The organism is Vibrio xiamenensis, from assembly GCF_900100015.1.
Lineage (GTDB): Bacteria > Pseudomonadota > Gammaproteobacteria > Enterobacterales > Vibrionaceae > Vibrio > Vibrio xiamenensis.
In genome coordinates, this window is sequence record NZ_FNDD01000007.1 from 115,344 (window position 1) to 173,014 (window position 57,671).

A 57,671-nucleotide genomic window follows, 5' to 3' on the forward strand; every position below is an offset into this window, starting at 1 on the left:
TGGGCTAAGTCCTCAGCCACCTTAAAAAGCCCATTTTCTTCACGATAAGCCACTATCGCTTGTGCTTTCTTTAACCCCACACCTTGTAAAAGAGCCGCAAGTTCTTCCGCACTTGCCTGATTGATATTCACCGTTATTTCGATTCCGGCTTGCTTAGGGTTTTCTTGTTCAGCGGCATGAGCCAGTGACAATGGTAGAGGAGCGCAAAACAGTAGCATGATGAGTTGCAATACGGTGGTTTTTGTTCGCCAATTCATAATTGTTTTCCTGTTTGGTTTATCTATCACACCTCTAAGCTAATCGCCGAGAATGACAAAAAACACCACCGAAAAAACAAAATAAAAAGGGCTGCAAACGCAACCCTTTTTGATGAATTTATCAATTTCAAACTTAGATGATCACTGCCCTAAAGCGTAATACTTAATATCGGTATTCTTTCTTAAGATATTTACTAAGCCTGTTAGGTCTTGCTGAGCGTTCATTTGCACCAATTGCTTACCAACACGCTCATTCAAGCTTTCATCTACCTTCGCCTCTACACCACTTAGCGCAACAACAACAATGTTGCCATCCGCATCTTGGGTTTGAGCATAAGAGCTTTCACCCTCTTCTGGTTTAGGCATAGAGAACACGCGTTCAGCTAGAGGAGAACGGCGGTCAATTTTTTCTAGCTCACCGAATTTAACATCATGTGATTTAAGAACACTTGGGTCGCCCTTTTGCAATCCAGCAACCAACGTATCCGCATCCGACATCGCTTGTTTCTCGCCTTCAGAGTGCGCTAGAGCGCTGACAACATCTGCACGAACATCTTCAAGCGGTAGTACCGTTTCAGGACGAACGTCTTGTGCACGAACCACAATCACATGCTCTGGCCCAACTTCAATCACTTCTGAGTTCAAGCCATCTTCTTTCACTTCCGGCGTATTAAGCGCTTCCATTACTTTTGGTGTGTTTAGCACATCTGGCGCGTCTTGTTCAGAGATGAAATCGGTTTGCTTAATTGGCTGACCAATAACTTTGGCGGCTTCGTCAAGCGAATCAGGGCTTTCAAATGCCACTGTTTCAAGTTGGCTTTGTAAGTCGTAGAACTTATCAAGCGCTTGTTGGTCGGCGATTTCAGCAATAATGTCAGATTTCACATCTGCATAAGGTTTTGCTTTTGGCGCTTTCAAATCATCAAGCTTGATAATGTGGTAACCGAAATTCGATTTCACTAGACCAGACATGTCACCGACATTTTTCAGCGCAAACGCTGCTTTTTCAAATGCAGGGTCCATCACATCACGTTCAATCCAACCCAGTGAACCGCCGTTTTCAGCGCTACCCACATCTTCAGATTTTTGTTTCGCTAAATCGGCGAAATTTGCACCCGCATTCAATTCATCCAAAATCGCTTGCGCTTTCGCTTCGTCATCACCTTTTACAAGAATGTGACTGATTTTACGCTGCTCAGCAGTCGAGTATTTGTCTTGATGGGCATCGTAATAGGCTTTCGCATCAGCATCCGTGACTGAGACATTTTTCTTCAGTGCATCAGCAGAGAGTTCAACATACGCTACTTTCATTTGCTCTGGGCGAGCGTAGTTGTCTTGATGTTCATCGTAATAAGCTTGGACTTGCTCATCCGACGGAGAGACTTTGCTTGCGTAATCGTCAACATTCAGTGTGATAGTACGAATGTCACGAGTTTGCGTAACCAACTGGCCTTGAGCGGCAATTTCACTCTTTAGTGAAAAATCGCTGCCTTGCACTGCGGTGAGCAATTGGTTACGGACTAAATCTTGACGCAGTAACTCAGCAAAACCTTCTGGTGTATAACCTACGCGACGCAGCGCAGATTGGTAAACTTGCTGATCAAACTTGCCGTCAGTTTGGAATTGCGGCATATCAAGAATCATTTGGCGCACTTGCGCATCACTCACGCGCAAACCCAATGACTCGGCATGTTGCTCTAGAAGGCTATCGTTAATCATTCGATCAAGAACAGATTTACGGAATGAGGCAACGTACTCTGGGTCGCTCAATAAGTTCGAGAAATAATCACCTAGCTGGGATTGCATGCGGTTGCGTTCGTTTTGATACGCTTGCTCGAAATCGCCACGACTGATTTCAACATTACCCACTTTTGCTGCTGCATTGCTGCTACCGTTAACTAAGTAGCTGCCGATACCGGCGAATACAAAAGATAGGATAATCAGTCCTAAAATAATTTTTACCGCGATGCTATTCACGCCTTCGCGTAACCGCTCCATCATAATTTAACTACTCTCCAGGAATGATTGCCGTACACGCCAACTGACGAATATGTACGAAGCTTTTAATATCTCAAAAATTTAGTAGCGCGATGATACCAGAAAAAAGAAATGCGCATCAGTATGATGCGCATATTTTAAAAAGGTTCTAAAAAAAAGCCGAAAACGGCGCTTTTCTTAGTTACAAGCGTCTTTCAGAGCTTTACCAGCTTTGAATGAAGGAACTTTAGCTTCAGCGATTTGAATTTCTTCGCCAGTTTTTGGATTACGGCCAGTACGAGCAGCGCGTGTACGTACACTGAAAGTACCAAAACCTACTAGTGCTACTTGATCACCAGATTGTAGTGTGTCGCTAACTGCTTCGATAAGTGCATCAAGAGCACGACCAGCTGACGCTTTAGAGATATCTGCGTTTGCAGCAATTTTTTCTACTAATTGTGTTTTATTCACTGTGATTCCCCTTTGTGTCACCAATTATTATTTTTTTTGGTGACGATCGTTCCATAAAGTTGCGAATATAGCCAAAAGCCTTGTATATCAAGGCTTCACGCTATACTCGCTAAACTTAGCGTCCAAAAAAAACGCTGACAAGCCTTTTTTGGACTTATCAGCGTAGTCTTTTACTTATTTTTGCTACACATCACTATTTTACAACGTCTAGCTCTACTCCAGACGGGTGACGCTCTAATGCTACCGTTAGTACTTCATCAATCCATTGTACTGGAATCACTTTAAGATCAGCGATCACGTTGTCTGGAATTTCTTCCAAATCACGCTCGTTATCTTTCGGAATCAGTACTGTTTTGATGCCACCGCGGTGCGCTGCAAGCAGTTTCTCTTTCAAGCCACCGATCGGCAAAACTTCACCACGAAGAGTGATTTCACCAGTCATCGCAACTTCTGCTTTGACTGGGTTACCAGTAAGACTTGAAACCAACGCTGTGCACATAGCGATACCCGCGCTCGGACCATCTTTTGGCGTTGCACCTTCTGGTACGTGTACGTGAATATCACGTTTCTCGTAGAAGTCAGTGTTGATGCCAAGTTTTTCCGCGCGAGAGCGAACCACGGTCATCGCGGCTTGAATCGACTCTTGCATCACGTCACCAAGCGAACCGGTTTGGGTCAATTTACCCTTACCTGGCATGGATTGGGTTTCAATCGTCAACAGATCGCCACCCACTTCCGTCCAAGCGAGACCAGTCACTTGACCAATTCGATTGCTGTCGTCGGCTTTGCCGTAGTCGAAACGCTGCACGCCAAGATACTCTTTCAAGTTATCCATCGTGATACGAACTGACTTTAAGTCTTTGTCTAGCAGAATGTTTTTCACTGCTTTACGACATAGCTTAGAAATTTCACGCTCGAGGTTACGTACGCCAGCTTCTCGCGTGTAGTAACGAATAATGCCGATAATGGCTGAATCGTCGATCTCAACTTCGCCCGCTTTCAAACCATTACGTTTGATTTGCTTATCAACTAAGTGACGTTTAGCAATGTTAAGCTTCTCATCTTCTGTATAGCCAGACAAACGAATCACTTCCATACGATCCAACAAAGGACCAGGAATGTTCATCGAGTTAGATGTTGCAACGAACATGACGTCAGATAAGTCGTAATCCACTTCTAGGTAGTGGTCGTTAAACGAGTTGTTCTGCTCTGGGTCTAGCACTTCAAGCAGTGCTGATGCCGGGTCACCACGCATGTCGGATGACATTTTATCGATTTCATCCAGCAGGAATAACGGGTTCTTCACGCCCACTTTGGACATTTTCTGAATCAGTTTACCTGGCATAGAACCGATATAAGTACGGCGGTGACCACGAATTTCTGCTTCATCGCGTACGCCGCCTAGCGCCATACGTACGTATTGACGTCCAGTTGCCGCAGCAATAGAACGACCCAGAGAGGTTTTACCCACACCAGGAGGCCCAACCAGACACAGAATCGGCCCTTTAAGCTTGTTGATGCGATTTTGCACCGCGAGGTATTCTAAAATACGCTCTTTAACGCGTTCTAAACCGTAGTGGTCCTCATTGAGTACCTCTTCCGCTTTGGCCAAGTTTTTCTTCACTTTCGAACGCTTGTGCCAAGGGACGCCAACCATCCAATCGATATAACCACGAACCACGGTTGCTTCCGCAGACATTGGCGACATCATCTTGAGTTTCTGTAGCTCTTGCTCGGTTTTCTCACGAGCTTCTTGAGGCATTTTTGATTCTTCAATCTTCTGTTTTAATGCTTCAAACTCGTCAGGCGCTTCATCCATCTCACCGAGTTCTTTCTGAATCGCTTTCATTTGCTCATTCAGATAGTACTCACGTTGAGATTTTTCCATCTGTTTCTTAACGCGGCCACGAATGCGTTTTTCGACTTGCAGCAAATCGATTTCCGATTCCATCTGACCCATCAAAAACTCTAAACGCTCAGTCACATCGAGCGCTTCAAGCACTTTTTGCTTGTCGGTCAGTTTTAATGGCATGTGCGCCGCAATGGTGTCCGCGAGACGCGCGGCTTCATCAATACCATTGAGTGACGTTAGCACTTCGGGTGGAATCTTTTTGTTGAGCTTGATAAAGCCTTCGAACTGATTGATTGCACTACGTACAATCACTTCTTGTTCGCGTTCATCAAGTTCTGGCGTCACCAAAAATTCGGCATCCGCCAAGAAGAATTCGTTCTCGATAAATTGGTTGATTTTGGCGCGTTGTTGCCCCTCAACCAATACTTTAACTGTGCCATCTGGCAACTTAAGCAGTTGCAGAATTGTGGCGATAGTGCCGACTTCAAACAGATCGTCTTTTGACGGTTCGTCTGTATCAGCTTCTTTTTGCGCGACCAACAATACTTGCTTGTTGTTGTCCATCGCCGCTTCTAAACACGCGATCGATTTCTCACGGCCAACAAACAAAGGAATTACCATATGCGGGTAAACTACTACATCTCGCAGAGGTAGTACTGGGATCTCGACACGTTCGGAACGTTCCAAGTTCATATTATTCTCTCTTCCGCTTACTCTCATTTGCAGTATATGGGGGCTAATTAGTTGGATTCAATGGAAGAATAAAAAAAAGGAGGCAATTGATGCCTCCTTTGAATATAAGTCAGATTTTAGGACTCTGCGCCTGCTGCTTGGTTGTCAGCATTACTGTAAATCAGTAGAGGCTCAGATTCACCTTTGATAACCGATTCATCGATAACGACTTTGCTAACATCATCCATTGAAGGCAGTTCGTACATAGTTTCTAGAAGAACGCTCTCAAGAATTGAACGTAGGCCACGTGCCCCGGTCTTACGCTCCATCGCTTTCTTCGCGATAGCACGTAGAGCATCTTCTCTAAACTCAAGTTCTGCGTCTTCAAGTTCAAACAACGCCGCATATTGCTTCGTCAATGCGTTTTTAGGTTCGCAAAGAATCTGAATCAATGCTTCTTCATCCAGTTCTGTTAGCGTGGTTGTCACAGGAAGACGGCCAATGAATTCCGGAATCAGACCGTACTTCACCAAATCTTCTGGTTCAACCTTCATGAACAGTTCACCAACCGTCTTGGTTTCGTTTTTAGAGCGAACTTCCGCACCAAAACCGATACCCGCGCCAGTTGAAATACGCTGCTCAATCACCTTATCAAGGCCTGCAAATGCACCCCCACAGATAAATAGAATCTTAGAAGTATCCACTTGCAAAAATTCTTGTTGTGGGTGTTTGCGTCCACCTTGAGGCGGAACTGACGCAACGGTACCTTCAATCAGTTTTAGAAGTGCTTGTTGCACCCCTTCACCTGACACATCACGAGTGATAGAAGGGTTTTCCGCTTTGCGAGAAATCTTGTCGATTTCATCGATGTATACGATTCCGCGTTCTGCTTTAGCAACATCGTAGTCGCATTTTTGTAGCAGTTTCTGAATGATGTTTTCGACATCTTCACCAACGTAACCTGCTTCAGTCAGGGTCGTGGCGTCGGCCATCGTAAATGGAACATCTAGGAAACGTGCCAGAGTTTCAGCAAGCAATGTTTTACCACTACCCGTTGGACCAATCAGTAGGATGTTACTTTTACCAAGTTCCACACCTTCACTGGTGGTATCTCCGTTTCTCAGACGTTTGTAGTGGTTGTACACAGCAACCGACAACACTTTTTTCGCGTAATCTTGGCCAATTACATAGTCATCAAGGTGCTCACGAATTTCACGTGGCGTTGGTAATGCTTCAGATTGCTTCTTCGGCAGAACGTCCTTGATTTCTTCACGAATAATGTCATTACATAAATCAACACATTCGTCACAGATGTAAACTGATGGGCCGGCGATTAATTTGCGAACTTCGTGTTGGCTTTTGCCACAGAAAGAGCAGTAAAGAAGCTTACTACCACTGCTCTCTTTGCTTTTATCTGTCATTCGCTAACCTCTTAGCCTGTAACTCTCTATAGATTGAGTGTATATCAAATTAGCTTGAATTGCGCTAAACAATCTTGGCTATTATTCACCACGATGTGTCAATACTGAGTCAACAAGACCATATTTCACAGCATCTTCACCAGACATAAAGTTGTCACGGTCGGTGTCACGCTCAATCACTTCAATCGGCTGACCTGTATGTTCAGCAAGAAGAGCATTAAGTTTTTGTTTGATACTCAAGATCTCTTGAGCATGAATTTGAATATCTGACGCTTGACCTTGGAATCCACCTAGAGGTTGGTGAATCATCACGCGTGAGTTTGGTAAAGCGTAACGTTTACCTGCCGCGCCACCAGCAAGCAAGAATGCTCCCATAGAACATGCTTGTCCCATACATACAGTGCTGACATTCGGCTTAATAAACTGCATGGTGTCATAAATAGACATGCCTGCTGTCACACTACCACCAGGAGAGTTGATGTAGAGGAAAATATCTTTGTCTGGATTTTCTGACTCTAAGAAAAGTAGCTGGGCCACGACGAGGTTCGCCATGTGGTCTTCAACTTGACCAGTTAAGAAAATCACGCGCTCTTTTAGCAGACGAGAATAAATATCGTAAGAACGTTCACCTCGAGAAGTCTGCTCGACCACCATAGGTACGAGTGCGTCTAAAATTGGCGACATTTGGTTTTTTTCTTGGTAGCTCATATTCTTATGTCCCTAAAATAAATGGCCCGGATGATGATGTATCATACGGACCATTGTTAGCAGAATAGTTAACGCCAAGTCAACCATCTACGCAAGATATTGCCTATTAAGCAGCAGGTTGGTTCATTAGCTCGTTAAAGCTAACTGCTTTCTCTGTTACTTGAGCTTTTTCAATGATCGCATCGATAGCTTGCTCTTCTAGAGCAACGTTACGCATGTTGTTCATCATTTGCTCGTTTTGCTCGTAGTAAGCAACCACTTCTGATGGGTCTTCGTATGCAGTCGCCATCTCTTCGATAAGCGCTTTCACTTTGTCTTCGTCAGCTTTTAGCTCTTCAGACTTGATCACTTCACCAAGTAGTAGACCAACCATTACGCGACGTTTTGCTTGCTCTTCAAACAGTTCACGTGGAAGTTGAGCTGCTGCTTCTGGGTTGCCACCAAAACGTTGTGCTGCTTGTTGACGAAGCGTACCAATTTCTTGGTCGATTAGCGCTGCAGGAACATCGATTTCGTTCTCTTTTACAAGACCGTCGATCGCTTGCTCTTTGATGCGATTTTTAACTGCTTGCTTAAGCTCACGTTCCATATTTTTACGAACTTCTGCTTTAAGAGCATCGATACCGCCTTCAGCAACACCGAATTTCGCAACGAATTCATCGTTCACTTCTGGAAGTTCACGTGCTTCAACTTTGCTTACTTTGATCGCGAATTTCGCTGCTTTACCTTTTAGGTTTTCAGCGTGGTAATCTTCTGGGAAGTTTACGTCGATTTCAAATTCCATACCGGCAGTTTTGCCTTGGATACCGTCTTCGAAACCAGGAATCATACGGCCAGAACCCATTTCTAGAGGGAAGCCTTCTGCTTTACCGCCTTCGAATTCTTCGCCGTCGATAGAACCAACGAAGTCGATAGTTACGCGTTTGCCATCTTCAGCCGCTTCTTCAACTTCAGTCCAAGTTGCTTGTTGCTTACGTAGAGTTTCGATCATCTCTTCTACGTCTGAATCTTGAACTTCAGTTTGTGGTTTCTCAACCGCAATGTTTTCAAGACCTTTTAGCTCAACTTCTGGGTAAACTTCGAAAGTAGCGTTAAACACTAGGTCTTCACCTTCGTTGTTTGACACAGGTTCGAAAGTTGGCGCGCCAGCTGGGTTGATTTTGTCTTTAACGATAGCTTCGATAAAGTGACGCTGCATCACTTCACCAAGTACGTCTTGACGAACAGCTTTGCCGTACATTTGAGCAACCATCTTCAAAGGCACTTTACCTTTACGGAAGCCGTCGAAACGACGGTTTTTCGCGATGTTGCGTAGTTCAGCTGTTACTGCGTCTTCGATGTTTGCAGCAGGAACAGTAATGTTAAGACGGCGCTGTAGGCCTTCTAGCGTTTCAACAGTAGATTGCATTATTCATTAACCTCAAAACTGGCTCAGGTAACCTGAGCATGTGAGCTCCCCTACTTCAGGTAGGACAACTGCATCCTTGTTGTGCCCAAGGAGCACGTTCTAAATCGAGAATCGGGATTCGGTTTGACCGAATTCCGGACTAATAAGTGATATCTTGAGTCTTCTCCAAGGTATCTCTGATTAGTCTCAGGATAAAATTTCAGACGCCGCATTCTAGCGAGGTCATCCTGCCCTGTCGAGTTAATCCCCCGCACAGGGTGCACAAACACCTAAATTCCCACTTAACTGGTCCAAATTCGAACAAAACCGTTAAGCAACGAAGCAAAAAATGGGGTCATTAAAACGTTTTTCAAGGAAAAGACGTGTTTTTTTTATTTCGAATATTAAAAAGAGATCTGGCTCTTGTTTTGCACCACAAATTTCGCATCTTTGTGAACACGTTTATAACAAAAAGCTTTACGCTTAGCGTTAATGAAATGTAAGAGAAAAGCATCAGATGTCGCCAAGTCGTAAAACCAGTGGAATGCTATTAGTGCTGTTTGTGGCGATCACTCTCATCAGTTGGTTTGTGGTTTGGAATCACCAATATCGCCAATTGGTTGCAGAGCATCAAGCGCAGCTCGATAAGTTCACCAACCATATCGTGACAAAATTGGATAAATACGCGCACATTCCCCAATTGCTGTCCAAAGACAAGGAACTGGTACTTGCGCTGCAAAATCAGCATAACACTGCACAAATCGAAGTCACCAATCGCTACTTGGAGCAGGTAAACGCTGTTATCGAGGCCGAAGATACCTATCTGCTCAATCAGTTTGGCACCACTATCGCCGCCAGTAACTGGGATTTGAGCCGTACCTTTGTTGGGCGCAATTTCGCTTGGCGGCCGTATTTCCAGCAAGCAATACAAGGCCAAACCAGCCAATATTTTGCCTTAGGCACCACTTCCGGCTCGCGCGGTTATTACTACTCCCACCCTGTGACGTATGCGGCGGAAAATATCGGGGTAATTGTGGTGAAGATGGACCTGTCATCGATTGAAGATAACTGGCAAAGCACTGACAGCTCAATGGTCGCAACCGATCAATACAACGTGGTGTTTATGGCCAGCGAGCCAAGTTGGCTGTTTCACAGTTTGACCGACATTGATGAATCCCAACGCAGTGATTTGATCGCCAGTCGCCAATATTTCACCCAGCCCATTCCATCACTTGGCTTAATTGGCAACTTATCGAACGAGACGGGCGAACTCACCAATCGTTTTCAAGGCGGCTGGTTTGGTGATTATTTGGTGACGTCGAGACCGATACCCGGCTTAAAATTGACGTTTCGAGTTTTAACGCCTAAACGAGTGCTGTTTTGGTCAACCGCTTCTTTTGTGCTGGTTGAAGTCTTGTTGTTCTCGGTGGTTTATCTCACCTACCAATTAATACGCTATCGCCGCCAGCGTCAGCGTCAATTTGAACATATTCAATACGAAGCCAAGCAAAAGCTTGAATTTCTGGTCATGGAACGTACCGCGGAATTGCACGCCGAAGTCCTTGAGCGTACGCGTACCGAGCAGCAATTGCGCCAAACCCAAAATGAGCTGGTGCAAGCAGCGAAACTCGCCGTGCTTGGCCAGATGTCTGCCAGCATCAGTCATGAGCTCAATAACCCGTTGGCGGCCATTCGCAGTTTTGCTGATAATGGTCGGCGTTTTCTCGCCAAACAACAAGGACAGCGCGTGGATGAAAATCTCTCCCGCATCTCCGAGTTAACCGAGCGGATGGCAAAAATCAGTCAGCAGCTCAAATCTTTTGCGCGCAAATCCGACTCAAGCGACCAAGTTCGCTCGCGCCTTTCGCCATTGGTGCACTCCGCCATCGAACTGTTGAGTGTTCAGTTGAAAACCAGCCAAGTCGACTGCCGCTTTACTCAGCCCAATATGCCCATCTGGGTGATGGTCAACCCCATTCAGCTTGAACAAGTGCTGATTAACTTGGTGACCAACGCCGAACAAGCGCTACTGCAAAGTCAGCAATCAGAGCGCCAAATCGAAATTTCGATTGTCGATCAACACCAACAGGTGGCAATACACATTGACGATAACGGCCCAGGCATCAGCGCAGAAACGCGTGATAAATTATTTGAACCGTTTTATACCACCAAGAAGAACGGCCTCGGTTTAGGGCTATCGATTTCACAACAAATTTTACGCGCTATGAATGGCGAGCTACTTATTGACCGCTCCCCACTGAATGGTGCGCGTTTTAGCATTTTGTTACCGATTCATCGTGTTGACAATTAAGGACCAAACCATGTCAGATGTTTACTTCATCGATGATGAAAGCAATATTCGCCTTGCTATTGAACAGAGCTTTGAGCTCGAAGAGATCTCAGCTGATTTTTTTGCCAGCGCGGAAGATGCATTACTGGCGATAAAAGCCAATGGCCTGCCCAAAGTCGTGATTACGGATATTTGCCTGCCAGGTATTTCAGGCGAGCAGTTACTTTCCACCATTTTGCACCAAGATGCTGATCTGCCAGTCATTCTTATCACCGGTCACGGCGATATTTCAATGGCGGTCAAAGCCTTGCAGCAAGGCGCTTATGATTTTATCGAAAAGCCGTTTGCCATAGACCGCCTTATCGACACCACCATGCGCGCGCTGGAAAAACGCACTTTATTACTGGAAAACCAAGCGCTCAAACGTTCATTGAAAGCCAGCCAAACCCTAGGGCCGCGAATCATCGGCGATACCGATTCGATCAGTGAACTGCGTGACACCATCACTCATATTGCAGATACCAACGCCGATATTTTGCTGTTTGGTGAAACGGGCACCGGTAAAGAGTTGGTCGCACGTTCGATTCACGAACAGAGCTCAAGACGGGAAAATAACTTCGTTGCGGTCAACTGCGGCGCGGTAGCCGAAAACCTGATTGAAAGTGAATTATACGGCCATGAAAAAGGCGCATTTACCGGTGCAGACAGCAAGCGCATCGGTAAGTTTGAGCACGCGCAGGGCGGCACACTGTTTCTCGATGAAATCGAATCGATGCCAATGCAGGCGCAAATTCGCCTGCTGCGCGTACTGCAAGAACGTGAACTCGAGCGTGTCGGTTCCAATGAATTAGTACCGCTGGATATTCGCGTTATTGCCGCAACCAAAGTGAATTTAAAGCAAGCGGCAGACGAAGGTAAGTTTCGCGCCGACCTCTATTACCGGCTCAACGTCGTGACGCTCGATTTACCACCACTAAGCGAGCGCAAAGAGGACATTCCTGCCCTATTCCATCACTTTTTGCTGGTTGCTGCCGCGCGTTACGGCAAAACCGCGCCCGCATTGCCAGCGCAAGATTTATCTGCGCTGGTAAGCCATGACTGGCCGGGTAACGTGCGCGAGCTAAGAAACGCGGCTGAGCGCTTTGTATTGCTTGGCAAGCTCAATCAACTCAATGATGAAGCAAGCCACTCCAATATAGGTTTAAGCCTTGCCGAGCAGGTGGCGGAGTTTGAAAAATCGACCATTGAACGTGCGCTCATAGAGTGCGGTGGCAGTATCAAACTGACCATGGAGCGGCTAAATCTGGCTCGCAAAACTCTGTACGACAAAATGCAAAAGTATCAAATTGAGAAAGAAGCGTTTAAAAACTGATTTTCGAATTGGAAAAGCACGGTAAATTCAAGATACTGCCCCGCCATTTGGTGAATTAGCAGGTTTGTGTGGGCGAGAAAACTAAGGTACCGTTTATCAGTGACACGGTTTTAATTAACGGCGTTTATCAACCAGAACAGCGCTCTGGAGTCGAAAGACGGCGAAACCGTAAAAAGTACCCGTATTACGATAGACGTCGACGTGTCGACCCTCGCATCGGTAAGGTAAAAAAAATCAGCGAACAGGTTTGATTCTGTTCGCTGATAGACTTTCTAGACACTGAGCTTAAAACATCATTACTTCGTGATGATTTCCGGTCCCATAAAGGTGGTCGGTAACCAAGTCGATACCCAAGGTACGTAAGTAACGATAATCAAGAATAGGAACATCACCGCCACCCAAGGGAGTGCCGCTTTGACCACTCTCATCAGCGACATCTTCGCCACTCCTGCGGTCACAAACAAGTTGAGCCCAACTGGCGGCGTAATCATGCCGATTTCCATGTTCACTACCATGATAATGCCAAGGTGAATCGGGTCGATACCGAGCGCCATTGCAATTGGGAACACCAGTGGCGCAACGATGATAAGTAGGCCAGATGGCTCCATGAACTGGCCGCCAATCAACAACAGCACGTTGACCACAATTAAGAAGGTGATTGGACCAAGGCCTGCAGATAACATCGATTCTGTGATCATCTGTGGCACACGCTCTTCGGTCAGTACGTGCTTAAGGATCAACGCATTGGCGATGATAAACAGCAGCATAATCGTCAGCTTACCAGCTTCAAACAGCGTGGCTTGGGTGTCTTTATGGACAAACGATTGCAACACTTTGACCAAAGCAGGCTTAGTGTTTTGCTTGTCGGCAAATGGCCCCATATCGCGGTAGATAAAGTTAGCAATTAAGAACGCATAAACGGCTGCCACCGCGGCCGCTTCTGTCGGGGTAAAGATACCGCCGTAGATACCGCCAAGAATGATAACAACCAGCAACAAACCCCAGCTCGCATCTTTCGCGGCGCTCATTGCCTCTTTCCAACCGACAAACGGCTGCTTTGGTAGATTCTTCACCCGCGCCGTGATGTAAATGGCGACCATCAACATCAAACCCGCTAGTAAACCTGGAATCACGCCGCCAAGGAACATACGACCAACCGACACATCGGTTGCCGCCGAGTAGACCACCATTACAATCGATGGTGGGATCAGAATCCCAAGCGTACCTGCGTTACAAATGACCCCAGCTGCGAACTCTTTGGTGTAGCCATTTTTGACCATACCGGCAATCACAATACTACCGATCGCAACGACGGTAGCGGGCGACGAACCAGACAGCGCTGCAAACATCATACACGCCACAACCGACGCCATCGCTAAGCCGCCACGAAACCAGCCAACCATTGCAATCGCAAAACGTATAATGCGCTTTGCCACGCCGCCGGTAGACATAAAGCTGGATGCGAGAATAAAGAATGGAATCGCTAATAGCGTGTAGTGGCCTTCAAACGCGTTAAATAGAGTTTGCGCAATGGATGCCAGCGAGCCTTCTGAGTGAATCAGCAAAAACAGAATACTTGAAAGCCCAAGAGAAATTGCGATTGGCACGCCCACCAGCATAAAGCCAATCACCATTAAAAATAGAAATAGAATAGCCATGACTTAGCGCTCCTTATCATTATCTTTGATAGACATCGTCGCTTCGACATCCGACATCTCAGCTTTGAGTGCTTCGAGGTCTTCTTCGGCTTCGTGGCCAGCGATCATGCGATCCAGCTTGCCAGTAAGAATTTGAACCAGAATTTGAATAAAGCGGTAAGTCAGTAGCGCCATACCCAGTGGCAGCGCCATATATGGAATAAAGCGCGGCAGTTTTTCATAGCGCTCGCCTTCATTTAGCCAATCAGCGAGGAACTGCAGCATATCAGGCATTGGAATATCGTCGGTTTCATACCAAGCGCGCTCGGTTGCAAATGGATACCAGTAGTTCCAAGCCCCAATCAACAATAAAATAGAAAACGCCAGACAGCAGCCGACTGCCAGCAGCGCGCACAGCTTACGCATTGAGTCGGGCAGCAAGTTGATCACCACATCGACACCGATATGGAAATGTTTTTTTACCCCATAAGAGGCACCAACGAGTACCATCCAGGCAAACATGAATACCGTTAACTCAAGCGCCCACAAAATGTTGTCGTTAAAAAGGTAGCGCGCTAAAACGTTGATAAAGGTCAGTAAAGTCATAGCGCCGAGGAAAAACGCGATTAGCGTCTCTTCGATTTTGTCCGTTACGGCGCCGACTTTAGAAAAAAATGACTGTTGCATAAAATACTTCGCTCTATGGGTCATTATTATTATCAAGTTGGCCCCACCAAAGCAGGGCCAAGTTCGATTACTGCTGGTTAGACGCCAAAGCGGCTTCAATCAGATCAGAACCGATGTCTTTCTCAAATTTCTTCCACACAGGTTTCAGTGCATCAACCCATTGCTGACGCTGATCGGCAGTCAGTTCACGCACTACACCACCCGCTTCAATCACGTATTGCTTGTTCTGCATTTCTACTTTGCTTGATTCGGCATTACGTGTTGCGGTGACTTCTTTCAAGATGGTCGCAAATTGATCGCGCACGTCTGTTGGCAAGTTGTCCCACCACTTAGTAGACGTCACGACGAGGTAATCCAAGATACCGTGGTTGGTTTCAGTGGTACCGTCTTGAACTTCAAAGAATTTTTTACCGTAGATGTTTGACCAAGTGTTTTCTTGACCATCGATAACTTTGGTTTGCAAACCGCCATACACTTCCGCGAACGACATTTTTTGCGGGTTGGCACCAAGTTGCTCAAACTGCGCAACCAGAACGTCAGAGGCTTGAACGCGGAATTTCAGACCTTTGGCATCCGCTGGAACCACAATCGGTTTGTTGGCCGACATTTGCTTCATGCCGTTATGCCAAAACTCGAGGCCTTTAACGCCGCGGCGATTCATAGCATTTTTCAGCTTCACGCCAGCATCAGAGTTTTGGAAACGGTCAACAGCATCAACATCATCAAAAAGGAAAGGGAGATCGAAAAGACGGAACTTTTTGGTGAATTTCTCAAATTTTGAAAGCGATGGCGCCGCAAGTTGGACATCACCGTTTAACATGGCTTCAAGTACTTTGTCGTCATCGTAAAGGGTTGAGTTTGGGAACACCTGCATACAGGCTTTACCATTCATCTCTTCATTGACACGCTTTTCCAATAGCGATGCCGCAATGCCTTTTGGGTGTTTGTCAGTATTGGTTACGTGACTGAACTTGATGACGATTTCGCCCGGATCGCAACTATTGGCCGCAGCAGTAAAGCTGGTCAACGCGATGATCGAGGCAGACAGTAGGGTCAAAGACTTGTTCATTATTATTCTCCTTGTGAATTTTCAACTCATAACCTGAAGTTGACAATTAACAATAGAGCAACAATTAAGCCAATTTTAACAAAAATAAAACAAACATTAAAAATCAATAGTTTAAAATAAAATCTATCGAACCAAGCAAATCATTGTTCTTAAAATGTAAATAAAATGGGTGGGAAATGACTCATCATTTCGGTGTAAATGGGTGGACTTCCGCCGATAATAAAAAGCCCTTATCGGCAAATAGATAAGGGCTTGGGAGAAGGAATGAAATTTGCCTACTTAACCACAACTGGCTTAGCGCTAGAACTCGATACGCTGCTCAGTGTTGGCATCAAAAAACACCGCTTTAGATAAATCAAAATGCAGAGTCGCCATCTGACCGACTTGCGCGTCAAATTCCGGCGCCAATCTGCACGCGACTTCCTGATCATTGACCTTAATCATCGCAATGGTATCCGGCCCAGTTGGCTCAAGTACCTCAAGTTGAATATCCAACTGAGTACTCGCCTGTGAATCTGGATTTGGCGATTCGCTAATATGTTCTGGGCGCAAACCAATCACCACATTTTGGCCGTCTTGCCTGCGCATCGAATCTGGCAGGCGAATGTGGTGCTCTTGATTGTGAGTACCTTTGACTTTGATGACCGGACGTTGCTGCTCGTCCAAATCAACCATGGTATGAATAAAGTTCATCGAAGGAGAACCCATAAACCCGGCGACAAACATGTTGTTGGGCTGATTGTAGATCTCTTTTGGCGTGCCGAGTTGCTGCAATTCGCCATCCTTCATCACCGCGATTCTATCGGCCAGCGTCATGGCTTCGATTTGGTCGTGAGTCACATACACAATCGTAGTATTCAGTTTTTGATGTAGGCGTTTGATTTGATGGCGCATCTCAACGCGAAGTTTAGCATCTAGGTTCGACAGAGGTTCGTCAAACAAGTAAAGCTTAGGCCTACGTGCCAGCGCGCGCCCCATCGCCACACGCTGGCGCTGACCACCGGAGAGCTGCGATGGTTTTCTATCCAGCAGATGATCAATTTGTAGCATTTGTGCCACGCGCTGAACTTCGGCTTCAATTTGCTCCGCTGGCATTTTGCGAATCTTAAGTCCGAATGCTATATTGCCGCGCACCGTCATATTGGGGTACAAAGCGTAAGACTGAAACACCATCGCAATATCGCGATCTTTCGGCTCAACTTGCGATACGTCCACGCCATCGATCACTATCTCGCCGTCAGTAATGTTTTCAAGCCCAGCAATGGTGTTCATCAGCGTCGATTTGCCACAGCCCGATGGGCCAACCAAAATCAAGAATTCTCCGGAATCAATACTGATATCAATGCCTTTTAGGGTTTCTTGCTCCGCTTTTGGATAGGTTTTGCGAATCTGTTTAAGTTCAAGTGTTGCCATGATGATTATCCTTTGACTGATCCAGCGGTTAAACCCCGGACAAAATACTTACCTGCCAATACGTAAACCACTAACGTCGGTAAGCCGGCGATGATCGCAGCGGCCATGTCGACGTTGTACTCTTTTACGCCTGTGCTGGTATTGACCAAGTTATTGAGCGCCACGGTGATGGGCTGAGTCTCCGAACCGGAATACACCACGCCGAACAGGAAATCGTTCCAAATCGCGGTGAACTGCCAAATGATGGTAACCATGATGATCGGAGTTGAAAGCGGCAGTAAGATTTTAAAGAAGATGGTAAAGAAACCCGCACCATCGAGTTTGGCCGCTTTCACCAACTCATCAGGAACGCTGATATAGAAATTGCGGAAAAACAGTGTGGTAAACGCCAAGCCATAAATCACGTGTACGACGACAAGTCCGGTGGTGGTGTTCGCCAGCCCAAGTCGCCCAAGCACCGCCGCCATCGGTAATAAAATCACCTGAAACGGAATAAAGCAGCCAAACAGCAGCAAGCTAAAAAACAGGTTTGAGCCACGAAATTGCCATTTGGTGATCACGTAACCGTTAAACGCGCCAAGTAGCGTCGAAATCAGCACCGCGGGTATCACCATCTGAAACGAGTTCCAGAAATAGCCTTTTACCCCTTCACATTTCACGCCAGTACAGGCACTGTCCCACGCTTTGTGCCAAGCATCGAATACCCACTCGTTTGGCAAACTCATCAAGTTACCGGCTTTAATATCTGGCAGCGTTTTAAATGAAGTTACCACCATCACCACAAGCGGCATCAAATAAACCAAACAGAAGAAAATCAGTCCGGCGTAAATCAATGCGCGCGAAAGCGTCATGCGTCCATTCATGATTTTTTCTCCCTCAGTTCCGAATACAAATACGGCACCAAAATCGCCAATATTCCTGCCAGCATCATCATTGCGCTCGCTGCGCCAAGGCCGATTTGGCCTCGCGTAAACGAGTGGGCATACATAAATAGCGCTGGTAAATCGGAAGAATAGCCTGGGCCACCTGCGGTCATCGCAGTGACTAAGTCAAAGCTCTTAATCGCAATGTGCGAGGTGATGATCACGGCACTGAAAAATACCGGTCTGAGACAAGGAAGAATGATTTTCCAATAGATGGTTGGCAAACTAGCGCCATCGATTTGCGCCGCTTTGATGATCGAAGCATCGATGCCGCGCAGCCCTGCGAGAAACATCGCCATAATAAATCCAGATGACTGCCATACCGCGGCAATCACTAAGGTGTATATCGCCATATCAGAATCGACTAACCAGTCAAAACGAAACTGGCTAAAGCCCCAGTCATGCATTAATTTCTCAATGCCCAGACCTGGGTTTAATATCCATTTCCACGCGGTGCCAGTGACAATAAACGACAGCGCCATTGGGTACAGATAGATGGTGCGAATCGCCCCTTCTTGGCGAATATTCTGGTCGAGTAAAATCGCCAAACCGACCCCCAATACCAAAGCGATCAGCATAAACAGCAGACCAAATATGGCCAAGTTGGTGATCGAGGTAATCCAGCGATCGTTTTCCATCAGTTTCTGGTATTGCACCCAACCTGCAAAATTAAAACTGGGCAGAAAGCGCGAGTTGGTGAAAGACAGCGCCGCCGTCCAAAAAATGTATCCGTAAATACACACCACGGTCACCAGCATGGTCGGTGCCATCACCAGTTTGGGTAAAAATCGCTGCAACCTGTCAGCCAAGGTGGGTGCAGGTGCAGACTTGGATTTGGAGGTGTTCACAATCGGCTCCATAACGAATCCTTACAACAAACGACAACAATAAAAAGAGGCGCTGAGTTCCCCACAAACTCAGCCCTCTGGCGTTATTGGAGCAGATTACATCGCGGCTTTAACGGCTTTCGCCAGTTGTTGCGCGGCCTGTTTTGGATCGGCGTTTTTGTCGTTGAAGAAGTTGGTCACGACGTCGTAAATCGCACCTTGTGCATAACTGGTGGTCGACATACCATGCGCCATACTCGGCACTAGCCCACCCTGTTTAGCGGTTTTCTTAAAGGTGTCCATCGATGCCAATGCGCAACTATCGAATTTAGACATATCCATATCAAGACGAACCGGAATCGAACCTTTGTTTAAGTTGAACACCTCTTGGAAGTCTTTAGACAGGATGGTTTTCGCCAAGGCTTTTTGCGCTTTCTGGTTTTCGGCATTTTTCAGCTCAAAGAACGCAAAGCTATCGACGTTGTAAGTAAATTGATTGGCCGTACCTGGTGCTGGCGCGCAGATGTAATCTTGACCCGGAACTTTACCTGCGGCGGTAAATTCGCCCTTCGCCCAGTCACCCATGATTTGCATTGCTGCATCGCCGTTGATGACCATTGAAGTGGCCACGTTCCAGTCACGACCCGGCGAGTTATCATCGATGTAATCGTGCATTTTCTTAAATTGGGTGAAGACGTTGACCATTTTATCGCCCGAAAGCACGTCCATATCCAAGTCAACAAATGCTTTTACGTAGTCATCGCTGCCAAGGACCTCTAATGCCACCGCTTCAAAAAGCGTTGCGTCTTGCCAAGGTTGACCACCGTGCGCCAACGGAATAAAGCCCGCCGCTTTGATTTTGTCACCGGCAGCAAAGAACTCATCCAGTGTGGTGGGTACACTGACACCCGCTTTTTTCAATACTGCCGGGTTGGCCCACAGCCAGTTAACGCGGTGCACGTTGACCGGCACGGCGACGTATTCACCGTCCCACTTCATCACATCCGCAATCATTTTCGGCAAAATGTCATCCCAATGATTTTGCTGCGCAACATCATCAAGACTGGTCAGAAAGCCAAGGCCGCCCCACTCCTGAATATCATGACCTTTGATTTGCGCCGCAGACGGTGGGTTACCCGATACCGCGCGAGTCTTAAGTACCGTCATGGCACTTTCACCGCCACCGCCAGCAACGGCGAAGTCTTTCCAAGTGTGACCTTGCTGCTCAAGCATCTGTTTTAGGACTGCAGCCGATTTGGCTTCACCGCCTGCCGTCCACCAGTGGAGAACTTCCACTTCACCCGCTTGCGCCGCGAACGCGCTGGATAATATCGACAGAGTTAATAGCGTTTGTTTAATTTTCATTATTATCTTCCATGGTTTGGATTAGACCTTGAACGCTAAACGCTCAAGTTTCACGTTTTCGCTCAACAGTCTAACCAATCTGCCATGGCGCACTGCAACAAACCGTAACTTACAAGTAACAATGTTGTTACATTAGACTTCTAGGTTAGGCGGAATAAAGATTTGCGCTTGTAATCCACCCTGTGGGCAATTGCTTAAAATGAGATCTCCACCAAGTCCGTGCAAAATGCTGCGACAAATCCCCAGCCCCAAACCGTGTCCTTGAGCGTCGTTGCTTAAGCGAAAATACGGCTCAAACACTTGCTCTAACTGTTTGGTCGGAATGCCCGGGCCGCGGTCGATAATGGTCACCACAACCCAATCTTGATTTTCGATGAGCGTAATCGTCGCGTGCTGGCCATACTTAATCGCATTGTCGATGACATTGCTCAGCACGCGCTTCATCGCCAGCGGTTTCGCCACCAGCGGCTCAATTGGCTGAAACTCAAACTCGACTCTGACTTGGCGCTGGTTATAAGGCTCAATCAAGGCAGATATCATGGCAACTAAGTCAATAAAGGCATTATTTTCATGCAGATCCGTATCGCGAACACACTGCAGTGCGCCTTTGACCATCATTTCCAAATCATCGAGATCTTTATTAAATTTGTCGCGTTTGTTGCTGTCGTCGAGCAATTCCGAGCGCAGACGCAAACGGGTGATTGGGGTTTTTAAATCATGAGAAATGGCGGAGAACAGATGCTCACGATCCGCCACATAACGACGGATTCGACTCTGCATGCGATTAAACGCGCGGGTCGCCGTCACCAATTCACTGGCACCCTGCTCTTTAAGCGGCGGTTGGTCAATGTCCATGCTCATGTCATTGGCGGCGCGGGCTAAATTCTTTAGCGGCTTGACCTGGCGGCGCATCAATAAATAAGTCAGCAGCAGCAAAATCGAAGTTGAGAACAGCAAAAACAGCATTTGTTCGCGGTCGATGATGTTGTCATCTAGGGAAATGTACGGCGCAGGCAGCAGTGCCGCGATATAGATCCATTCATCAACCGCCAATTCAATTTGCACCACCAGCACGGGCGGGTCTATCGGTCCCAGCGTTAGAGTATGGTGCGCCCAAGATTTGGGCAGGTCTTTGAGATACAAGTCGTTACGCAGTAGGCGTAAATTCTCGGCTTTGGAGAAATCCACCTCCAGCGCCAATGCCTTAGGTAGTTTGTCTGCCAAAACCGATTTGATGGCCACAACCGAGGTACGTTTTAGCGGTGTATCGGCGATGGGGTCGACGTAGAGCGGCTCTTGGTTAAACGACACGAAAAATCGCGTGCCGCCCATGTTACGGATCTGGTCAAGGACAATATGGCGATAACCGAGCGGCAGCTTTTGAAAGAAGTTGACCGTTGACGCGAACATCACCGCCATGCTGGCAGAGGCAGCGCGAATACCTTCAAGCTCTTTTTGTTTTGATTCACTGTACCAAATCGCCGTTGCGATCCCCTGCGCGCCAATAACGGCGATCAGCGTCAGCGCTAGTGTGCGCGCCACCAGAGAATTGGCCCACAAAGAGAGATAACGACGGCGCATTAGGGGTGCTCGTAATTAACCGGCACCGTCAGCATATAACCGTTGCCACGCAGCGTTTTGATGTATTGCGGATATTTGACACTGTCACCTAAACGATGACGCAAACGGCTCAATTGAACGTCGATACCACGCTCAAATGGCAGCGCTTCGCGCCCGCGTGTGGCGCATGAAATGGTGTCGCGATCCAGCACTTCGTTAGGGCGGCTCAAAAATAGCATCAACAACGTAAAATCACTGCCGGACAGATCAAGTGTCGTGCCGTGCTCCAAATGACTTAACTGATGAGAAATGGTGTTCAGCCGCCAATCACCAAAGACAATGTGCTGGGCAACCGCTGGCTGAGTTTCACCATGATTCACCTGACTGCGGCGCAGCACCGCTTTAATTCGTGCCACCAACTGACGCGGATTAAACGGCTTGGCAATGTAATCGTCCGCGCCTATTTCAAGGCCGATAATTTGGTCGGTCTCATCAGAAACCGCGGTGAGCATGATGATCGGCACATTGGATTGGCGACGGACTTGCTGGCACAGCGCAAAACCGTCATCACCAGGCAACATGACATCAAGCAGGATCAACGCCGGATAGCCTTGGTTTTCAAGGCTGGTAAGCAAGCCGTCACCGTCTTTGACAGTAGACACTTGGTAGCCGGCTCTGGTTAAGTATTCGTCTAACAGTTCGCGGATGTCCTGATCGTCATCGACGACTAAAATCCGATTCTGAAGTGGCATTGCTCTATCCGATGTTCACATTTTCTTTACATAGTGTATCGGTAGAGCGGCCAGTTGATGATTGATAAATCGATAAATTTTGAATGTCACACAGGAGTAGATCACATTTTCAGCATTAGGACGAGCAGCTGATTTCCATCTTCTTACCCCAGCTTGGCGGCAAGTTGGCATAAACATCATGACTCGGTTGTTCATCGTATGGATTGGCAAGCAAAGCAGCCAAATGCTGCACTTCTGAATAGTCGCCTTGCTCGGCTTTATCGATGGCAATCTGCGCCAGATAATTACGCAAAATGTACTTAGGATTCACTTTTCGCATCGCTAAGCAGCGCTGTTCATCACTGAGTAGCTCGCCTGCCCCATTCAGCTCCAAAGCCGCGCGTGCTAGGTAGCGCTCAAGCCAGGCACGTGCTCGGTCGCGATCAATAAACAAATCAATCACCGCTTGCGTGTCATCTTGGTCAACACTGGATAGAGCGCGGAAAAAGCGCGTGTAGTCGGTGTGATTGTCAGCCAGTAGCGTAAACATGTCGTCGAACAGTTCGCTGTCTTGCGGCGCTGCGGACACCAGCCCGAGTTTGCTGCGCATTTGCGCGCTGTAATAGCGGCCAAGTAGAGTTTCGTAGTTGGCGAGCGCTTGTTCGAGGTCTTGATGCTCAATCAGCGGCGACAAAGCATGCGCCAGCGCAGAGAGATTCCACAGTGCCACGCGCGGCTGCTGATCAAACGCATAGCGGCCTTGGTAATCTGAGTGGTTACAAATAAAACTCGGCTCGTAGTCGTCCAAAAACGCAAACGGCCCGTAATCAAATGTTTGGCCAAGCACCGACATGTTGTCGGTATTCATGACGCCATGAGCAAAACCATACGCTTGCCACTTCGCAATCATCAATGCGGTGTTATCAACAATGCGCTCAAACATCGCCACATAAGGTTTGGCTTGGTTGCTAAGCTCAGGCCAATACCACTCAATAACTTTATCGGCGAGCAACGTTAAATGGTCGATCTGATTGGTGTAAAAAAAGTGCTCGAAATGGCCAAAACGAATGTGGCTCGTCGCAGCGCGGATAAGCAGCGCGCCCGGTTCGGTTTTTTCGCGATAGACAGGCGTGTCACTGACTAACATGCCAAGCGCGCGAGTGGTTGCAATCCCAAGCCCTGACATCGCCTCACTGCACAAGTATTCTCGAATCGTTGAGCGTAAAACCGCGCGCCCATCGCCCATACGAGAATAAGGCGTTAAACCCGCGCCTTTAATATGTAAGTCAAACACCTCACCATTTTGCGCGGTAATTTCACCGAGCAACAACCCGCGCCCATCACCCAAATCGGGGTTATACACTCCAAATTGATGACCGGCATATTTCATCGCAAGCGGCTGACACGGCGAAACAATCGCGTCACCACTCAGGGCTTGCTTTATCTCTGCATCTAAATGGGCCTCAGGGGCAAAACCCAATTGCAAAGCCAAAGGTTCATTCCAAGCAATAAAACGGCTATTTTCTAGTGGCGTCGGCGACACCTGCGAATAGAAAGCACTGGGAAGCGAAGCAAAACGGGTGGAAAGGCGAAGTGATGTCCAACTCGACATAAACATTCCATTAACAAACGAGCAATGACAGCACGCTAACACAGAATGGAAAGGTGGGTCTAGAGAAAGCCATGTACCGCGCTATGATTTATATGTCGGCACATAAACTCAAATAAGTGCACATGGCTTGATAAAAATGTCGGTTAAAATGGCTTAAATGAAAGCGAACACGCTCAGCATCGCGGCAAGTGAAAAAATGCAGATGCGACTAATAAGGCCAAATTCGGATGGGTGAATCATTTCTTGATGTTGCATGGTGACGCTCCTACATTTGTTACACGATAATGACAATATGATGAAAATTGCGTCGATTCTCAACTCATAACTTGGTGAATTTTTTATGACAGTGGCGTGTTTTTGTGAGTCAAACGATAAAAAATTTATCTCCTCTCTCGCCAACTAGTTGATTGTATTCAAAGCTACCCTGCCACAGTCCCCAGCAATCACTACACAAAGTAATCACTGTATTTAACGCCTCTTTGAGGTGATCGCTTACCTCGCCCCTGCCTTTTTTCAAAATAAAGCCACTTAAGCCATTCACTAGGCATGTATTTATTATTGATAACGATAAGGCGAGTCATGCATAAGAAAAATATCGAATCAGGAATGAAAAAATAAAACAAGATTTAGAAAAAACACCTAGAGCGATTAACTTAAAATCAAGGAAAATAAAACTACTATTAATAATTCCATACTTATAAATTTCGCTTGGATTTTATTTTCAACACAATGAGTAAGCATTGGTAAGCGCTCAATTCAAACAAAAAATGTAAACTATTGAATTTAAATGACTTAAATAATCCCACACTGCAATCCATTACATTTAATAATAGTAAACCCAAGTGCTAAAAAACTATTGATAAAACAAACTTTAAGACTATAGACCAAATATAAATCCTACCAATAACATGAATTAAAATATTCATAATAATAAATTCACATCATTTTAATTTATCACTGCCAAGATTCATCCACACAAATTCTTGTGTGAAAAAACAACCACCAATGAATAAACGGAATAAATAAAATAAATTAGGAATTTGGAAGATGGCAAAACAGAATAAGCGCTATTTGGCACAGCTGATATCGGCAATACTTGCAACCAGTATGCTCAGTGGGTGCGTGATCGATGACGACGATGACGAGACGAGCGAAGAAGCAAGCAGTGAAGTCGCCTATACATTGCAGCTACTGCATGTCGCGGATATGGATGGCTCAAACGCCGATGCGCTCGCCAACGCAGGCAATTTTGCAAGTAACGTGACCGCGCTGACCGCGCTCTACCCAAACAACACCCTGTTTTTAAGCTCCGGAGATAACTACATTCCGGGTTCGCGTTATGAGGCCGGCGCCGATGAATCGATGGCGCAATTGCAAGCGATTGGCGTACCCGGTGTTGGCCGCGCCGACATTGCAATGCTGAATGCCATGGGGTTACAAGCCTCGGCAGTGGGTAACCACGACCTTGATGGCGGTACTGCCGAGTTCGCCAGCATAGTGGCAACAGAAGCGGCATCAGGCGATTACAGCTACGACTACCCAGGCACTCAGTTTCCGTACTTAAGCTCCAACATGATTTTTAGCGATGATGAAAATACCGCACCACTGGTGGTAGATGATGGCCAACTTGCCAGCGACATTCCCAACAGTTTGACCTCTACGACCATCATTGAAGTCAACGGTGAAAAAATCGGTATTGTTGGTGCTACCACTCCCACCAACGAAGTGATTACTGACACAGGTGATATCACAGTGCTACCTGCCGATGATTCAACCGAAGAGCTGGCAACTTTGATTCAAGAGAAAGTCGATGCGCTGACGGCAACGGGGATCGACAAAGTGATTCTACTTGCCCACATGCAAACCATTTCGATTGAAAAGCAACTTGCGACCTTACTTAAAGACGTCGATATCATTGTGGCTGGCGGTTCTAATACACTGCTCGCCGACAGTACTGACAGGCTTTGGGATGGGGATTCTGCCGCTGACGACTATCCGCTGCTGTTTGAAGGTACCGACGGTGCATCGGTTGCGGTGGTCAACGTCGACGGCGATTACAAATACTTAGGCCGTTTAGTGGTTGGGTTTGATGAAGACGGTCATCTGCTGACCGATACCATTGATGCCGACGAAAGTGGTACCTACATCAGTGACGACGACATGGTCACCGAGCTTGGTGGCAGCGCCAATCAAGATGTTGATGCGATTGTTAGCGCGGTCAACGACATTATCATCAGCGATGAAAGCAATATTGTGGGTCATACCGATGTGTATTTAAATGGCTTGAAGGCGCAAGTACGCTCTGAAGAAACCAACCTTGGTGACCTCACCGCGGATGCCAACCTATGGTATGCCAAGCTTGAGAATTCTGATGTGCAAATCTCACTCAAAAACGGCGGCGGTATTCGCGCTTCCATCGGTTACGCCGAATACCCAGCAGGCTCCACCAGCGCTGAGGATTTGGTTTACTATCCACCGGCTGCCTACCCTGCCGCGGGTAAAGAACAAGGCGATATTTCCCAATACGATTTGCAAACCACTCTGGCATTTAATAATGCCCTTGGCATCATCAGCGTGAGCGCGGCAGAGCTCAAGGAGATTCTTGAACACGGCGTTTCGGAAATCGACCCAGACGATGAATCCAACTATGGCGGCGGTCGCTTCCCGCAACTTTCCGGGCTGACCTTTACGTTTGACGCCACCAAAACCGCGCAAGATTTAAGTAACAGCGTGGCAGGTGAACGGGTGACCAATGTGGTGGTCGACACCGATGGTGACGGCATTTACGACGACACGGTCGTCAGCAACGGTACCATTCAAGGCGATAGCTCACGTACCTTTACTATGGTGACCTTGAGCTATTTAGCCGAAGGCGGCGATGATTATCCATTTGACTGTGACGAAGACACCAACAGTGATGGCGAAACATACTGCACCAACGTCACTTACCTTGAAGACAATATGAGCGCCGATCCTGGCCTGGCGGATTTTGCCTCTTCAGGAACCGAGCAAGATGCTTTTGCCGAGTATCTGCAAAATTACTACCCTGATTCTGATACGCCATACACCACAACAGACACACTGACTGATAGCTCAGCCAGTGACGAGCGTATTATTCGCGCAGACTAAGCGCTATTCTCTCAGTAAACAGCCAAACAAAAGGTGAGCATGATGCTCACCTTTTTTATTTCGACACTCTTCTAGCGCTAACAGCGTTATTTGACGATAACCGGCTCAGGCGTATCGCCTTGCTCCGGCGCATCCTTCGGTTTACGAGCACCGGAATCAGACAAAATGGTGCGCGCGGTCATGGTGTGGTAATAAGCATCCGTCACTTTGTATTTAAACATCAAGGTGCCCATCAGGAAGTGGAAGATGCCTGGAATAATGGTCAGCATCAGCGCAATCCCCATCAATGCGGTGTCGGTTTGCTCTTGGTTCGGCACATAATCAAAGAACGTCAGTAGCCAGCCCACAATCGCCCCCGCAATGCCCATACCAAATTTTTGGCTAAACGAGATGCCGCCAAATGCAAGGCCAGAAACCCGCTCGCGAGATTTAAATTCGCCGTAATCGACCGCTTCAGCAATCGCCGACCAAAAGACTGGCGCATGCAAATCCACCACAAACGAGATAAGGAAATACATCACAAACGCCAATACCAAATCATCGCGTCCAACAAACAGGTACATCAGCGCGCTTAAAATCAGCACCGCGATTTGGGTATAACGGAATAACTTAATTTTGCAGTAGCGTTTGGTTATCCAGGTCGATGCCACCATCGCCAAAATAGCAGCTGTGACGCCAGTGGCAAGAAACGCAGAAATGGTCGAGGCATCGCCGCCCAAGTAGTATTTGGCGTAGTAAGCGCCAACCGAGCCACGAATTACGTAGCCCACAGTGCCGGTGACGCAAACTGCACATAAGATCAGCCATTGGTCATTTTGCACAAGCAACTTCACTTGTTGTTTAAACGGCTTTTTCTCAACTTGGTGAGCAACGCGCTCACGGGTGGTAAAGAAGCAGAATAAGAACAGTAATGTGCCCATTAGCCCCATTAAGCCCATCGAATATTGATAGCCGGCCTGAATGCCATCGTCTCCCCAAGCCGCAGCCAATTGCGGCACGATAATGGTCACCAGAAACGCTGCGATTTTCGCAAAGAACAAGCGGTAACCATTGGCAGACAAACGCTCTTTCGGATCGTCGGTCATGACGCTTATCAGCGAAATATACGGAATGGTGACAGCAGTAAACATGATGGTCACCAAAATATAAGTGGCGTAAGCATAAGCCAATTTTGAGTTGTAATCCCCATCTGGCGTGCTGAAGGTGAGGTAAACCGACAAGCCAAACGGAATCGACAAAAACAGCAGATAAGGACGGTAGCGCCCCCACTTGGTATCAAACTTATCCGTCAGCATGCCCATGACAGGGTCAGTGACCGCATCAATCAGGCGGACCACGATAAACAGCATGGCTAAATCTTGCGCACGGATACCGAAAATATCGGTATAGAAAAAGGTGATGATCAACATCATCGAAGAGATAACGACGTTTACCGCCATATCCCCGGCGCCAAAACCGACTTTTTCTAATACAGAAAGTTTATATTTATACATTGAACACCTCTCTGGGTTTCAAAATTTATTTGTAGAGTGACTGTATTTTTAACGACTATTTTGGCGTGCGACTGTTATGAATTTCTAATTCAAGAAAAATTAGCTAATTTATCCATATATACAGCAATATTCATAAAAACAAACCAAGGGGAATTAGTTAATTATGGAGAAAATATAAGAAACATACTTACAAGAACTGAGGTGATATTTATTTCTAGTTTTAAAATAAATATGAAAACATCGAAAAACAAACCTAAATAGCTGATTTTATTTTAAAACCAAAAATCATCTACATTCAGAAATGAATGTTATGTAGAAATATTACCGAATCAACAAAGATAATAATACTCAGCGATAACATCCATAAAAATTGGATTAAAATCCATAATCATACGTAAAATAAAACACACAATAACGAATAAAATAAACTAAAGAGTTATTAAATTAATAATCTGTGAAGCTTATGAATGAAAGAAAATTATTCATAAGCGAAACCAATCTCTGTTTAAATAATTAAACAAATAGATATACACATAAAATCATCAATAAACGTATGAGAAAAAATAATGTAAAACGTCTGAAGTGGCGTGTAATAAGCCCCAGAACTGGGGCTTAAAAGAATTAACGCATGCGAACAACGTTGGTCTGCTGTTTGCTTTTCATTTCCGCAAAGCTCAGCACAAAAGGCGAAGCCTGTTTTACCGTCATCGGCAATGACGCAATCGCCGATTTGGCTTGGTCTTTGGTGGCAAAGTCACCAACCGTCACCGCATACCAGCGTGTTCCGCGGCTGGCTTTCCAATTCACCCAAACCGGATGTTTCGGGTCGATGTTACGAATGTAATTTTGTACGTCTTTCTCTTGGCTTAAAGCCAATACCTGAACGGTATAATGACTGGGATCTAGGTATCCATAAGCATCTTCGGAAGACATCACACCAACACATTGCGCCGGTTCTGGGCTGGTATCCGATTGCATGCTCAGTGGGGTACAGCCCATTAATGCCATGGCCAGTGTCATCGATAAAATCTTATACACATTCTACTCCAGTGCTTAGTTAACAACTCAGGCGCGCCGCGCCTTAACTACTTTTAGAGCGACTAAAGCTACTGATAAACTAAACGCAGTTCAAGGATAAACCTTAGAACTAGAACAAATTCGGAATAGACCTATCTTGATTTCGGAGATAGACAGTAAAAAGCCGCTGAGTCAGCGGCTTAATGATGAGATATCGGTTATTTGGCGCGTATTATTCGCTGGTGCAACATGTCCTTAAGCCCAGCGCGTTCAAGTTTTAATTGATTCATCGATTGATCGTCAATCGGGCCGCCCCTTAGCTCTAAGGTACGAATTTCTTTGTCTAATGCATTGTAATGACTGGCACTGGAACTGAAAGCGTCATCGCTTTGACTCAGCTCTTTAATTGTATCCAAATGCTCTGGAAATTCGTGAGCTAAAGAATGATTTTCACCTAACATATAAACCCCTTATCAAATGAATAGAGAGTGAATGTGATACCTCACTTAAACTGTAGCACTTCTCAATATCATGAAAAGTTTGCCAAGCCCCAAAGGCAAAAGAATTAACACTACGCTTTCATCCAAGTCATTGAAGCTTACGCTAAGCGATTGTTATCTAGGCAATCATAAAATCGGGATTTTATGCATAAAAAAAGCCACCGCGAGGGTGGCTTTGTTGTATACAAACTTTGGCGTTAACCAATTAAACCTTGCTTAGCAAGATACTCATCGTAAGTACCGTGGAAATCGTTGACGCCATCTTTGGTGATTTCAATGATGCGTGTTGCGATCGACGATACAAATTGACGGTCATGAGAAACAAACATCAGCGTACCTTTGTAGTTCTCAAGCGCCAAGTTCAGTGCTTCGATCGATTCCATATCCATGTGGTTAGTCGGTTCGTCCATCAGCAAAATGTTTGGCTTTTGCATAATCAGTTTGCCAAACAACATACGACCTTGCTCACCACCGGAAATCACTTTAACCGACTTTTTGATGTCGTTTTGTGAGAACAGCATACGACCAAGAATGCCGCGTACCGTTTGCTCGTCGTCGCCGTCTTTCTTCCACTGACCCATCCAGTCAATCAGGCTCATGTCTTCGGCAAACTCGTGGGCGTGATCCTGCGCGTAGAAACCAATGTTGTTGTTTTCTGACCATTTGATATCGCCCGCCATCGGGTCCATCACGCCAGCCAAAGTATTTAAAAGCGTGGATTTACCAATACCGTTTTCACCGATGATGGCAATGCGCTCACCCACTTCAACCATCAAGTTGACGTCGTTGAACAGAATGTTGTCGTCGTAACCTTGTTTTAGACCTTCAACAATCAGAGCGTTACGAAACAGCTCTTTCTCTTGGTCGAAACGAATAAATGGCGACTGACGGCTAGACGGTTTCACGTCTTCGAGCTGAATCTTATCCAGTTGCTTTTGACGTGAGGTGGCTTGTTTCGCTTTCGATGCATTCGCAGAGAAGCGACTAACGAAGGTTTGAAGCTCAGCAATCTGCGCTTTCTTCTTCGCGTTATCCGCATGCAGACGATCGCGCGCTTGTTCCGCCGCAACCATGTACTCATCGTAGTTACCGTGGAACAGACGCAGTTCACCGTAATCCAAATCCGCCATGTGAGTACACACGGTATTGAGGAAGTGACGGTCGTGGGAAATGATGATCATGGTGCAGTTACGCGCCAAAAGCGTTTGCTCTAACCAAGCAATCGTGTGCATATCCAAGTTGTTGGTTGGTTCGTCAAGCAGCATGATTTCTGGTTCAGCGAACAAAACCTGTGCCAGCAACACACGCAGTTTAAGACCCGGAGCAATTTCGCTCATCAGACCAAAATGTTGATCTTCAGGAATGCCAAGGCCAAGTAGCAGTTCACCCGCGCGCGCTTCGGCAGAGTAACCGTCCATTTCAGCGAATTCGGTTTCAAGGTCGCCCACACGCATGCCATCTTCATCAGACATCTCAGGCAGAGCATAAATACGGTCGCGCTCTTCTTTTACCTTCCACAACTCTTTGTGACCCATGATCACGGTGTCGATAACGCTAAACGCTTCGAACGCAAATTGGTCTTGGCCTAATTTCGCCATACGTTCATTCGGGTCAGTTGAGACAGAACCTGCTGAAGGCTCTAGCTCGCTGCCAAGAATTTTCATAAAGGTGGATTTGCCACAGCCGTTCGCGCCGATGAGACCATAGCGGTTGCCATTGCCGAATTTAATCGAAATGTTTTCAAATAATGGCTTATCGCCAAATTGCATGGTGATGTTTGCAGTTGTAAGCACAGAGAATTCCAAGTTGGATGGTAAAGAAGCAAAAAGTGGCCAGTTGGCGACTTTTCAAAATTGACGCGATCTTAACAGCTTTTGTGACTGACATCACCCCCCTTTGCTCAGTTGGTGAGCAGTAAAGTGGCGCGATTTTGCTGTGAATGAATGTCATTTCGCGCTCTTTAATTAACTTTACGTTTGGTGACGTTGCTTTACACCCGCGTGGCTAAGCTAACCATGAACGACAAAAACGAGGACTTAGCCATGAACATTAAATCTACCCTACTTGCTGTACTTGCTATTGCCGTGTCATCCGGCGCTATCGCAGCAAACTTAAACAACAATGCACAACACATGGGGCGCGCCGCGCAAGCGCCAACTTTTGCCCAATTTGATGGCAACAGCGATCAAAAAATCACCCCGCAAGAGTTTAGCCAAGCCCATGCAAAACGTATCTCTGAACGCGCAGAACAAGGCCGTATGATGCGTAACGTGAGCAAAGCGGTGAGTTTTGAAACTCTGGATGTCAATAAAGATGGCGTGTTGACTGGTGACGAATTTGCCGCCCACCAACACCAAATGTGGACCGACAACCAACGTGGTCAACAACGCGGTAAAGGCATGCGTGCCAACATCTAACGCTCGGGCTTTTCACCTGCGGCAACGAATATGTGCGGCGAAAATACGAAAAAAACCTGACAAATCGAAGATTTATCAGGCCTTTAGAATAAATGGCACGCCCTACAGGATTCGAACCTGTGACCACCTGCTTAGAAGGCAGGTGCTCTATCCAGCTGAGCTAAGGGCGCGCTACAGGGGAAGGATTATACGAGTTCAAATTGTTAAATCAACGGCTTTCTATAACATTATGTTCTGAATGCCTAAAAAAAGCCCATTCATCGTATTGCTGTATAAAAACACCCCAAAGCAAACGTTTGCGTCTAGATGTTCTGTGATTTTTTTGCGACAATGCGCCACAATTCATTTGGCCATTCGATTTCTCAAGGAAACACATGTCTGCTCAAAATATTGATGGAACGCTTATTTCTCAAACCGTCCGTTCGGAAGTTGCCGCGCGAGTAAAAGCGCGAGTTGACGCAGGGCTGCGTGCCCCAGGACTTGCTGTTGTTTTAGTTGGTGAAGATCCAGCTTCACAAGTGTATGTCGGCAGCAAGCGCCGTGCATGTGAAGAAGTCGGCTTCGTCTCTAAGTCGTTTGACTTACCGGCCACCACAACAGAGCAACAACTGCTGGATTTGATTGATGAGCTAAATAATGATCAGGAAATCGACGGCATTTTAGTTCAGTTGCCACTGCCTGCGGGCATCGACACCACTCACGTACTGGAACAGATTATTCCAGAAAAAGACGTTGATGGTTTCCACCCATACAACGTCGGTCGCCTTGCTCAGCGCATTCCAAAGCTGCGCTCTTGTACGCCAAAAGGCATTATCACCCTGCTCGACCGCTACAACATCAATTTGCGCGGTATGCACGCGGTGATCGTTGGTGCCTCTAACATTGTTGGTCGCCCAATGACGCTCGAACTGCTGCTTGCCGGTTGCACCACCACCACGTGTCACCGCTTTACCAAAGATCTTGAACAGCACGTTCGCCAAGCGGATCTGGTTGTGGTTGCTGTGGGTAAACCTAACTTTATTCCGGGTGACTGGATCAAACCGGGCGCCGTGGTGATCGATGTCGGTATCAACCGCCTTGATACGGGTAAATTGGTGGGCGATGTGGATTACGCCAAAGCCAAAGAGAACGCTAGCTTTATCACGCCAGTACCGGGTGGCGTTGGCCCAATGACGGTTGCCAGCTTGATTGAAAATACCATGATCGCGTGTGAGCAGTTCCATACCAAATAAGCGCTGATTCAAATAAAGCGCCAAACGCGAGTAAGTTCGCGCGTAAAAAAAGACAGCCAAGGCTGTCTTTTTTGTTGCTGCAAAATCTCGCTGCGTTACGCCACCAGCTCTTGCTGCTCCGTATCTGGTGGAATCACGCTGATCAGTTCCCAACCTTCGGTTTCGAGCTCTTCAAGAATCTCGTTCGCCGTCAGTAGCCACAACCTTCCCTCTTTCACCAAGCATAACGGCAGAGCTTTGGGGTTACGCTGCCAGAATTGCTCGACGCCAAAGCTTTCGGTCAACGGCGTGCTCTTAATCGTGCTGCCAGTTGCCATTAGCGAGTTGAGCTTAGCGTAGCTTACACCATCGCCAAACAGCACTTCATTAGGATTGCGGTCAACTTTATAACGCTCATGGGTATTTTCCCCCACGCTAAGCTGGTAAACCGAGTTCTCGCCGAAATCGTTTTGATAGTACATGCTCACTATCGGGTTAGTTTGGCGATATGGCGATGCCACCATCACTTTGCCGATCCCCGACATATCCAAATGGCTTTCGGCATGGCTGGAGGCTGGGTTACCAAAATAGACATTGAGATTCTCCATTCGCGACAAGCGAATGCTCTCCCAGTTGGTGTCCGACAAAATGGTTTTGATTTTGTGCTTAGCGAGCACTTTCGCAAACTCGCGAGTAAACGACGTCGCGCCAAAAATCAGCACGCCTTGTGGCTTGCCTTGAGTAATGCCAAGAAATTTCGCCCACAATCGCGCGGTCAAACTTTGCGCCACCACGGTGCCGATGATCATCAAAAACACCAAAGGCACTAATTTATCGATGCCTTCAAATAAGCCCATGTCATCCAGCTTAATCGCAAACAGCGATGACACCGCCGCCGCCACGATGCCGCGCGGCGCTATCCAAGACAAAAACCATTTGTCTTTGGCGGTAAGGTCGGTGCCGATGCCGCTTAACCAAACCGACAGCGGACGAGCAATAAACATCACCACACCCAATACACCTACGCCGCCCCAGCCAAGTTCGGTAAACGCGTTGGAATCTAAGCGGCTAGCGAGCAAAATAAACAGCCCGGAAATCAGCAGCACGGTGAGGGTCTCTTTAAACTCGATGATGTCATCAAGCTCCAAGTTTTTGATGTTCGCCAGCCACATCCCCAAAATGGTCACGGTCAGCAGTCCGGACTCTTCTTGCAACTCGTTAGAGAGCGCATACACGCCAAGCACGATGGTCAATACCGTGATATTACGCAGATAATGCGGCACCCAATTACGCTTAAGCACCTCGGCCACCACGATACCAGCAATAATACCAAGCCCTAGCCCGACCCCAATCACCATCGCCAATGCGCTAAACATATGCTCGGTGGCTTCAGCAGAAGAGACAATAAACTCATACACTAAAACCGCCAGCAGCGCGCCGATCGGGTCAATGATGATGCCTTCCCAGCGCAGAATTCGCCCAAGCTCGGCTTTGGGGTGCACGCTTTTCAGCATCGGCGCAATCACGGTTGGCCCAGTCACCACCACCAGCGCAGAAAACAGCGCCGCCAATGCCCAATCAAAACCTGCCAGAAAATGTGCGCCAAGGGTAACGCAGGTCCAAGTGACCACGATGCCCACCGTGACCAGATTCATCACCATGCGCCCATGGCCGCGAATCTCTTGAATATTGAGAGTCAGCGCCCCTTCAAACAGAATGATGGCAACGCCAAGAGAGATCAGGGGAAAAAGTGTGTCGCCAAACAAAGCATCAGGATCGATGATGTCGAATCCCGGCCCAACCGTTAACCCAACCAGCAAAAGCGGGAGAATCGCGGGAAGGTGTAATCGCCAACCGATCAGCTGACAGAGTAGAGAGAGTAAACCGATCAGCGCCAAAGACGCGGCAATCGACAATTCCATAGATGTCTCCTTATAAAAAATCCACAACGCAGCAACTGAGTTGTGGATTCTTCTTAAACCATATAGACACTGTAGCGAACTAAATCAAACAGTTAAACCGTAAATTTAGTTGATCAGATCAGCGAGATGGCTCACCGCCAAAGCGAAGTAGTACGAGCGGTTCCACTTCATCAGTACATTATAATTGTTATACACCAAATACACGCGACCATTTTCGTCGTCCGGTGCAATCAACCATGCATCAATGTCTTTGGTCATTTTTGGCAATGCGCTACCGTCATAACGAGTCACGCCAAGCGCGCTCCACTCGGCCAAGGTTTTGGCTTTGTCTTTGCTACGGCCTTGCACGCTAAGGTCAAACCCTTTTGGCAATTTCACTTGGCGTCCCCAAGTAAAGTTGTCGTCCCAACCCGATTTGCTTAGGTAGTTTGCGGTTGAAGCAAATACGTCTGCTTCGGTGCCCCAAATGTCTTTTTTGCCATCGCCGTTACCGTCGGCAGCAAACGACAAAAATGAGCTTGGCATAAACTGGCACTGACCCATCGCACCAGCCCAAGAGCCTTTCATATCTTTGGCGGCGATATGACCTTCTTGTAAAATGGTCAACGCAGCCATGGTCTCTTTACGGAAAAACTCTTCGCGGCGACCATCGTAAGCCATGGTGGTCAACGCATCGATGACACTGTAACCGCCGGTGAATTTACCGAAGTTACTTTCCACACCCCAAAGTGCAACGATAAAACGTGGCTGTACACCGTACTTTTTACCAATGCGCACTAACTCATCATGATGCTCGCGGTACAACTCGCGCGCTTGTTTGATCTTCCAAGCCGGCGCGGCGCGCGGAATGTATTCATCCAGCGTTAAACGTTTTTCCGGTTGGTTGCGATCCGCTTTAACAGCGCGAGGTTTGTAAGCCACATCTGCAAAGGCCTCTTGAATCACCTGTTCGGAGATCCCTTGTTGTTTTGCTTCTTGTTTCAGCCCTTGAACATATTTGTCAAAATCAGCGTCTGCGGCGAAAACCGACCCTGAAACCGCAAAACTTAAAGCCACTGACAATAATTTTTTCAACTTTGCCCTCCTTGAGCCTGAACTCAATGGTAGTTATGAACCTTGCTGAGCTTTACGCTCTTTGTATTGCTCTAATAAATTTTCTGGCGGTGGTGGCAGTTGCAAAAAGAACCCATCATCTTTAAGAGATTGTTTAACTTTTTCGATATCAACTTGTGCCAGATCACGCCCGTCCAGATTAATCATCATTACCAGCGCAGGTTTGCCGAACATACTCATCAATGTGTCAGGAACTTGTGAAAAATCGTCCTTTTTAGGGATATATAAATATGCGCCTTCTTTCTTGGTACTTTTGTAAATGGTACAAAGCATGGGAAACCTTTTTAATGTAACAACTTCAAAAACGTCAGCGTTTCGAAAAAATTCGCTTCAAAACTCAGAATTAAACACGAGATAACTTGCTGTGCCTTGTGAGGAAATATAACATGACACCCCTAGTCTCAAGCAACGCCATTTCTACATTGGCGATGATTTATCGAGGTCCATAGTTCAAGATGTCACGCACCCCAGATCTTAAAGGTAGCAGCTTTACTTTGTCAGTTTTGCACCTTTCTGACAATAATGTCGAACAAGCTATCCATTTTTTACAAGAAAAGGTCGATCAAGCTCCCGCCTTTTTCGCCAGTGCGCCGGTTGTCATCAACATCGATAAAGTAACGAACGACGTCGATTTCAAAAAACTCAAGAAAGGCATTCAACAAACCGGCATGATTCCGGTTGGCATTTCTGGAAGTAAAGACAAACGCCTGCAAAGCCTTGCCTCCGAGGCAGGGTTTGCGATTATGAGCGCCAGCAAACCTGTGGCGGCAAGTAAGTCTGTTTCAACGGATAAGCCTGCATCGGCAAGCAAGCCAGCAGCAACGAATAAGGTGGAACCGAGCCAACAGGCCGCGCCAAGTGCGCCGCCAGCGCCATCAAACTTTGTTCCCACCAAAGTGATACGAACGCCAGTGCGATCGGGTCAACAAATTTACGCAAAAGATGGCGATTTAGTCATCCTCAATCATGTCAGCGAAGGCGCCGAAGTGATTGCAGATGGCTCAATCCATATTTATGGTGCCCTACGCGGCCGCGCAATTGCCGGAGCGAGTGGCAACAAAGACGCAGTTATCGCCTGCTCACAACTTCACGCTGAGTTGATGTCCATCGCTGGGCACTATTGGCTAACCGAACAATTTGCACCTGAGCTATGGCAAAAGAACGTTGTACTCAGTCTGCATGACGACTCACTTAAGCTTGAGTTGCTAACAATATAAAGAAATAAGGAATCATTTTCATGGCACGCATTATAGTTGTCACGTCAGGTAAAGGTGGCGTGGGTAAAACAACATCGAGCGCGGCAATCGCATCAGGCTTAGCTCTCAAGGGCAAGAAAACCGCGGTCGTCGACTTTGATATCGGCTTACGTAACCTAGACCTTATCATGGGCTGTGAACGTCGCGTTGTGTATGACTTTGTTAACGTCATTAACGGCGAAGCTACGCTGAACCAAGCGCTGATTAAAGACAAACGCTCTGACAACTTATTCATTCTTCCTGCTTCACAAACCCGCGATAAAGACGCACTGAATCATGAAGGGGTTGATCGCGTGTTTAAAGAGTTGGATGAAATGGGCTTTGATTTCATCATCTGTGACTCGCCAGCGGGCATCGAGCAGGGCGCACTGATGGCGCTATACTATGCAGATGAAGCGATTGTTACCACCAACCCAGAAGTCTCTTCCGTGCGCGACTCGGACCGTATCCTTGGCATTTTAGATTCTAAATCTCGCCGCGCAGAAGAAGGCAAAGAGCCAGTGAAACAGCACTTGCTATTAACTCGCTACAACCCAAGCCGCGTAAACCTTGGTGAAATGCTTAGCGTGCAAGATGTTGAAGAGATTCTACGTATTAAATTGCTTGGCGTAATTCCAGAGAGCCAAGCGGTGCTAAACGCCTCCAACAAAGGTGTGCCTGTGATTTTTGATGATAAATCGGATGCGGGCATGGCGTACAGCGATACAGTGGACCGTCTACTTGGCGAGCAAGTCGATTTCCGCTTCTTGGTTGAGGAGAAGAAAGGCATCTTTAAGCGACTATTTGGAGGCTAAAGACATTATGTCATTACTTGAGTTTTTTAGACCCAACAGAAAAGCATCCGCTAGCACCGCCAAAGAGCGATTACAGATCATCGTTGCTGAGCGTCGCCGCCAAGGTGAGCCTGCGCCGTCTTATCTGCCACAGATGAAAGAAGACATTCTGGCGGTAATTAAAAAGTACGTCGCCGTTGACCCATCGATGGTCGACCTGTCTTTTGAACAAAAAGATGAAGATATCGCGGTACTTGAACTAAACGTGCGTCTACCCGAAGACGAAGAAAAAGACAAATAAGCCGCTCGGTTTATTTGGAATTAAAAAAGGCACCGATGGTGCCTTTTTTGTTGGGTGTGATTCAGAAGGGGAAATTGAAACTGCAAATGCTAAGCGCGTTGGGAATTACTCTTAAATGCTTTGTTAGTTCGCACTAGAAACTAGCGTCACACCCTAGAATTGGTTTAACCAACCAATTGTTTAGAACTTTGTTCATAGCTAAGCAAGCTTCAGATAGTTGATCTAAGGAGATAGACTTCGTTTCATGGGTTGTTAAGTGCGCAACACCTTTATTGCCGTTCAATGCCGTTAAACGAATTGCATCAATCTCAGAAGCATTAAGCCCCTTAAATATATAGTTTTCGGCTTTTGAATCACGAATCAATCGAGCAATACCAAAGCTTTCAACTGTTATATCTGTTGGTTTAGTATTACCGTAACGCTTAAATTTTCCATCAGTATTAACTGTAAATCCTGCAAATTGAAGCATTGCACGAACCATTGCTATACCTGAGTCTAAGATAGGATCTGTGAGCTCACGTGAGTGAGCATTTGAATAGAACTCCGTCTCGCCCAATTTTAACGATGCTTCGGGAAAGCTTTTGACTCCATCGGAACAATCGTTATCAAACATGTGTTTGCTAACGCGAGCACATAAGTCAATTTCCCTCATTCTAGGCACAACCCTAGATTGAACCGTGTATTTTCTATCTGTTTCATCGGAAATAACTGCAAATCCTGACATATTTTTCCTTTGCATAACTTTCAAATTGAATGACTAAGAACTAACGCCCTGTTAAAGGGTGAGCAACACAACACCGAAATTGTCACATAGCAAAAATGCCAGGCGTTGCGAATCACTCTTAAATGCTTTGTTAGAAATTTATTGATTGATGACTTCCAATCCATCTGCGTCGACACCGTTCTCACGCATGTATTTAGATACCATAACACGGTTATCATAGGTCAGGTGATACCAACCAGAATTCCATTTATTGAATGCGTGCCACGAACACCCCATTACCATTCCTTTGGACATAGTATCAAAAGAACGTTTAACAGCATTTAAGTATGTTTCTTCTAATGGCGTACCCTTGATATCCATAATTGAGCCAATGTGAATTAACCACCCTGCCAAATGAACATATTGTCCCCATTCACCATTAGCTGTAGTCAAAACCCGCTTTCTTTCAAGTACGCCGGCTAAAAACTCCACTACTTTCGGGTGAGACACAATTATTCCGTTAGCCGTCAACATCGCGATAATTTCAAAGAATGAATCATTTTTCTTTAGGTAACTGTCAGTAAGGCTCGCCTCGCCATTTAGCACTGGGTAAAGGAAGTCTTTGAAAAGATTTACATCTGGCTTAACTACGTTGTAAGTGTCTTCCAGGCACTGGAAGAATTCGTCAATGCCCAAATTATCAATGACACGTAGTCCATACACTCGGTCGTAATAATCTTTGATATGCTGATCAACAGGAGAACGAGATAAATAAAATAAGTGCTGCCTATTTATATCATGATGACGATTACTTCTGTGCTTATTAAGTATTGACTTAAAGTTAATATCACCTAGCGAGTAACCAATGATCACAACACTGTTTTCCTGAAAAAGCGTTTCAACCTTATGCGAAAAATAGTCAGGACTATTTATAAATCGAAAGTAATCATCTGCCGTTACAACCATCTTCTTCGGATACTTAATTGAACCATGTACATGATAAACGTGAACACCTTTTGACTGTCGATGAATTGGGTAACCAATCGAGAATGAAGTTGAAGGTATACCTTTCAGAATTTGCGTTTCGATTAATCCATCGTAATTAGTCGTAATATACTTTATGTTCGTGTGTTTTCGAATAAAGTCGAACGCTTTCAGCTTTTTATCAGTAACTTTCAAACTATTGATGATTTTGGCTATTTCAGCATGAAGGCATTTATCTTGAGTATGCATTTTAGCCTGTATAACACTGGCACACTCTTCCAGTGACATGATCGGTTTGTTCTCCGGAAACAACTGCTCAATGAGTTCATTTCCTCCCTCAACGCCTGATGTGGCGTCTTTTAATAATGATAACCAATTTGGAGCATTACCATCTGTTACATGCATTGAAAAACCTGTACCAACAAAGAAACACAACGAATTGGATTCTAGGGCAAAGGATAGTTCGTAAAAGTGATCCATTTAAACCTCAAGTTTTACAAGTTTTCGAAAATTTCTAACTCTAACTAGATGACCAAATGCCATCTAAAAACCCAAAACAATATGCACTCTAACGCTTAAAAACAAATGGATATTGGCTTATTTGAGGGGACGGTTTCCAAACTGTTAACCCGTTCATAAAAGTAAATTTTCGGCGATTATTGGTTATATAAATCACTAAAAATAAGCGTGAATTTTCGAAGCCAAAATAGGAAATTGCGGGCTAAAAAAAAAGCTCCAGTGTTGGCTGGAGCTTTGGGGGGTAGGCACCTAAGATGCCCTGCTTGAGAGAAGCTTGTTAAGCTTCGGCTTTGGAAGGTTTGCTGGCCGGTTTCGCGCTGGCGGCCTCTTTACTCACTGGCTGAGGCTTGTGGCTATTTTGTGGCGCAGTTTGATACGGCTTGCCTTCAACAAAAGCTTTGCCGTAATAGGAAGCCAGCAGTAATTGTTTTAGCTTGTTACCGAGCGGATAACGCGTTGTCTGTTTCTCCTGCCGCACCGTGTTGTAAACCCCAAAGTTGTAGACACAAAAAAAGCCCCAGCTTGCGCTGGGGCTTTTGAGTTCGACATCTAAGATTTCGTGCTAGCGAAAATCTTAATTACGCTTCTGCTTTAGGCTTTTTGCTTGCTGCAGGTTTTTCAGCTTTTTTTTCTGCGGCTACTTGGTCTGCTTTTTTCTTGATAACAGTAGTACCTTCGAAAGTCTCACCTTCAACAAATGCTTTACCGTAGTAAGAAGCAATCAGAACTTCTTTAAGCTCAGTGATAAGTGGGTAACGTGGGTTTGCACCAGTACATTGGTCATCAAACGCGTCAACCGCTAGCTCGTCAACTTTAGCAAGGAAGTCTGCTTCGTTAACACCCGCTGCTTGGATAGACAATGGGATGTCTAGATCTTTCTTAAGCTCTTCTAGCCATGCAAGTAGACGCTCAATTTTCTGTGCAGTACGGTCGCCAGGTTGAACTAGGCCCAAGTGCTCTGCTACTTCTGCGTAACGACGGCGTGCTTGTGGACGGTCGTATTGTGAGAATGCAGTTTGTTTAGTTGGGTTGTCGTTCGCGTTGTAACGTAGCACGTTAGAAATCAACAGCGCGTTAGCAAGACCGTGTGGCAAGTGGAACTCAGCACCAATCTTGTGAGCCATTGAGTGACATACACCCAGGAACGCGTTAGCAAATGCAACACCGGCGATAGTCGCTGCGTTGTGCACTTTTTCACGAGCGATTGGGTCAGCCGCACCGTTTTTGTAGCTTGATGGCAAGTACTCTTTTAGCATCTTAAGTGCTTGAAGCGCTTGACCGTCTGAGTATTCGTTGGCCAGAACTGATACGTAAGCTTCCAGTGCGTGAGTCACTGCATCGTAACCACCGAATGCAGTTAGCGACTTAGGCATATTCATAACAAGGTTCGCATCAACGATAGCCATGTTAGGGGTTAGCTCGTAATCCGCTAGTGGGTATTTCGCGCCAGTTTTGTCGTCAGTTACAACCGCGAATGGTGTTACTTCTGAACCAGTACCTGAAGTGGTAGTGATACATACAAGCTCAGCTTTTTGACCCATTTTAGGGAACTTGTAGATACGTTTACGGATGTCCATAAAGCGCATTGCAAGTTCTTCGAAGTGAGTTTCTGGGTGCTCGTACATTACCCACATGATTTTCGCTGCGTCCATTGGTGAACCGCCGCCTAGCGCAAGGATCACGTCTGGTTGGTAGCTCGCCATTTGCGCTGCACCTTTCTCAACCACAGAAAGCGTTGGATCAGCTTCTACGTCGAAGAAAGTTTGCACTTCCATACCTAGGTCTTTCAGCATTTGAACCACGTCATCTGCATAACCGTTGTTGAATAGGAAACGGTCAGTCACTAGGAATGCGCGTTTTTTACCTTCAAGGTCGCTCAGTGCGATTGGAAGGCTACCACGACGGAAGTAGATTGACTTAGGTAGTTTGTGCCACAACATGTTTTCAGCTCGCTTCGCAACAATTTTCTTGTTGATTAGGTGTTTAGGACCAACGTTCTCAGAGATAGAGTTACCACCCCATGAACCACAACCCAGTGTTAGCGAAGGCGCAACGTTGAAGTTGTATAGGTCACCGATACCACCGTGAGTAGTCGGAATGTTGATAAGAATACGGGCAGTTTTCAGTTTGTCACCGAAGTAACGAATACGGTCTGCATTCACGTCTTGGTTAGTGTAAAGACCAGAAGTGTGGCCGATACCGCCGATTTCAACCATAGTCACAGCTTGCTCAACCGCGTCTTCAAAGCTGTCTGCTTTGAACATACCTAGACATGGAGACAATTTTTCGTGTGCGAACTCGTCGTCGTAAGAGACTTTGCCAAGACCTTCACCAATAAGCACTTTAGTGTCAGCTGGAACTTTAACACCTGCCATTTCAGCGATAGCTGCCGCTGGTTGACCTACGATTTTCGCGTTTAGTGCGCCATCGATAAGAATGGTTTTACGCACTTTGTCTGCGTCAGCTTTGCTCAATACGTGAGCTTTGTGAGAAGCAAAACGCTCTTTTACTTCTTCGTATACGTCTTTATGAACGATAACTGCTTGTTCTGATGCACACACAACACCGTTATCGAATGTTTTTGACATAAGTACAGATGCGACTGCACGTTTGATGTCTGCAGTTTCATCGATAACCACAGGAACGTTACCTGCACCTACACCGATAGCTGGTTTACCAGAAGAGTAAGCCGCTTTAACCATGCCTGGACCACCAGTTGCAAGGATAAGCGCAATACCTTCGTGTTTCATTAGTGCGTTAGAAAGCTCAACTGATGGTTGGTCGATCCAACCGATGATGTCTTTTGGCGCGCCCGCGGCAACTGCTGCGTCAAGAACCAATTTTGCTGCATCGTTGGTTGAGTTTTTCGCACGTGGGTGTGGCGAGAAGATGATACCGTTACGAGTTTTCAAAGAGATAAGAGATTTGAAAATCGCAGTTGAAGTTGGGTTGGTGGTTGGGACGATACCACAGATGATGCCAACAGGCTCTGCGATAGTCATGGTGCCCATGCTTTCGTCTTCTTCAAGAACGCCGCAGGTTTGCTCATCTTTGTACTTGTTGTAAATGTACTCAGACGCGAAGTGGTTTTTGATCACTTTATCTTCAACAATACCCATGCCAGATTCCGCAACCGCTTGCTGGGCAAGAGGAATACGGGCTTGGTTTGCTGCTAGCGAAGCTGCACGGAAGATTTTATCAACTTGCTCTTGAGAGTAAGTCGCAAATTCTTCTTGAGCTGCTTTAACGCGGGCAACAAGAGCATCAAGTTCAGCCAGATTAGTTACAGGCATAGTGAATCTCCTAAAAATTAACAAATATTAAAAACTTTTTATTAAGATTGCGGTGAATTCTCTGCTTAATCATCAAGCACTTATCTAACAACACTCTTAGTAAATCGCTTTCAATGTCAGTAATTTCCTTCCATGCCCTGAGTATATTATTTCAAACTTCGAAATAAATTGACCCAGATCAGTTATGAAAAGCTCTTTACCCACAAAGTAGTAAACCGATCGACAAGATATAATTAAGCATTTGAAATTAATAGGAAAATAAACGCATTTAAATTATAAAAAAAACGCATTTTTTTGAGAAAAAATCACCCACATTACAAACCTCCTGTAAAAAAGTTTCATTTTTAACCACTGGTTACATGTATATCGGGTTTAGCGTGCTACTAAACAGTATAGAAATTAAGACTATTGTCTCTACGTTTTAGCGCACATTTTGAATGTTTGCTCATCGAATTTCGTATCTTATTAATCGATACCTTATCGCCTATTGTAATTAACAATCACGACAAAAGTCGTTTACCAGTCGGACATAAATTAGTTTTTCTCACTTGTGCAATGTCTTACAGGTTAGTTTTTTTCATTCGAACCGATGTCGCTTTTGACATACATTAGCGCCACTTTAATACTTCTACTTAATCGATAATTATTTTTGACTCCTTGAGTACGTCATACTATGCAAAGTTTTGATTTGGCTATTTTTCTACAGTTCTTTCTAGGGCTTGTCGCAGCGGTTAACCCAGTGGGGATCATGCCGGTGTTTGTGTCGTTAACTGGACACATGACTGTTGAAGAAAAACACAAGACCGCAACCACCGCCAACACTGCCGTGGCCATCATTTTGGTGGTGTCGCTGTTTGGTGGACAAATGCTGCTCGACATGTTCAGCATTTCTCTCGACTCGTTCCGTGTTGCAGGTGGCCTGCTGCTGCTGAGCATCGCGTTTTCGATGATGAGCGGTAAACTCGGTGAAGATAAACAAAACAAACAAGAAAAATCCGAGTACGTCAGCCGTGAACAAGTCGGTGTCGTGCCGCTAGCCATGCCGTTAATGGCCGGCCCAGGTGCAATCAGTTCCACCATCGTTTATGGCTCTCGCTATCCAGACTTGACGGATACCTTTGGCATTGCGGTCACTATCGTGCTGTTTTGTTTCTGTACCTGGCTACTGTTTCGCTCTGCACCACTTATCGTGCGCTTTCTCGGTCAAACGGGTATCAACGTCATCACGCGTATTATGGGTTTGATTCTGGGTGCATTGGGGATTGAGTTTATTGCCAACGGTTTGCGCAGTTTATTCCCAGGCCTTGCTTAATATCTTCTCGCATACACAGCCTTTAGACATTAAAGCCGCGCTCAATAGCGCGGCTTTTTGCTGTATGGATGTCAGATTCGTTACGACTTACTCGGCGCTGATATTGTGTAGCCGCTGCTCGTCTTCGTCATTGGTTGGAACAAACACCATCATCTGGCCAAATGTGTCTCCATGGCGGTTATCCCAATACTGTTTACGTAGGTTAAGATCACCGAGCAATGCGTGATGGTAGACACGCTCCATTTCATCACTCTCTTTGACGCTGTTTTGATCCCACGCGCTGCGAAACGGTTGGCTGGCATCCAGCAGCTGTTCTAATCGGTTTTGCCACTCGGATTCACACACTCGATTTGCCATCGAAGAGCGCACGCCCGCGGCGGTGCGCTGCATACAGGCATCAAAATCACTTTGATTTTCAATCCGCAGCCAACGCTGCCAGTCTGGGCATTCTGAAGCAAAAATCACTGCGTTGCGCTTTTCGACCGGCTTGCTATTCACATCAAAGCCGAGCATCAAATTGAACGCCTGATTAGCCAAAACAATGTCTTTGTAATCGTTAATAAATACAGCTGGTAGTGGGTTGACTGATTTAAGCAGACGTTTACCCGCATCCGGAACGCAATAACTCAGCACTGGCTGCATTCTTTGCTCAACATGTCCTGCCAGCTGCAGTAAATAGCGGGTTTCGCTCTCATCGCAACACAAAGCATGGGACACCGAGAGCAACACCTGACGCGACACCCTTTGCGCTTTGCCACGTTCGAGCTTGGCATACCACACCGTACTGATATTGGCGCGCTCAGCAACGTCTTCTCGGCGCAGCCCTGGCGTGCGCGAACGATTGGGTTTGGCTAACCCAATCGCCTCTGGCGTCACACTGTTACGTTTAAGGCGCAAAAACTCACCCAATCTTGCTTGGCGAGTGATTTGATTTACGTCGATAATGGTTTGCATGATACTCCCAGTACGTGTTTAACGAGTTACTAGTACACCTTTCATTTACACTACATAATACGCCTTTGTTTTTCTACGGATAGGTAAAATGCAGTCGTCTCCACATACCAAGCCCAAGTTAACCGCCGCTGGGTTAACTTTGCTGATTACCGGTCAGCTTATGCCACAAATGGATTTCTCTATCGTCAACGTCGCTTTAGACGCCATCAGCCACTCACTCAATGCCAGTGAACTGACGCTAGGTCTGGTGGTATCACTTTATGGTTTGGCTTTTTCTGTATTTCTCGCCATGAGTGGTCGGCTTGGTGACCGCTATGGCCGCAAAAAGCTGTTTTTGAGCGGCATCTGTCTATTTGCTGTCGCCTCGCTGTTTTGCGGTATGGCACAGAGCATTCACGTACTGATTGCAGCGCGAGTTTTGCAAGGCATAGCCGCGGCGATGTTAATGCCGCAGATTCTTGCCACTATCCATGTTTCCTTAAGTGGTGAACGCCACTCGAAAGCGATTGGCCTGTATGGCTCTGTGGGCGGATTGTCGTTTGTGATTGGCCAAATCGTGGGTGGTTGGCTGGTTTCAGCAGACTTATTTGGTCTTGGATGGCGCAGCGTGTTCTACCTCAACCTCCCCTTTTGCGCCTTGATCCTGTATTTCGGTAAAAAGCACATTCCGGAAACTAAAGAGCAACAAGCCTTATCACTTGATTGGATAGGCACGCTATTGTTCGCTGCCATGGTGGTGGTAATTTTGACCTCGATATCACTGGGCTCAGCCGATAACTGGAGCTGGCATATATGGAGCTTGCTTGCCTGTACCCTACCACTTGGCGCTCTACTTTCTCGCGTCGAGCATCAGCGCGAAGCCAAACAAAAAACGCCGCTGCTTCCGCCGTCACTGATCAAAGAACGCCAATTTCACTCTGGGATTTTAAGTTTGCTGATTCAAGCGGCGACCTATGGCGGCTTTATGTTTGTCGTAGCGCTCACGTTGCAATCTGGGTTTCACTGGCCGGCGTACGCATCAGGTAACGGCTTTCTTGGTTTAGGGCTGTTTTACTTTATCGGTTCGCTGATGGTTGCGCGCCTTGTGGCTAAAATGGGCAAAGCCGGATATCGCGGTCTGATCATTCTCGGCGCGCTGATTAATCTCATCGGCTATGCCACGCTGTATTGGGTCATGACCACTTACACCGAAACCCTCACCGCTTGGCTGCTGTTTGTGCCAATGGCCATTACTGGGCTTGGTAACGCGTTCGCCGTTAACAGTTCGATTCGCGTTGGCTTAGCCGGAGTGGAAGCGAAATTTGCTGGTGTCGGCAGCGCGTTAATGACCACGTTACAGCAAGCGGCTATTGCCCTTGGCACCGCACTTTGTGGCGCTTTCTATACGCAAAACTTAGCCGACTCGGACCCATTTCACTTGCAAGCGCTAAAGGCAGGGCTGTACACACTCACCGTGTTTCTCATCGTGCTGCTTATCTACAATTTTTATTTGATCGCTACGCAGCGCGCCCAATCAACGCAACAAAGCGTGTAATTCGGCGCACTGACTCAAACATTAAAAGTATCAAACATTAAAAAAGCCCCGCATGGGGCTTTTTGTTTTGCACAGACAGCGCTCGGCTTTGGCTCGGTTATTTAACCACCACCTGATTGCGGCCAAGCGTTTTTGCTTCATACAAAGCACCGTCGGCGCGGTTATATAGCGACTCTTGGCTATCAAATTCACGAAACGAGCTGACACCAAGGCTAATGGTAAATTCAGGTAAGTCATGCTGGCGAAACTGCTCAACGCGAGTTTTAAGCTCCTGAGCCAAAACTTCAGCGGCAGTGATATCCAACATTGGCAGCAGAATCGCAAACTCTTCCCCGCCGAGGCGAAACAGCATATCGCTTTTACGGATCCGTTTGGTCAGCAGTTCAACTAAGACTTTCAGCAAACAATCACCAATTTGGTGACCGTATTTATCGTTGACCTGTTTGAAGTGGTCGACATCAATCATGATTAAACTGAACTGGTAACCGCGCTTGGCGAGCTGAATTTGCTGTTCGATCTCTTCATCCCACTTATGGCGGTTATACGCACCGGTCAGTTTGTCTTGGGTTGCGAGTATCATCAGCTGTTTTTCCACTCGCTCGCGCTGATTGATTTCATCGCTTAAACGCAGCATCACCTGCTGAATTTCGTGTTCAAGCCCTGCAAGCTCATCGTTTGAATCCAGCGTCGATAACGCGACTTCCGGCAGCGGATGACCATTTTCAAGCGAATTATTCAGAGTTTTAATCTCTCCTTGAATGCGCTGAATACGTTTGACAAAGATTTGGATAATGTAACTGGTTAACCCAAGCCCCAAAATCACCGCCACCAAACCAAGGGCGGAGTTGACGAATAGAAACTCTTGTTGATGGCGCTCGGTATAATACGCATCATCAGTGGTAATGCTGCTGAGAAGATTCAAAATCGCGGTTTCGGAGTGTTCCAGTTCAGAGGCCATTTGCTCGATTTGCTCGCGATCGGTCGGGCTCTCTTCATCACGAGCCAATACCGCCGCTAACTTGTCTTCGTAAAGCGCACTTTTCTGATAGTAATCCGCGAGTGCCACTGACACTTGCTGACGCTGCTGAATGTCGAGCTGCAGCGCATTTTGGCTAATGCTGTCAGCAATCAACTTCACCGCGCGATCGAGAAGCTGTTTAAGTTTTTGCTTTTGAAATGCCAGTTGTTGATGGGGCTTGAGCGGCGCTTGCTGCGCGACATCGAGCTGAAACTGCTCAAATTGTAAATGCTGTTCAAGCTCGATAAATTCGACTTGGCGCATGATTTGATTCAGCGGAATGTCTAAATACGCCACCTCTTTCATCTCCTCTTCTATCGCCTGAATACGGGTGATTGAGTAGACAATCGCCACCAGCAAAAACGACAGCAGCAAAATAAATAAGCCACCGATTTTGTGTTTGAAAGAAGAGTGTTGGTACTTATTAAAGATCGACATTACGCTTCACCGTTTCATAAAAATACAAGCTACAAATCGAACTCTCGATTGCAATGCTTATCAATAAATCATCCATTGCTGATATATACAAAGTTCCTGTTATTCACCAATACCGCGCATTCAAAGCGGTATCCATCTCGCACTATTGATGGAGCAAATGAATCTGATCGGACCTTCTATACGCAAGTTTCACCACGACAACAAAGCCCATTCTCGAATCGTAAAACCTTGCCGTTATTAGACCAAACCTCTCACCTATTGAGCTTAGTTCCAAATAATCCAATAGTTTGAACTAAGTATCAAAGCGAGCAATTGCTATGTGATCGCTGATCGAAACATAAATCAAAACGATGTTTTATTTATAAACCTTAGTTATTTTATGTGTATCTTATGCCGATAGATGGACGCCTGATGAACATCAAACTAATTGATTATTTTAATAATAAACGGGTCGGGTTTCAGATCAAGCTGGTGATGGTCGCCGCGCTTCTACTCGTATTCACTAGCCTTGCCACGCTGGTGTATTTCAATACTTCGAAAATCTTCCTTTCGTCACTGTTTAAAGAGCAGCAATCGCGCCTAAGTGCGATTTCCGACACCATCAGCGGTCAATACGATGCCTATGTCGACACCACTCGCGTGCTGACTTCAACACTTAAGAACGGTTATTTAGCGGGCTATGAACTTAAAGACCAAAAGCTGCCGTTCGCCGGTCACGAGATCTACAATCTGGATTTGTATGGACTGCCTTTGGTTAACAATACCGAAATCGTCGATACCTTTACCCTAGATACCGGTGCTAAAGCGACGCTGTTCTCCTTGATGGACAACACCTGGTTAAGCGTTTCCAGCTCACTGACTAACAAGCAAGGCGAGCGTTATATCGGCAATGAGCTTGGCGCCGAGTTTGCGGGCTATCAAGCACTCAAAAGTGGCAAAAGTTTCTCAACCTTTTATGAATACGACGATGTCCAGTACATCGCTTATTACGACCCAATTCTCACTCAAGATAAACAAACCACGGGCGCGATATTTGCCGTCTATCTGCCCATTAAAAACGTCACCAATAAACTGTTTGCGTCATTAGCAACCATCAAATGGGGCGAGTCAGGTAACACCTCGGTGGTCGATGCCAACACCAACCAGTTTGGTCGCCTGCTGCTCGCCAATAATCAATTTGGCGCTGCGCAAAATATTACGCAAGTCACCGATGCCAGCGGCCAAAAGCCGTTCGCCAATCTGAGACAATCGGAGCAAGGACTCGCACGCTACGATCTGCAACAAAATGGCCAAAGCGTACCTATGTACACGGTATACACCAAAGTAAAAGGTTGGAACTGGTATTTGCTGGGTGGAACTGCGCAAAGCGAATTGACCAAAGACAGTCAAAGTTTGATCTGGCTGGTGAGTTTTATTTCTCTTGCCGGCGGGTTAATCACATTCCTACTGCTAACGTTAACCATAGGCAAAGTATTAAAACCGATTAAATCGATTTCTCAAGCGGTAACTCGTCTTGGTAATGGTGAACTCAGCCTGGAACTAAAACCCGGCGCTGCCAATACCCAAAATGAGATCATCCAGCTTAAAAATGGCGTATCGGTAATGGCCCATCAGTTGAATGATTTGGTGGCGCAGATTCGCCAGTCAAGCGAACAAGTCAGCGATCTCTCCCGTTCGGTCGCCGACGATGCCAATACGAACCATCAACAGTCCGATGCTCAGCAGCAACAGCTCGATTCAATGGTCACCGCCATTGAAGAACTTGCCACCTCGTCCAATGACATTGCCCATCAGGTCGAGTTCATTGCTGAAGGCACGCAAAAAGCCAAACAAGCCTCAAACAGCGGCCAGAAAACCGTCCTTGAAGTGGTGAGTGAAGTTCAGGCGCTGCAACATCAGTTAACCGAACTGGAAGTCGCCAATCAACAAGTGGATAAAAACAGCCAAGAGATTCAATCGATCATTAAATTGATCAGTGAAATCGCTGAACAAACCAATTTATTAGCGCTCAATGCCGCCATTGAGGCCGCGCGCGCAGGTGAACAAGGCCGCGGGTTTGCCGTGGTGGCTGATGAGGTACGTACCCTCGCCCAGCGCACGCAAAATTCGGTCGGCAGCGTGGTGGACTTTATTTCCCAGCTCAACAATTCGACCCAAAAATCCAATCAACAAATGCAAAGCAGTTTGCAAAAAGTCTCGGCGGTAACTGAAATTACTCACCAAGCGCAGCAAGCGCTCGCGGCAATCACCGAACAAGTTGAGATGATCAGTCACCACTCAACCTCAATCGCTGCCGCAGCCGAACAGCAAGCGCAAGTGTCACAAGAGGTGGCGAGCAATGCCACTCACACCAGTGAACTCACGCAAGCCGGGCAAAAAACCATTGCTCGAACCATGCAAAGTTCGCAGTTGCTGGGTGAAGAAGCAGATTCATTAGTCAAACAAGTCAGCCGCTTTCGCTAACGACGGCATGCAGCGATTTAGCTTTCGCTGCGTTTCAATGCTCTAGACAAGCAAAGTTGCGGTTCTACATCCTCCGCAGAGACAAAAAAAGCGCCTTAACTGGCGCTTTTTATTTATTGCAACTTACTGAAATAATTTGGCTTGCTGAGTATTATGCTTTCTCAGCCAGAATAATGCGCAGTGTACGACGCAGTGGCTCCGCCGCGCCCCATAGCAGTTGGTCACCCACTGTGAAGGCATTTAAGAAGTCATCACCCATCGCCATTTTACGTAGACGACCAACTGGCACAGACATAGTGCCTGTCACTTTCGCTGGCGTTAGCTCTTGCGCGGTAATATCACGATCGTTAGGAATCACTTTCACCCAATCGTTATGAGTGGCGATGATCTCTTCGATTTCATCCATCGGCACATTTTGTTTCAGCTTGATGGTCAAAGCTTGTGCGTGACAACGCATCGCGCCGATACGAACACACGTACCGTCAATCGCAACTGGGCTCGTGGTGCCTAGAATCTTGTTGGCTTCAACGCCTGCTTTCCACTCTTCCTTGCTTTGACCATTGTCGCGTTTAACATCGATCCAAGGGATCAATGAACCCGCCAGCGGAGCGCCAAAGTTGTCGGTTGGGAATGAAGAACTGCGCAGCGTTTCGGCAACTTTACGGTCGATATCCAGAATTGAGCTTGCAGGGTTAGCCAGTTCAGAGCTGACAGAATCGTTAATCACGCCCATTTGTGAAATCAACTCACGCATGTTTTGCGCACCAGCGCCTGATGCCGCTTGGTAAGTCATTGCGCTCATCCACTCGACCAAGCCTTTTTCAAACAGGCCGCCAAGCCCCATGAGCATCAAGCTCACGGTACAGTTACCACCAACAAAAGTGTTGGTGCCGCCATGCAAACCTTGTTGAATTTGGGCAAGGTTGACTGGGTCCAGTGTAATGATGGCGTCTTTATCCATACGCAATGTCGATGCGGCATCAATCCAGTAGCCTTTCCAACCTGCTTGACGAAGCGCTGGGTACACTTTTTCGGTGTAACCGCCACCTTGACACGTGATGATGGCATCCAGTTGTTTTAGGCTGTCAATATCGTATGCATCTTGTAAGTTACCTGCATCTTTACCGAAGTTCGGCGCAGGGATACCCACTTGAGATGTACTGTAAAAGACAGGTTCGATAAGATCGAAGTCTTTCTCTTCAATCATACGCTGCATTAGGACTGAACCCACCATACCGCGCCAACCAATCAAACCAACTCTCATCATTAACTCTCCGTGTACTCGTTCAAAAAAAGATGGCTTCCATCTTTCAATTTTCAGACAGAAATCTCAAGTCATATTTGGCGTTTTCCGGCATATTTTGCGGCTTTTTGATGTTCTTTTCCTGATTTCGTGCGTCAGTCGATGATATGAAGCCTTTTTCATCCTAAACCATCAATTCAGTGACGCTTTTTTGCTTGGCTTAGCGCGTTTTCCTAAATAGTAGCCAAGGCTCAATGGCGCAAAGAAAATCACCGCAATAAACACCACGAAATACACAATCAAACGTTTTAGAAGTTCGATGAGTTTTTCAGTTGCGACAGTCAATACATCTTGAGCGACTTGATCCAAATTGGCCGTCAAGTGCTCGCGCTCATCGGCGACCATCACTCCGAGCGCTTGACGCTCACGCTCGACCATTTGATCCAACGCTTTACGCTCAATGCTAAGTTGCTCAAGACGCTGCGCGGTTTTCTCATCCAAACTGTCAACCACAGGTTGCAACTCCTCTGCCATACGCTGAGCCAATAACGTCATGTACTTAGGGTTATTTTTCATAAACTCTTCCATCGCATCAGCGGTCTGCTGCACGCTGCGCAGGGTATCTCTAAGTTGCTGCGAACTCACCTGACTATTCAGCGCAATAAGCTGAGTTTTCCACGTCAGCAATTTGGGCGCTTGCTCTTGCGCCAAACTCAAACGATCAGAGACGTCACTGACCGCTTCAGGTACGGTACCCATGGTAGAAACGGCGAGAAGATCTTTTTGCTCATCTTGTTCAAGCCAAATTCGATATGCCGGTGTACGAATGAAAGTCACGTCATCGAACGGATGATTAGCGGCAAAACCCCTGACAAAATCGGCGACATTTTGGTAGCGTTTAGGATTTAATACGCTGCGCGCCACTTGGTCAAAGTTACTGGCAAGATTGGTTGAGGTGGTTTGCGCCAAGGTGAGCGCCTCTGGCGAGTCGGCAAACAGCGCTTTACCCGGTTCACGCTGAAAAAACTGCGCCATTTGCTCGGTGTATACCCAAGCGTCAATCAGTGCTGCTCGCGGAGAGGCTTGATAAGTGGCACGCTGCAAACCTTGTTCGGCGTGAATTTTCCATAACAGAACGTTGGATTGGTGCAGCACATCGGAGGCGTCATACTGAGCAGAAATTTGGTCTGCGGCTTGTTCCACTTCGGCGAAAAATTGGTGAGCAAATTCTCGTGTCAGTAAGCGCATAGAGAGCTCTTGCTGTGTCAAAGGCGTGGTGTCATTTTCTATTTTGACGTTGAGTAAAGAACATCCAGAAAGCCCAATGACCATCAAAACCGCCCATAAACTGCTACCGAGCCTCATAATTACCTCATACTTTTTCGAGACGCTGTCATTTCCCTTAAAAGTAGTGAGGTTTTGTCGGCTTTAAGTCAGCAGCGAGCGTTAAGTTACTTATTTCTCAGACTCAAGATGATCACGCACTTCCTCAAGTACACGCAATAAAACGCCATTTAAGCGCGCCAGTTTATCCTCCACATCGGCACTTTGATTAACCAGTGCCATTTCTAAATCACGCGCCGCTTCGGTCAGTAATGGCGCCGACAAACCGCCGCCAATCCCTTTGAGGCTGTGAGCTAAACGGGTGGCTTGTTCTCTTCGCCCTTCATCGATGGCCTGACGCAAAAGCGCTTGATCATTACTGTGGTCTTGCAAAAACACCTTCAGCACCATGACCATCGCATCTTCATCATTGCCCAAAATATCGCTCATCTCATCAAAATGCACCACCGCTTCGACGCGAGAACTGGGGTCTGGACTCGATGGTTGCGCTTGTGGTTTCGCTTCCTGTTGAGCCTCACGATGAACCACTCTTGGCCCCACCACTAGCACATAACCGATAAACAGCGAGCTAATGGCTAAGGTGAACCACACGTGGTAATTGAGCAGCTCTTCATACTCATCTTCAACCTTCACGACTTGGGTATAAAACGGATGGCGAACCAATTTATTGACCAAATAGAAACCTTGCGCGTAGCCATTCAGCACTTGTGACGCCTTTGCAAGTGCCGTTTGGAGATCGTTTTGGGTGTCGCCAGTTTGCTCAAGTGAGTATTGAAACAAGCGGTCAAAGGCGAGAAAAATATCCGGATTATTCCTTTGCTCGGCATACAGCACTTCAAACACATAGGTCGATATTTTGAAGTAATTATTTTGCTGCTCAGGATCGTCAGCGTACTTTTTGCGTAGCGTTTGCAGCAGTTGAATCAGCTCAATCACATCAAATTCGACGCTTAAATATTGCTGGGACTGATCGAGGAATCGGTCCAACGTGTAAAGAAGCTGGCTTAAATCGGGGTGAAATGAAAAGGAGTGGTTTTGCTGTTCAAGCGCTTGGCTTAAGTGATTGATGGATTCGATTCGAGTCGCGATACTGCGCAGATCATGAGTGCGATACGGCTTATGCTCAAAGTAATCTTGGCGAAAATCGAACACCTGGTTACGCAGCTGATGAATATAACCAAGCGATGCTTTGGTCTGATAAAGGTCCCAGACAATTGCGGCCAAGCAGACAATCCACAGTACGCCAATACCGATTAACCACTTAACTTTCGAACCCATTGCGTCCACTCAAACATAATTCTCATATGTTCAAGCATATAACGGAAATTCGAGCTTTGCTGAGCTTGGCGAAAAACAGCGTGATTCCGCCAAGCTCAAACTAAAGTAGAGGTATCCGCTTACTGATTGCGAGTGAGCTGATCGCGAAGATTGGGCGGAGTCCCTTTGATGGTTAGCGTGTCGGTCTCTGGATCGTAAAATATGCGTTCGCCCATCAACATGCTATCAAAGCTAACATTCAAGCCACCGCCGGCACCCACATACTTGGTGAGTTTACGTACGGTACCGCGATCAGCAGGAAAGCTGTCTTCCAGCTCATAGCCCTGCTCTTTGGTGAAATCGATAAAGCTGGTGCCATCTTGGGTAGCAGGTAGCTCACCAGACAGTTCACGCACTTCCACTTCATCACCCGATTTGATCTGCTCATTACAGTAATCGTAAACCTGCTTTTTGTACTGAATGGCTTCTTCTTTCTCAAGTTTCGAATCGGCGCAGAAATCTTGTACCGCTTGCATCAACACTTGGTTTTGTTGCTTCACATCCAAACCCACATCGGCTTGCAGAAAATCCAAGAAGAAATCTGCTACTTTCCGGCCAACACGACCTTTGATGTAGCTTAAGTAACGGTTGGACTCTTTATCGGTTTGAAAACTGGTTAAATCGATACGCGCAACAATGTCCATTTTCGACAGGTCAAGATAATCGGTCGCGCTGATATCCAGCCCTTCGGTCACTTTCATGCTCTGTTTGGATGGAATAATACCGATCATCAAATATTCCGTCGCCAGTGACTGGTACTCGGCAACCACGAAAATGCCTTCATCGGCAAATGGGTACTTCGCCAACTCATCTTTTAGACGAGTACCACACTGCAGAGAAAAATCGTAAAAATTTGTCTCGCCCGCTTGAAGTTGCTGCAACCAGTTTTGAAATTCGCTGTCTGACTTAAAGCAACCAAACCCTTTACCGGCTTTGGAATGAAATACGCGATGCAGTTCAGCGACCAAGTTTTCGCTTGATGCGTCATTTTCTAGTGCCGCGCTGCGGAAATTGATCACCAACTCTTCAGAATCGTTTTTTTGAAGCTGGTGTAAAATAACGTGAGAAAGATGAAGGCTCATAGTGAAAATATCGTTGTGCTATGTTTCAGTTGTCACGCATTGTAGGTTATCATAAGCCGCTTTACTACTATCATCATTAGAGTCTTTATGCCGATTAAATCAAA

General features: G+C 46.5%; 47 protein-coding genes and 1 tRNA gene (2 of these 48 cut by a window edge). 13 read left to right on the forward strand and 35 right to left on the reverse strand.

Features of this window, described 5'->3' with window-relative positions; all coding sequences use genetic code 11:
- From BLS03_RS07900 to tig, 7 genes are all read right to left on the reverse strand, one after another.
- Positions 1-257 carry the 5' portion of a ComEA family DNA-binding protein gene (locus BLS03_RS07900; RefSeq protein WP_245696623.1) on the reverse strand. Its footprint begins 58 nt before the window's first position, so 257 of the gene's 315 nt are visible here — the first part of the coding sequence; its start codon is at positions 255-257; its stop codon lies beyond the left edge, outside the window.
- Positions 258-398: 141 nt separating this feature from the next.
- Positions 399-2,258 carry a peptidylprolyl isomerase gene (ppiD, locus tag BLS03_RS07905; protein ID WP_093271930.1) on the reverse strand — a complete coding sequence of 620 codons (1,860 nt, stop codon included), beginning with the start codon at positions 2,256-2,258 and terminating at the stop codon, positions 399-401.
- 174 nt (positions 2,259-2,432) lie between these two features.
- Positions 2,433-2,705: an HU family DNA-binding protein gene (locus BLS03_RS07910; RefSeq protein ID WP_093271933.1), complete on the reverse strand. Its 273-nt coding sequence runs from the start codon at positions 2,703-2,705 to the stop codon at positions 2,433-2,435.
- A 193-nt stretch (positions 2,706-2,898) separates the two neighbouring features.
- Positions 2,899-5,250 carry an endopeptidase La gene (gene lon / locus BLS03_RS07915; protein WP_093271935.1) on the reverse strand — a complete coding sequence of 784 codons (2,352 nt, stop codon included), beginning with the start codon at positions 5,248-5,250 and terminating at the stop codon, positions 2,899-2,901.
- A gap of 116 nt (positions 5,251-5,366) precedes the next feature.
- A complete protein-coding gene (clpX, locus tag BLS03_RS07920; protein WP_093271938.1) occupies positions 5,367-6,650 on the reverse strand; it encodes an ATP-dependent protease ATP-binding subunit ClpX in 1,284 nt (427 codons plus the stop codon).
- Positions 6,651-6,731: 81 nt separating this feature from the next.
- Positions 6,732-7,358: an ATP-dependent Clp endopeptidase proteolytic subunit ClpP gene (gene clpP, locus BLS03_RS07925; RefSeq protein WP_093271940.1), complete on the reverse strand. Its 627-nt coding sequence runs from the start codon at positions 7,356-7,358 to the stop codon at positions 6,732-6,734.
- A 106-nt stretch (positions 7,359-7,464) separates the two neighbouring features.
- A complete protein-coding gene (tig, locus tag BLS03_RS07930) occupies positions 7,465-8,766 on the reverse strand; it encodes a trigger factor (RefSeq protein ID WP_093271943.1) in 1,302 nt (433 codons plus the stop codon).
- A gap of 496 nt (positions 8,767-9,262) precedes the next feature.
- Here tig and BLS03_RS07935 point away from each other — a divergent pair, with 496 nt between their 5' ends.
- From BLS03_RS07935 to BLS03_RS07945, 3 genes are all read left to right on the forward strand, one after another.
- On the forward strand, positions 9,263-11,056 hold the full coding sequence (locus BLS03_RS07935; protein WP_093271946.1) for a sensor histidine kinase: 1,794 nt from the start codon (positions 9,263-9,265) through the stop codon (positions 11,054-11,056).
- Positions 11,057-11,066: 10 nt separating this feature from the next.
- Positions 11,067-12,407, forward strand: coding sequence for a sigma-54-dependent transcriptional regulator (locus tag BLS03_RS07940; RefSeq protein WP_093271948.1), 1,341 nt, complete (start codon positions 11,067-11,069; stop codon positions 12,405-12,407).
- 68 nt (positions 12,408-12,475) lie between these two features.
- The gene (locus BLS03_RS07945) at positions 12,476-12,658 is read left to right on the forward strand and encodes a hypothetical protein (protein ID WP_093271950.1); all 183 of its coding nucleotides are present in this window, start codon (positions 12,476-12,478) and stop codon (positions 12,656-12,658) included.
- A 45-nt stretch (positions 12,659-12,703) separates the two neighbouring features.
- On the opposite strand, the gene BLS03_RS07950 is transcribed toward BLS03_RS07945, so the two are convergent.
- From BLS03_RS07950 to BLS03_RS07995, 10 genes are all read right to left on the reverse strand, one after another.
- On the reverse strand, positions 12,704-14,065 hold the full coding sequence (locus tag BLS03_RS07950; RefSeq protein WP_093271953.1) for a TRAP transporter large permease: 1,362 nt from the start codon (positions 14,063-14,065) through the stop codon (positions 12,704-12,706).
- Positions 14,066-14,068: 3 nt separating this feature from the next.
- On the reverse strand, positions 14,069-14,731 hold the full coding sequence (locus tag BLS03_RS07955; protein WP_176765549.1) for a TRAP transporter small permease: 663 nt from the start codon (positions 14,729-14,731) through the stop codon (positions 14,069-14,071).
- Positions 14,732-14,798: 67 nt separating this feature from the next.
- Complete coding sequence (locus BLS03_RS07960; protein ID WP_093271956.1) at positions 14,799-15,800, reverse strand: DctP family TRAP transporter solute-binding subunit; 1,002 nt, start codon at positions 15,798-15,800, stop codon at positions 14,799-14,801.
- Positions 15,801-16,100: 300 nt separating this feature from the next.
- The gene (locus BLS03_RS07965; RefSeq protein WP_093271959.1) at positions 16,101-17,213 is read right to left on the reverse strand and encodes an ABC transporter ATP-binding protein; all 1,113 of its coding nucleotides are present in this window, start codon (positions 17,211-17,213) and stop codon (positions 16,101-16,103) included.
- Positions 17,214-17,218: 5 nt separating this feature from the next.
- Positions 17,219-18,076: a carbohydrate ABC transporter permease gene (locus BLS03_RS07970; RefSeq protein ID WP_093271961.1), complete on the reverse strand. Its 858-nt coding sequence runs from the start codon at positions 18,074-18,076 to the stop codon at positions 17,219-17,221.
- A complete protein-coding gene (locus BLS03_RS07975) occupies positions 18,073-18,996 on the reverse strand; it encodes a carbohydrate ABC transporter permease (RefSeq protein ID WP_093271964.1) in 924 nt (307 codons plus the stop codon). Before BLS03_RS07975 ends, BLS03_RS07970 begins: the two co-directional genes overlap by 4 nt.
- Before the next feature lie 84 nt (positions 18,997-19,080).
- Positions 19,081-20,328 carry an ABC transporter substrate-binding protein gene (locus tag BLS03_RS07980; protein WP_093271966.1) on the reverse strand — a complete coding sequence of 416 codons (1,248 nt, stop codon included), beginning with the start codon at positions 20,326-20,328 and terminating at the stop codon, positions 19,081-19,083.
- Between the two features lie 132 nt (positions 20,329-20,460).
- Positions 20,461-21,909 carry an ATP-binding protein gene (locus tag BLS03_RS07985; RefSeq protein WP_093271969.1) on the reverse strand — a complete coding sequence of 483 codons (1,449 nt, stop codon included), beginning with the start codon at positions 21,907-21,909 and terminating at the stop codon, positions 20,461-20,463.
- Complete coding sequence (locus BLS03_RS07990; RefSeq protein ID WP_093271971.1) at positions 21,909-22,640, reverse strand: response regulator; 732 nt, start codon at positions 22,638-22,640, stop codon at positions 21,909-21,911. Before BLS03_RS07990 ends, BLS03_RS07985 begins: the two co-directional genes overlap by 1 nt.
- A 115-nt stretch (positions 22,641-22,755) precedes the next feature.
- Positions 22,756-24,231, reverse strand: a complete 1,476-nt coding sequence (locus tag BLS03_RS07995) for a protein adenylyltransferase SelO (protein ID WP_093271974.1) — start codon at positions 24,229-24,231, stop codon at positions 22,756-22,758.
- A 1,047-nt stretch (positions 24,232-25,278) separates the two neighbouring features.
- On the opposite strand from BLS03_RS07995, the gene BLS03_RS08000 reads away from it, so the two are divergent.
- Positions 25,279-27,360 (forward strand): bifunctional metallophosphatase/5'-nucleotidase, encoded by a 2,082-nt coding sequence (locus tag BLS03_RS08000; protein ID WP_093271977.1) that lies wholly within the window; start codon positions 25,279-25,281, stop codon positions 27,358-27,360.
- 86 nt (positions 27,361-27,446) lie between these two features.
- On the opposite strand, the gene BLS03_RS08005 is transcribed toward BLS03_RS08000, so the two are convergent.
- The 4 genes from BLS03_RS08005 to BLS03_RS08020 form a co-directional block, all read right to left on the reverse strand.
- Complete coding sequence (locus tag BLS03_RS08005; protein ID WP_093271980.1) at positions 27,447-28,853, reverse strand: MFS transporter; 1,407 nt, start codon at positions 28,851-28,853, stop codon at positions 27,447-27,449.
- Positions 28,854-29,474: 621 nt separating this feature from the next.
- On the reverse strand, positions 29,475-29,891 hold the full coding sequence (locus BLS03_RS08010) for an SPOR domain-containing protein (protein WP_176765550.1): 417 nt from the start codon (positions 29,889-29,891) through the stop codon (positions 29,475-29,477).
- A 197-nt stretch (positions 29,892-30,088) separates the two neighbouring features.
- The gene (locus BLS03_RS08015; protein WP_093271982.1) at positions 30,089-30,331 is read right to left on the reverse strand and encodes an HP1242/YdcH family protein; all 243 of its coding nucleotides are present in this window, start codon (positions 30,329-30,331) and stop codon (positions 30,089-30,091) included.
- 236 nt (positions 30,332-30,567) lie between these two features.
- Entirely contained in the window at positions 30,568-32,163 is a 1,596-nt protein-coding gene (locus BLS03_RS08020) for an ABC-F family ATPase (protein ID WP_093271985.1), read from the reverse strand.
- 249 nt (positions 32,164-32,412) lie between these two features.
- On the opposite strand from BLS03_RS08020, the gene BLS03_RS08025 reads away from it, so the two are divergent.
- The gene (locus tag BLS03_RS08025) at positions 32,413-32,787 is read left to right on the forward strand and encodes an EF-hand domain-containing protein (protein WP_176765551.1); all 375 of its coding nucleotides are present in this window, start codon (positions 32,413-32,415) and stop codon (positions 32,785-32,787) included.
- A gap of 93 nt (positions 32,788-32,880) precedes the next feature.
- Here the strand turns inward: BLS03_RS08025 and BLS03_RS08030 are convergent.
- A tRNA-Arg gene (locus BLS03_RS08030) sits at positions 32,881-32,957 on the reverse strand.
- A 204-nt stretch (positions 32,958-33,161) separates the two neighbouring features.
- Here BLS03_RS08030 and folD point away from each other — a divergent pair.
- Positions 33,162-34,019 carry a bifunctional methylenetetrahydrofolate dehydrogenase/methenyltetrahydrofolate cyclohydrolase FolD gene (gene folD / locus BLS03_RS08035; protein WP_093271990.1) on the forward strand — a complete coding sequence of 286 codons (858 nt, stop codon included), beginning with the start codon at positions 33,162-33,164 and terminating at the stop codon, positions 34,017-34,019.
- A 95-nt stretch (positions 34,020-34,114) separates the two neighbouring features.
- On the opposite strand, the gene BLS03_RS08040 is transcribed toward folD, so the two are convergent.
- From BLS03_RS08040 to BLS03_RS08050, 3 genes are all read right to left on the reverse strand, one after another.
- Positions 34,115-35,920, reverse strand: coding sequence for a cation:proton antiporter (locus BLS03_RS08040; protein WP_093271994.1), 1,806 nt, complete (start codon positions 35,918-35,920; stop codon positions 34,115-34,117).
- A 105-nt stretch (positions 35,921-36,025) separates the two neighbouring features.
- A complete protein-coding gene (locus BLS03_RS08045) occupies positions 36,026-36,994 on the reverse strand; it encodes a lytic murein transglycosylase (protein WP_093271997.1) in 969 nt (322 codons plus the stop codon).
- Positions 36,995-37,027: 33 nt separating this feature from the next.
- Positions 37,028-37,306 carry a YcgL domain-containing protein gene (locus BLS03_RS08050; RefSeq protein WP_093271999.1) on the reverse strand — a complete coding sequence of 93 codons (279 nt, stop codon included), beginning with the start codon at positions 37,304-37,306 and terminating at the stop codon, positions 37,028-37,030.
- 182 nt (positions 37,307-37,488) lie between these two features.
- Between BLS03_RS08050 and minC the strand changes: the two genes are divergently transcribed.
- Genes minC through minE form a run of 3 tightly spaced genes read left to right on the forward strand, consistent with a single transcriptional unit; the run spans position 37,489 to position 39,363 of the window.
- Positions 37,489-38,250, forward strand: a complete 762-nt coding sequence (gene minC, locus BLS03_RS08055; protein WP_093272002.1) for a septum site-determining protein MinC — start codon at positions 37,489-37,491, stop codon at positions 38,248-38,250.
- Positions 38,251-38,270: 20 nt separating this feature from the next.
- Complete coding sequence (gene minD / locus BLS03_RS08060; RefSeq protein WP_093272004.1) at positions 38,271-39,083, forward strand: septum site-determining protein MinD; 813 nt, start codon at positions 38,271-38,273, stop codon at positions 39,081-39,083.
- Positions 39,084-39,090: 7 nt separating this feature from the next.
- The gene (gene minE, locus BLS03_RS08065) at positions 39,091-39,363 is read left to right on the forward strand and encodes a cell division topological specificity factor MinE (protein ID WP_093272006.1); all 273 of its coding nucleotides are present in this window, start codon (positions 39,091-39,093) and stop codon (positions 39,361-39,363) included.
- Positions 39,364-39,496: 133 nt separating this feature from the next.
- Here minE and BLS03_RS08070 read toward each other — a convergent pair whose 3' ends face one another.
- The 4 genes from BLS03_RS08070 to adhE all read right to left on the reverse strand — a co-directional run bounded on the left by BLS03_RS08070 (position 39,497) and on the right by adhE (position 44,862).
- Entirely contained in the window at positions 39,497-40,087 is a 591-nt protein-coding gene (locus tag BLS03_RS08070) for a hypothetical protein (protein WP_093272009.1), read from the reverse strand.
- A gap of 138 nt (positions 40,088-40,225) precedes the next feature.
- Positions 40,226-41,530 (reverse strand): SIR2 family NAD-dependent protein deacylase, encoded by a 1,305-nt coding sequence (locus tag BLS03_RS08075; RefSeq protein ID WP_093272012.1) that lies wholly within the window; start codon positions 41,528-41,530, stop codon positions 40,226-40,228.
- 316 nt (positions 41,531-41,846) lie between these two features.
- Positions 41,847-42,047, reverse strand: coding sequence for a hypothetical protein (locus BLS03_RS08080; protein WP_093272014.1), 201 nt, complete (start codon positions 42,045-42,047; stop codon positions 41,847-41,849).
- Positions 42,048-42,147: 100 nt separating this feature from the next.
- On the reverse strand, positions 42,148-44,862 hold the full coding sequence (gene adhE / locus BLS03_RS08085) for a bifunctional acetaldehyde-CoA/alcohol dehydrogenase (protein WP_093272016.1): 2,715 nt from the start codon (positions 44,860-44,862) through the stop codon (positions 42,148-42,150).
- Positions 44,863-45,535: 673 nt separating this feature from the next.
- Between adhE and BLS03_RS08090 the strand changes: the two genes are divergently transcribed.
- Complete coding sequence (locus tag BLS03_RS08090; RefSeq protein WP_093272017.1) at positions 45,536-46,174, forward strand: YchE family NAAT transporter; 639 nt, start codon at positions 45,536-45,538, stop codon at positions 46,172-46,174.
- An 87-nt stretch (positions 46,175-46,261) separates the two neighbouring features.
- Here BLS03_RS08090 and BLS03_RS08095 read toward each other — a convergent pair whose 3' ends face one another.
- Entirely contained in the window at positions 46,262-47,128 is an 867-nt protein-coding gene (locus BLS03_RS08095; RefSeq protein WP_093272020.1) for a helix-turn-helix transcriptional regulator, read from the reverse strand.
- A gap of 88 nt (positions 47,129-47,216) precedes the next feature.
- Here BLS03_RS08095 and BLS03_RS08100 point away from each other — a divergent pair, with 88 nt between their 5' ends.
- Positions 47,217-48,662, forward strand: a complete 1,446-nt coding sequence (locus tag BLS03_RS08100; RefSeq protein WP_093272023.1) for an MFS transporter — start codon at positions 47,217-47,219, stop codon at positions 48,660-48,662.
- A gap of 97 nt (positions 48,663-48,759) precedes the next feature.
- On the opposite strand, the gene BLS03_RS08105 is transcribed toward BLS03_RS08100, so the two are convergent.
- Positions 48,760-50,118, reverse strand: coding sequence for a GGDEF domain-containing protein (locus tag BLS03_RS08105; RefSeq protein ID WP_093272025.1), 1,359 nt, complete (start codon positions 50,116-50,118; stop codon positions 48,760-48,762).
- A 411-nt stretch (positions 50,119-50,529) separates the two neighbouring features.
- Between BLS03_RS08105 and BLS03_RS08110 the strand changes: the two genes are divergently transcribed.
- Positions 50,530-52,581 (forward strand): methyl-accepting chemotaxis protein, encoded by a 2,052-nt coding sequence (locus BLS03_RS08110; RefSeq protein WP_176765552.1) that lies wholly within the window; start codon positions 50,530-50,532, stop codon positions 52,579-52,581.
- Between the two features lie 151 nt (positions 52,582-52,732).
- Here the strand turns inward: BLS03_RS08110 and asd are convergent, their stop codons facing one another.
- The 4 genes from asd to yejK form a co-directional block, all read right to left on the reverse strand.
- Positions 52,733-53,845 (reverse strand): aspartate-semialdehyde dehydrogenase, encoded by a 1,113-nt coding sequence (gene asd / locus BLS03_RS08115; RefSeq protein ID WP_093272093.1) that lies wholly within the window; start codon positions 53,843-53,845, stop codon positions 52,733-52,735.
- Between the two features lie 171 nt (positions 53,846-54,016).
- Positions 54,017-55,189 carry a chemotaxis protein gene (locus tag BLS03_RS08120; protein ID WP_093272031.1) on the reverse strand — a complete coding sequence of 391 codons (1,173 nt, stop codon included), beginning with the start codon at positions 55,187-55,189 and terminating at the stop codon, positions 54,017-54,019.
- Between the two features lie 90 nt (positions 55,190-55,279).
- Positions 55,280-56,446, reverse strand: coding sequence for an Hpt domain-containing protein (locus BLS03_RS08125; RefSeq protein ID WP_093272035.1), 1,167 nt, complete (start codon positions 56,444-56,446; stop codon positions 55,280-55,282).
- A gap of 119 nt (positions 56,447-56,565) precedes the next feature.
- Positions 56,566-57,567 (reverse strand): nucleoid-associated protein YejK, encoded by a 1,002-nt coding sequence (yejK, locus tag BLS03_RS08130; protein WP_093272038.1) that lies wholly within the window; start codon positions 57,565-57,567, stop codon positions 56,566-56,568.
- Between the two features lie 87 nt (positions 57,568-57,654).
- On the opposite strand from yejK, the gene BLS03_RS08135 reads away from it, so the two are divergent.
- Positions 57,655-57,671: the 5' portion of a DUF1414 domain-containing protein gene (locus BLS03_RS08135; protein ID WP_093272040.1), read on the forward strand. 208 nt of this gene lie beyond the right edge of the window; 17 of the gene's 225 nt are visible here — the first part of the coding sequence; its start codon is at positions 57,655-57,657; its stop codon lies off the right edge, out of view.

Bases quoted from the DNA above. Each gene is read 5' to 3' on its own strand.
- ppiD (WP_093271930.1), bottom strand. From the start codon at position 2,258: ATGATGGAGCGGTTACGCGAAGGCGTGAATAGCATCGCGGTAAAAATT.
- lon (WP_093271935.1), bottom strand. From the start codon at position 5,250: ATGAACTTGGAACGTTCCGAACGTGTCGAGATCCCAGTACTACCTCTG.
- clpX (WP_093271938.1), bottom strand. From the start codon at position 6,650: ATGACAGATAAAAGCAAAGAGAGCAGTGGTAGTAAGCTTCTTTACTGC.
- clpP (WP_093271940.1), bottom strand. From the start codon at position 7,358: ATGAGCTACCAAGAAAAAAACCAAATGTCGCCAATTTTAGACGCACTC.
- tig (WP_093271943.1), bottom strand. From the start codon at position 8,766: ATGCAATCTACTGTTGAAACGCTAGAAGGCCTACAGCGCCGTCTTAAC.
- BLS03_RS07935 (WP_093271946.1), top strand. From the start codon at position 9,263: ATGTCGCCAAGTCGTAAAACCAGTGGAATGCTATTAGTGCTGTTTGTG.
- BLS03_RS07940 (WP_093271948.1), top strand. From the start codon at position 11,067: ATGTCAGATGTTTACTTCATCGATGATGAAAGCAATATTCGCCTTGCT.
- BLS03_RS07950 (WP_093271953.1), bottom strand. From the start codon at position 14,065: ATGGCTATTCTATTTCTATTTTTAATGGTGATTGGCTTTATGCTGGTG.
- BLS03_RS07955 (WP_176765549.1), bottom strand. From the start codon at position 14,731: ATGCAACAGTCATTTTTTTCTAAAGTCGGCGCCGTAACGGACAAAATC.
- BLS03_RS07960 (WP_093271956.1), bottom strand. From the start codon at position 15,800: ATGAACAAGTCTTTGACCCTACTGTCTGCCTCGATCATCGCGTTGACC.
- BLS03_RS07965 (WP_093271959.1), bottom strand. From the start codon at position 17,213: ATGGCAACACTTGAACTTAAACAGATTCGCAAAACCTATCCAAAAGCG.
- BLS03_RS07970 (WP_093271961.1), bottom strand. From the start codon at position 18,076: ATGAATGGACGCATGACGCTTTCGCGCGCATTGATTTACGCCGGACTG.
- BLS03_RS07975 (WP_093271964.1), bottom strand. From the start codon at position 18,996: ATGGAGCCGATTGTGAACACCTCCAAATCCAAGTCTGCACCTGCACCC.
- BLS03_RS07980 (WP_093271966.1), bottom strand. From the start codon at position 20,328: ATGAAAATTAAACAAACGCTATTAACTCTGTCGATATTATCCAGCGCG.
- BLS03_RS07985 (WP_093271969.1), bottom strand. From the start codon at position 21,909: ATGCGCCGTCGTTATCTCTCTTTGTGGGCCAATTCTCTGGTGGCGCGC.
- BLS03_RS07990 (WP_093271971.1), bottom strand. From the start codon at position 22,640: ATGCCACTTCAGAATCGGATTTTAGTCGTCGATGACGATCAGGACATC.
- BLS03_RS07995 (WP_093271974.1), bottom strand. From the start codon at position 24,231: ATGTCGAGTTGGACATCACTTCGCCTTTCCACCCGTTTTGCTTCGCTT.
- BLS03_RS08000 (WP_093271977.1), top strand. From the start codon at position 25,279: ATGGCAAAACAGAATAAGCGCTATTTGGCACAGCTGATATCGGCAATA.
- BLS03_RS08005 (WP_093271980.1), bottom strand. From the start codon at position 28,853: ATGTATAAATATAAACTTTCTGTATTAGAAAAAGTCGGTTTTGGCGCC.
- BLS03_RS08015 (WP_093271982.1), bottom strand. From the start codon at position 30,331: ATGTTAGGTGAAAATCATTCTTTAGCTCACGAATTTCCAGAGCATTTG.
- BLS03_RS08025 (WP_176765551.1), top strand. From the start codon at position 32,413: ATGAACATTAAATCTACCCTACTTGCTGTACTTGCTATTGCCGTGTCA.
- folD (WP_093271990.1), top strand. From the start codon at position 33,162: ATGTCTGCTCAAAATATTGATGGAACGCTTATTTCTCAAACCGTCCGT.
- BLS03_RS08040 (WP_093271994.1), bottom strand. From the start codon at position 35,920: ATGGAATTGTCGATTGCCGCGTCTTTGGCGCTGATCGGTTTACTCTCT.
- BLS03_RS08050 (WP_093271999.1), bottom strand. From the start codon at position 37,306: ATGCTTTGTACCATTTACAAAAGTACCAAGAAAGAAGGCGCATATTTA.
- minC (WP_093272002.1), top strand. From the start codon at position 37,489: ATGTCACGCACCCCAGATCTTAAAGGTAGCAGCTTTACTTTGTCAGTT.
- minD (WP_093272004.1), top strand. From the start codon at position 38,271: ATGGCACGCATTATAGTTGTCACGTCAGGTAAAGGTGGCGTGGGTAAA.
- minE (WP_093272006.1), top strand. From the start codon at position 39,091: ATGTCATTACTTGAGTTTTTTAGACCCAACAGAAAAGCATCCGCTAGC.
- BLS03_RS08070 (WP_093272009.1), bottom strand. From the start codon at position 40,087: ATGTCAGGATTTGCAGTTATTTCCGATGAAACAGATAGAAAATACACG.
- BLS03_RS08075 (WP_093272012.1), bottom strand. From the start codon at position 41,530: ATGGATCACTTTTACGAACTATCCTTTGCCCTAGAATCCAATTCGTTG.
- adhE (WP_093272016.1), bottom strand. From the start codon at position 44,862: ATGCCTGTAACTAATCTGGCTGAACTTGATGCTCTTGTTGCCCGCGTT.
- BLS03_RS08090 (WP_093272017.1), top strand. From the start codon at position 45,536: ATGCAAAGTTTTGATTTGGCTATTTTTCTACAGTTCTTTCTAGGGCTT.
- BLS03_RS08095 (WP_093272020.1), bottom strand. From the start codon at position 47,128: ATGCAAACCATTATCGACGTAAATCAAATCACTCGCCAAGCAAGATTG.
- BLS03_RS08100 (WP_093272023.1), top strand. From the start codon at position 47,217: ATGCAGTCGTCTCCACATACCAAGCCCAAGTTAACCGCCGCTGGGTTA.
- BLS03_RS08105 (WP_093272025.1), bottom strand. From the start codon at position 50,118: ATGTCGATCTTTAATAAGTACCAACACTCTTCTTTCAAACACAAAATC.
- BLS03_RS08110 (WP_176765552.1), top strand. From the start codon at position 50,530: ATGAACATCAAACTAATTGATTATTTTAATAATAAACGGGTCGGGTTT.
- asd (WP_093272093.1), bottom strand. From the start codon at position 53,845: ATGAGAGTTGGTTTGATTGGTTGGCGCGGTATGGTGGGTTCAGTCCTA.
- BLS03_RS08120 (WP_093272031.1), bottom strand. From the start codon at position 55,189: ATGAGGCTCGGTAGCAGTTTATGGGCGGTTTTGATGGTCATTGGGCTT.
- BLS03_RS08125 (WP_093272035.1), bottom strand. From the start codon at position 56,446: ATGGGTTCGAAAGTTAAGTGGTTAATCGGTATTGGCGTACTGTGGATT.
- yejK (WP_093272038.1), bottom strand. From the start codon at position 57,567: ATGAGCCTTCATCTTTCTCACGTTATTTTACACCAGCTTCAAAAAAAC.